Raw genomic sequence first — 57,671 nt, 5'->3', positions numbered from 1 at the left:
TTTATTAGTCAATAAGGTTGCTGCTGTTAAGGAAGTACAGCAGGCTGCCGAATATCAAAAGAAAAAACAGGCCTATATTTTAACCGGGTTGGCTGGAAGCAGCAAGCCGGTCTTTTTTGCTGCCATCGACAAGCTTGTAGGCAGCAAGGGAAGCCTGGCCTTTATTACTGCATCACGCGAAGAAATCCGTGCCTACAGGCGCGAGCTGAACTATCTGTATCCTGATTTGCCGATGCAGGAGCTTTATCCTGTAAGCTTACCGCGTGTGCAGGCTGATACGCAGAGCCTGGAGCTGCAGGCAGGTCGTGCGGCCGCACTACGCTTTTTGAGCGGCGAGGAGCGCGGTATTGTCTTTATTACAGCAGAGGCGCTGCAGCAAAAGCAGCTGCGTCCGAGCGGTATGTCCGGTAAGGCTCTGCAGCTTGCTGTAGGCGAGGTGTATGAGCAACGCGCGGTAGCAGCTGCGTTGCTGGATTTGGGTTATGAGCGTACGGAGCAGGTTGATGCCTTGGGACAGTTCTGCTTGCGTGGCGATATTCTGGACGTATATCCCATTAACGCCAGCGCACCTATACGCATCGAATGGTTTGACAATGAGCTTGACGCTATGCGCAGCTTTGATGTTGACACTCAGCGTAGCCTGCAGACTCTCAGCAGCGTTAAGGTTGCACCGCTGAAGGTGGATGAAAGCTTCAGCTATGATGCTGATATTTTTGAATACTGTGCTGCTGATACGCTGGTAGTTGTTGACGAGCCGGTGCATGTTTTCAGCATGCTGGAAAAGCTGGATAAGGAAAATAAGCTGCATTCTGCCGAGCTTTTTGGCAAGCAGGAGGTCATAGAACAACTGGCTGTTAATGGAGTGATGCTGGTATCGGCGTTGGGACACAGCTATTTGCAGCAGCTGCCGGCGTTGAATATACCTGTGCGTGCAGTAGCTCCATATAATAAAAATACTAATTTGTTGGTAGAGGATTTGCAGAGCTGGCTGGCTGAGGGACTTACGCCACTTATTATGCTTTCCAGCAGCGTTAAGGCCCGCGGCTTTGCTGATAATCTGCACAACTATGGACTGAAGGGGCATTTTGCCCAAAAGAGCTTTGAGCCGGGAGTAGTAAATGTTACTTATGGTGATTTGGACCATGGCTTCCGTTTTTGGGATGAAGAATGGCTACTGCTGACGGAGAATGATATTTTCGGTATGCAGAAGCGCAAACGTCTGCATACCAAAAACCAGGGGCAGCAGCTGCAATATTTTTCAGATATTAAGGCTGGCGATTATGTTGTTCATAAGGTACATGGCATCGGTCGTTATATAGGCGTAGAAAACGTTGTCCTCAATGGCATCCACCGTGATTATCTGCTTTTGGCCTATGCTGGTGATGATAAGCTGTATGTTCCCGTAGAGCAGGTTGGCATGCTGCATAAATATGTCGGCAGTGAAGGCAGTGTACCGCGTCTTTCCAAAATGGGCGGTACAGATTGGAAGCGTACTACAGCTAAGGCGGCGAAGGCGATTACAGAGCTGGCTGAGGAGCTGTTGCGTTTGTACGCTCAGCGTCAAATTATGCCTGGCCACGCTTTTTCGCCAGACTGTCAGTTGCAAAAGGATTTTGAAGCAGCGTTTCCCTATGAGGAAACGCCTGACCAGCTGAAGGCTATTGCAGAAATTAAGGCTGATATGGAAAAGCCACAGCCTATGGAACGTCTGCTGTGCGGTGATGTAGGCTACGGTAAAACTGAGGTGGCATTGCGTGCTGCCTTTAAGGCTGTGCTTGATGGCAAGCAGGTGGCGGTGCTGGCGCCGACAACTGTGCTGGCACAGCAGCATTATATTACGTTCAAGGAGCGCGTGCGCAATTTCGGTGTGGAGGTTCGTTTGCTGAACCGTTTTTGTACGCCGAAGGAGCAGCGCACTGTTTTGCAGGATCTTGCTGACGGTAAGGTTGATATTCTTATCGGTACGCACCGTCTGCTGCAGCCTGATGTGAATTTCCCCAGCTTAGGGCTGTTGATTATTGATGAGGAGCAGCGCTTCGGTGTTGCTCAAAAAGAAAAAATAAAAAAATGGCATCTTGGCATCGATGTTCTGTCGCTGTCAGCAACGCCTATCCCGCGTACCCTGCACATGGCGCTGGTCAACGGCCGTGATATGAGCGTTATTGAATCACCGCCGGAAGACCGTCTGCCGGTGGAAACGTATGTCAGCGAATATAATGACGGCATGATTAGGGAGGCACTGGAGCGTGAGCTGCGCCGCGGCGGCAGGATTTACTATATCAGTAACCGCGTAAGTGCTCTTGAATCGCTGTCTGTCAAGCTGCGTCGTCTTGTGCCGGGCATCAGCATTAAAATAGCACATGGACAGATGAATGAGGACGCCTTGGAGGATGCTATGCTTTCCTTCTACGAAGGCAGCTGTGATGTGCTTTTGTGCACTACTATTGTGGAAAATGGCCTGGATGTATCCTTGGCCAATACGATAATTATTGACGGTGCTGATAACTTTGGCCTTTCGCAGCTGTATCAGATGCGTGGCCGCGTAGGACGCAGCTCGCGTCTGGCTTATGCTTATTTTGTTTATCAGCCGAATAAGGCGCTGAGTGAAATTGCTGAAAAGCGTTTGCAGGCAATCCGTGATTTTACGGAGCTTGGCGCTGGCTTCAAGATTGCTATGCGTGACCTGGAAATCCGTGGCGCCGGTAATCTGCTTGGTCCGCAGCAGCATGGTCACATTACCGGTATTGGCTTCGCAGCTTATTGCGAGATGCTGGAAAAAACAATCGAGCGCTTGAAAAATGGCAGGACAGCTGAGCCGGAGCCGGAGCCGGTACTGGAAATTCAGGCAGAGGCCTATATTCCGGACAGCTATATTTCTGATCCGCGCTATAAAATGGAGCTGTATCGTCGCTTCAGCGAGCTGGAATATTCGCAGCGCGATGATTTGCTTGATGAAGTTATTGACCGCTTCGGCAATCCGCCGCCGGAGGTGGAAATGCTTTGGCGTTTGGCAGCGCTTAAGGGCTTGTGCCGCGTGCTGAAAATTCGTGGCGTAAATGTGCGTCAGGGTGTTATTCGTCTGACGTTTAGTGAGAAGGCGCAGGTAAATCCGGAGGCTGTTCTGAAGCTGCTGATGGAGCATCCGAAGACGATGGCTTTGAAAAACGGGCAGGAGCAGCAGCTGACGTACAGAATAGGGGCGACAAAGAAGGAACCACTGGCCTGGTTGGAGCAGACCTTGCCTAAACTTGTATTGGAAAATTGATAGTTGATAATTGATGTGAGGAGGTGAAAGCAGGAAATGAGCAGTGACAAATTTTTGCGTGGAGCGATGATTTTGACGCTGGCAGGTTTGATGGTGAAGGTTATCGGCTCGGTGAACCGTATCCTGCTTTCACGTCTGCTGGGCGGCGAAGGTATAGGTCTTTACCAGATGGCCTATCCCGTATACCTTTTGCTGCTGGCGATTTCTGCTGCCGGCATTCCGGTGGCAATTTCTATTATTGTTGCTGGCTTTCTGGCGCAGAAGGATTATGCTAATGTGCGTCAGGTGTTTCGCGTTTCGCTGCGCCTGATGGCCTGCGTGGGTGCGGTGCTGGCGCTGTGCCTGGTGCTGGCGGCAGGCTGGCTGGTGGAGGCGGGCGTGATTACTGATGCGCGTGCCTACTATTCGCTTATCGCGCTGACACCGGCAATATTCTTTGCGACTATTTTAGCCAGCTTCCGTGGTTATTTTCAGGGGCATCAGCTGATGACGCCACCTGCTGTATCACAGATTGTGGAGCAGCTTATCCGCGTAGTGACGATGGTGGTTTTGGCTTATGTGCTGCTGCCGTATGGCCTGGAATACGCGGCTGCCGGCGCCGCCTTCGGCGCTGTGCCGGGCAGCCTTACAGGACTGGTAGTAATGGGCTGCTTTTACCGCTACTACCGCAAGCAATGGCAGGCAGATGCAGGCAAGCTGCAGACACCTGCTAGCGAGCTTGTGCGCAGCAGCGCGCTGATAAAGCGCCTGCTGCTGTTGGCGCTGCCTGTATCCTGCGCTAATATCCTCGTGCCTGTTACCAGCAGCATTGACGTGCTATTGGTACCCGGTCGCTTGATTGACAGCGGCTTTGGCGTAGCGCAGGCGACGGCGCAGTTTGGTTACCTGGCAGGCATGGCACAGCCATTGCTGCTGATGGCGACGATACCGACGATGTCGCTGGCAACAAGCCTTGTGCCTGCTGTTTCTGAAGCCTTTGCTTTAAACAAATGGCAGCTTATTGAGCAGAAGGCAGCAACAGCGATGAAGCTGTGCTGCCTGATAACAGTGCCTGCTTCCGTAGGTATGTGGGTACTGGCGGAGCCTATCAGCCAACTGCTGTATGGTACGGCAAAGGCCGGCGTTGCTATTATGCATTCGGCGCCTGCTATCTGTCTTTTAGGCCTGCAGCAGGTTACAACTGGTGTGCTGCAGGGAGTGGGACATACCAATCTGCCGATGGTGAATATGCTCATTGGCATAGCAGCGAAGCTGATTGCTGTCTGCCAGCTGACGAATGCGGAATATGGCATTGCAGGTGCAGCGTGGGCAACGAACATAAACTTTGGCGTGACAGCGCTTTTGAATATTATTGCGCTGTATCACTTCCGCATAAGCTTTTCCTGGCTGAGCATTGGTAAAATCATCATCGCATCTGCTGTGATGGGCGTTGCTGCTGTAGAGGTACATGCGCTGCTTAGCGGTGCATCGCCTGCGTTGGCAACAATCGGTGCCATGCTGGCTGCCGGGATATGCTATATCATATTGCTGCCGCTTTTAGGCGTGCTGAACAGACAGGAGCTGCGTCAGCTGCCGGTAGTAAAACGATTTTTTAAATAATTAAAGAAAGAAGGCGTACTATCATGGGAACAATTACAATTGTCGGCTTAGGCCCCGGTGCTGTGGGACATCTTTCGTTGGAGACAATGGGACTTCTGCAAAACTGCGCTCAGGTTATCCTGCGTACAGCAGTGCATCCTACCGTTGCCGAGCTGGAAAAGCAAAATGTAAAATTTACCTCATGTGACGATTTATACGAAAAGGCTGCTTCCTTTGAGGAGGTTTATAACAGCGTCGTAGAACGCGTGCTGGCAGCAGCACAGAACGGCGATGTTGTTTACGCTGTACCGGGCAGCCCGCTGGTTGCAGAAAAAACTGTTGTTTTAATGCGCACTGCTGCCAAGGCACAGGGCGTAAAGCTGGTAATCAAGCCGTCTATGAGCTTCTTGGATTTGGCTTATGTTGAGCTGGGCATTGACCCGATTGCCGGCCTGCAGATCATTGATGCGCAGGATTTTGCAGAAATTGCCGGTGCCGGTCAGCATCCGTTGATGATTACCCAGGTTTACAGCCAGATGGTAGCCAGCGATTTGAAAATTGCGCTGATGGATGTACTGCCTGATGAGTATGAAATTTATTTCCTGCGCAATCTGGGCCTGCCTGATGAGGAATGCCGTCCGATTAAGCTGTACGAGCTGGACAGACAGCCTAATATCGACCATCTCACGAGCGCTTATGTTCCGCCGCTGGCTGAGGGAGCAGAGGATACTGTATTTGAAAAGGTTGACGCTGCGGAAGACGTTCCCGGCATTATCACTTTTGGCGAAGATGAAGACGATTTTGCTGACGAAGGCGAAGAAGAAGGCTATGCAGAAGACTTTTTGCCGGAAGCAGGCTTTGATGATTTTGACATCCAGCCGTTGGCCGAGGTTATGCGCACCCTGCGCGAGCCTGGTGGCTGCCCCTGGGACAGAGAGCAGACGCATAAATCTATCCGCAGCAACATGATTGAAGAGGTTTACGAATATCTGGAGGCTGTAGATGCTGACGATGTTGCAGGCATGCGTGAGGAGCTGGGCGACGTGCTCATGCAGGTTGTCTTCCATGCACGTATGGCACAGGAAGCAGGCCGCTTTGACTTGCAGGATGTTATTGACGAGGTTGTAGATAAGCTGATCCGCCGGCATCCGCATGTTTTCGGTGATACCCATGTCGACAACAGCGATGACGTGTTGGTGAATTGGGAGGCTATCAAAAAGCAGGAAAAACAGGAGCGCAAGCATGTTTTGGACGGCGTAACGCAAGGACTGCCGGCGCTGCTGCGTGCCTACAAGCTGCAAAGCAAGGCTGCGAAGGTTGGCTTTGACTGGCCTGATAGTGCATCTGTATGGGCCAAAGTACAGGAGGAGCTGGGTGAGCTGCAGGAAGCATTACTGGCAGGCGACAAGGCCGCTGCTGAGAGCGAGCTGGGCGATGTGCTTTTTGCTGTGGTAAATTACGCGCGTCATTACGGTATTGAGCCTGAAGTAGCTTTAGACGGCACCAATAACCGCTTTGCTGCCCGTTTCAATTACGTAGAAAAACAGGTGGAGGACAGCGGTAAAGGCTGGCAGGACTTCACTTTAGCTGAGCTGGATAAATTTTGGGATGAGGCTAAGGAATTAGAACACAAGCAGATTTTATAAGGTGATTTGGCAATAAAGTTACTAAAATAACGCTATTTTTCGCTTGTTTTATAAATATTTTCGGAAAAGGCTTGCAGGAAAACGCTTTAGAGTGTAGAATACTATTGCTAGTTAAATATGAGTTACGTTACGAAGTTACGTGCTCCGCAAGCATTTGCAATAATAACTAAAGTCATAATTAAGGAGGAATTTTTGATGAACAAGACTGAGTTAATCGCTGCTGTTGCTGAAAAAGCCGGCTTAACCAAAAAAGACGTTGAAAAAGTTATCACCGCTACCCTGGAAACCGTTAAAGAGGTAGTTGCTAAGGGTGACAAAGTACAGGTAGTTGGCTTTGGTACTTTTGAAGCACGTGCTCGTAAAGAACGTGAAGGTAAGAATCCGGCAACCAAAGAAAAGATTGTTATTCCTGCTGCAACCGTACCTGCTTTCAAAGCTGGTAAGGCTTTCAAGGATGCTGTTAACGCAAAATAAGCTGTATTAGTGCTGTGGGCCCGGCAGCCTTGCCGGGCTTTTCTCTAGAATATGCAGCAGAATACTGATGCAGCTTCAATGTTAAGGGGGCGAAGAAATGGTTAGACGTCGAGTGAGACATAAATCTATTGCATTCCCATTATTTATGACGCTGCTGATTCTTGCCTGCGCGTACGGTATTGTCAAGCAGGAGTATTCTATTTGCCAGATTAAAAATGAGCAGGCTGCCACACAGCAACGTATTGCTACTTTGAAAAAACAAAAGGCAGAGCTGGAGGCAGAGCGTAAACGGCTGGATGACCCGCGTTACATTGAAAAGCTCGCCCGTGAGGATTACAACATGGTGGGTAAAAACGAGGTGCCGCTGTTTATAGTTGATGAGAAAAAATAAGGCAGAACAAGAAATGATTGCTTTTGTTCTGCTTTTTTTATTGACACCATGAAAAATTAAAGAGTATAATACAAGAGTATTAAGAATTTTTAAGGGGGATTTTTTTCTCGATGTCACTTGAAGTAGGTGCAATTGTAGAGGGTGAAGTTACAGGTATCACCAATTTTGGCGCATTTGTCCAACTGCCTGAGGGCAAGGTTGGCCTGATTCACATTTCTGAGGTTTCTAATGTTTATGTAAAAGACGTGCATGACTTTTTAAAGGAGCACGACAAGGTTAAGGTTAAGGTATTATCTGTAGATGACCGCGGCAAAATCGGCTTGTCTATCAAACAGCTCACACCGCCGCCGGCTCCGCAGGCAAGACCGCAGCGTCCGCAGAATGATAATCGCGAGCGCCGCAGCAACAATAACGGTATGCGTCCTCAAGGCGACAATCGTGAACGCCGTGGCGGTATGCGCCCGCAAAGCGCAAGACCGATGGCTCCCGTTTCGTTTGAGGATAAATTATCCAAATTCCTGAAAGACAGCGATGACCGTATGCTGGACTTAAAACGTAATACTGAGTCTAAACGCGGTGGTCGTGGTGCCAGACGTGATAAATAAGCAAGCTGGTAATTAATGAAATGGCACTCCTGAGAGTGCCTTTTCTTTTATGGCATAGAAAAATTTAGTGTGACATGTTTGCTCTGCTGCTGAAGGAGATATGCTATGAGGCAGATTGCGCCTGCAGTCTACAAGCTGCGCAAAACAATTAAAAATTTGCTGCGGCCGGAGGCTCACTACCTGCTGGCGGTGAGCGGCGGCTCTGATTCCCTGGCTTTGGCGCATGCCTGCGCTGCTTTGGCAGCGCAGGGCTGGGGACGCTACAGCGTCTGCCATGTCGAGCACGGACTGCGCGGGGAAGAGGCACTGCGCGATATGCAGGCAGTGCAGCGTGCCTGCAAGGCTTGGGGACTGCCCTGCTTTACAGAGCATGTGCAGGCTGCAGCGTATGCAGCGCAGCAGCATCTTTCTACTGAGGATGCTGCGCGCCGCCTGCGCTATGCTGCGCTGAGGCGCGTAGCGGCGCAGCAGGGCGCTGCAGCAATTGTTACGGCGCATCATGAGGGTGACCAGGCCGAAACGCTGCTTTTGAGGCTGCTGCGCGGCGCAGGCCTGCAGGGACTTGCCGGGATGCGGGCGCAGCAGGGCGATATCATCAGACCGCTGCTCGCGTTGCCCAAGAGCCTGCTGGAGAAATACTGCAGTGCGGAAGGCATTGCAGTCTGCTACGACAGCACTAACGCGGATACAGCGTATACGCGTAACCGCGTGCGGCTGGAGCTTTTGCCATACCTGGAGCGTAGTTTTAACCCCGCTGTAGTGCCGTCATTGGCGCGTACTGCTGCTTTACTGGCGCAGGATGCGGAATGTCTGGAGCAAATGGCTGATGCTGCTTACAGACAGCTGGCGCGCAGGCAGGAGAATGCTATCAGCCTGCCGGTGAGGCAGCTTACAGCACTGCACAGTGCTGTAAGGCTGAGGTTGTTAAGGCGCGCGTATTTCGAGCTGGGCGGTGAAGAGCTGTCCTACGAGCGCACTCAGGCCATTGAATCCTTGCTGCTCCGACGCAGTGGCGGCAAAATCATCCAATTGCCGCAGGGAATAAACGTAGTCTACAAAAGTAAACAGCTTATTTTTGTTAAAATAATAATATAAAGTATAAGGAGAAAGAAAAAATGCATGACGATATTAAGACAGTTTTGCTGACCAAAGAAGAAATTGATGCCCGCGTACAGGAAATGGGTAAGCAGATTGCTGCCGATTATGCAGACAAGGATTTGGTTGTCATTGTTCTGCTGAAGGGTGCTGCCTGGTTCGCTACCGACCTGACCCGCGCTATTGATATGCCGCTGCGCGTAGACTTTATGGTTGCTTCTTCCTATGGCAACGGAACCAGCACCAGCGGCAGCGTTAAGGTTAAGCTGGATGTCAGCGAAGACATTAAGGGTAAAGATGTGCTGGTAATCGATGATATCATTGACAGCGGCGTTACTTTTGCTTCTATCACCGATATGCTGCGTCACTACAAGCCCGCAACTCTGAAAACCGCTGCTCTGTGCGACAAGGCCGAGCGTCGTGTAAACGGTCTGGAAGCTGATTATGTAGGCTTTAAAATTCCTGACGAATTCGTTGTAGGCTACGGTTTGGATTATGCAGGTGATTACCGTAATCTGCCGTTTATCGGCATCCTGAAGCCTGCCGTATATGCACGCAAATAAAAGCCTATAAATTGCATAAAACAGTTGCTAGTTTTTCCTATCTATAATATAATAAAAACATTATGAGCTAAGTGGAAGGAGGCTACGTGCTTGAATAAATTTTTTAAGAACGTACTTTTTTATCTGCTGATTATCATGGTGATTATCTGGATGTTTGACCTTTACGGTGAAAAGAATTCTAAACCTGCCGATATAAGCTATACCAGCTTTATGCAGCATGTACAGCAGGACGAAATCAAACAGGTAACTATTGTTGATAACGTTATCAGCGGTAAATTAAAGGATGGCAAGGAATTTTCTACCGTTGCGCCTAATGACAGCAAGCTGGTAGAAAAGCTGGAAGCAAAGAAAGTAGACATTAAGGCAGAGCTGCCGCCGCAGCCACCTTGGTGGATGAGCATTCTCAGCTCTATTTTGCCGATGCTGATTATCGTAGGTCTGTGGTTCATGCTGATGAATCAGGGCGGTGCCGGTGGCGGCAAGGTGATGAACTTTGGCAAGAGCCGTGCGCGTCGCTACGATGAGGAAAAACTGAAGATAACCTTTAAGGATGTTGCCGGTGCTGATGAAGCCAAGCAGGAGCTGGAAGAGGTTGTTGAATTCCTGAAGCATCCGCAGAAGTATAATGACTTGGGAGCTAAGATTCCTAAAGGTGTTTTGCTCTATGGCCCTCCGGGTACAGGCAAAACCTTGTTGGCGAAGGCAGTTGCCGGTGAAGCGGGAGTTCCGTTCTTCAGCATTTCCGGTTCTGACTTTGTAGAGATGTTTGTCGGTGTCGGCGCTTCACGTGTACGTGATTTGTTCGACCAGGCAAAGAAAAGTGCACCCTGCATCGTATTTATCGATGAGATTGATGCCGTAGGCCGTCAGCGCGGCGCCGGTCTTGGCGGTGGCCATGACGAGCGCGAGCAGACTCTGAACCAATTACTGGTTGAGATGGACGGTTTCAGTGCTAACGAAGGCATCATTATGATTGCTGCAACTAACCGTCCGGATATTCTGGACCCGGCGCTGCTGCGTCCCGGCCGTTTCGACCGCCAGATTGTAGTAGACCGTCCTGATATCAAGGGACGTACCGAAATCCTGAAGGTACATGTTAAGGGTAAGCCGATAGGACAGGATGTAAATCTGGACGTAATCGCTCAGCGTACCCCCGGCTTTACCGGTGCTGATTTATCCAATCTGGTTAATGAAGCAGCGCTGCTGACTGCCCGTAAGGACAAGAAGGCCATCAATATGCCGGAAATGGAAGAGGCTGCCGAGCGTGTTATCATGGGACCGGAGCGCAAGAGCCGTGTCATCAGTGATAAGGAAAAACGCCTGACTGCTTACCATGAAGGCGGTCATACTATCGTTGGTATGCTGCTTGAGCATACTGACCCTGTACATAAGGTTACCATCATTCCGCGTGGCCGTGCCGGTGGTTATACCCTGAGCCTGCCTAAGGAAGATAAGTATTATGCAACCCGCAGCGAAATGCTCGATGAGCTGAAGGTTCTGCTGGGCGGCCGTGTGGCCGAGGCTCTGGTGCTGAAGGAAATCTCCAGCGGTGCCAGCAATGACCTGCAGCGTGCAACCCAACTGGCACGCCAGATGATTTGCGAATACGGCATGAGCGAAAACATTGGTCCTGTAACCTTTGGTCATCGTCAGGACCAGGTATTCTTGGGACGTGATATTGCTCGCGACAAGGATTACAGTGAAGAAGTGGCAGCTAAAATTGATAAAGAGGTACGCTCCTTTATGGAAGATGCCTATGCTGCTACCGAAAAGCTGCTGTCCGATAATATTGACAAGCTGCATGTGATTGCTAAAGCTCTGATGGAGAAGGAAACTCTGGAAGAGGAAGAAATCAACCAGCTGGTAAAATACGGTCATATCCTTACTGCAGAGGAAAAGCTGCAATTAGTACAGCAATCTGTTGTGGATGAGGAAATAGCTGTTGCTCCCGTTGCCGAAGCTGATGCAAAGGCTGAAGCGCCTACTGCCGAAGCAGATGCATCCGAAGAAGCACCCAAAGAATAATAGCAAAAAATTAACGCTCGCGTTCTGAAGAACGCGGGCGTTTTTTGCGTTTAGTTAAAATTTCGGAAAAACTCCAAAAACCCCTCCGCCGCAGGCGTCAACCTATGCTCCTTACTCCAATACAACGTCTGATCAAAATGCAGCTTGTCATCAACAAGCTGGCGTCGCACCATCCCCTGCGGCACAGCATCACTCTCTAACGCAGCGACAACCGCAACCCCAAGACCGCTTGTCGCAAAGGTAAGCGCACTCTCTGCCGTAGTAGCAATAAAAGCGACATTAGGCTTAACAGCATACGCTTTAAACGCACTGCGCAAAAGCGCATAGCTGCCATAATTACAGCATAAGGGCACACCTGCCAAATCCTCCGGCGAAAGCATGCTTTTACCTGCCCAAGGAACCGCAAATCCGGCATTATAGAAAGCATAAAAACTCTCCCGCTGCACCTTGATAGTAGCGAAATTGTGCGCTGCAGGCAACGGTGCGTTGGCAAAGGCAAAATCAATACTGCCTGCCTCCAGCTGCTGCTGCTGCTGTTCTACTGTAGCATCGTGAAACTGATAGCTGATGCCGGGATTTTCTTTGGCAAAGGGAATAAGATAGCTGCGCAGGAAATAGTCGGTACGTACGTGTGACACGCTGAAGCGCAGCGTGCCGGCGGCACGCCTGCCGAAGGCCTGCATACGCAGGCTGATATCATCCTCCGTATTGCACAGCTGACGTGCCTGCTGCAAAAAGGTTTCACCTGCCTCCGTAAGCTCAATGTGGCGCTTACCGCGCTGCATTTTGAAAAGCTGCACGCCATAATTTCTTTCGATAGCCTTCATCTGTGCGCTGAGCGCCGGCTGTACGATGCCCAATCGCTTAGCTGCGGCGCTGAGATTACCTGTTTCGGCAACAGTGATAAAGTTTCTGTAAAAAGCGAAATCCATAGCAGTATCTCCTTAAAATATCAAAAAATATGATTATAATAATCAAAATAAAGTCTTTTACTTAATTATAGAACGGGAGTAGAATTAAGTAAATGCAAAAATAGAAGGAAACCTTCTATTGAAACCGGAGAGGAAGCTGTTATTATGAAAAAACACCGTTCGTTGAATGTTTTGTCAGGACCGTTACTTTTTCTTGTCGTCCTGCTTATACTGGCGCCTATAATTGAATTTAAGCAGGCGGCCGCCATTGCTACGATTTTCTGGATGGGCCTTTGGTGGGTGCTGCGCCCGGTAAATATTGCCGTAACCTCGCTGTTGCCGATTCCCTTGAACGCCATCTTCGGCATGGTGCCGATGGAGGGTATTATCAGCAAATACTTTTCGGAAATCGTCGTGCTGCTGGTCGGCAGTGATCTTATCAGCCTGGTGTGGGAAAAAACACATCTTGATAAGCGTCTGGCGATAAAAAGCCTTTGCGGCCTGGGAACATCGATGCGCGAGCAGATATGCGTCTGGCTGGTGGCTTCAACGCTGCTGTCTATCTTTTTGCCAAACGTCGTCGTTGTTATGATTCTGCTGCCGGTGGCTGTAAGCATGCTGCGTTTTTTGGGACAGCAGCAGATTACCGATAATCCCGTAGCAACACCGATTCTGTTGGCCATCGTCTGGGGCGCAGGCTTCGGCGGTTTCGGTTCACCCTTGGGCAGCAGCTCCAATCTGGTAGCAATCAGCTATCTGGAAAAGCTTACGGGACACGAATTCATGTATGTTGATTGGGTTATCCGTTTTCTGCCGCTGCTTTTCATCATCATGCTGCTCATTCTGGCTTATCTGCTGCATTTGCCGCTGCCTGTTAAACGTCTTGACGGCGGCAAGGAATATTTTCGTGCTGCTTATGATAAGCTCGGGCCGATGAGCCGCGGCGAAAAATTAGGCCTGTGGCTTTTTGTTCTCGCAACAGGTCTGGCCTTCATCCGTCCGCTTTATGTGCAGTATCTGCCGCTGATGAAGCCTGCGTATGTTTTCTTCACCTTTGGCATGCTCACCTTTATGCTGCGCAACGAAACAGGTCAGCTGCTTCTGACCTGGCGTGAGGCTGAAAAGGGCATTATGTGGGGGATGATATTCCTTTTTTCCGGTGGACTGGCATTAGGCCAGCTGATTACAAAAACCGGTGCGGCAACACAGATTGCTAAGGTAATCACGCTGCTGCCATTGAGCGGCGGTTGGGAAACAATGTTCAGTCTGACGCTGTTTGCTACCTTCCTGACGGAAATCAGCAGTAATACCGCGGCGGCTTCTATCTCAATTCCGGTAGTACAAAGCATTTCGCAGCAGCTGGGGCTGAATCCTATTCCTTATATCCTGACCTCGATTGTTGCCGTCAACTGTGCCTTCATTCTGCCGGTGAGCACACGTGCCGTGGGTGTAACCTACGGCCTGAATCCTGATGATTTGCTGAAAAACGGCCTCAAGCTCTCAATAATTTGCATGCTGCTCGTCAGTGCGCTTGGTTGTATCTGCATGCATTGCTGGAGCCTTTTCAGTCATCTTTAATTAAGCATTAATGAAGCCTTCTTTGTTTACTCCCTTGTCATTGCTGGGATGGCGGGGGAGTACTTTTTGTATGGAATTGTGAAGAAGTATGCTTGAAAATGATGCAAAACAGCGGAAAAAAGAGGAAAATTGATTTTTTTTGTAAAATTGCTGATTTTAGTGCATTTTTTGCTATACAAACACGGTTTTTTGTAGTAAAATCATATCACAAGAATTTTGGCGGAACGGAAGGTTCCACACATATGCTCAAGAAAGGTTGTGTTATTAAGGTAATGAACGAGCAATCCATGAATAGAAGTTTAAAGAACAGACACTTACAGATGATTTCTTTAGGTGGCATCATCGGCAGCTGTTATTTTTTAGGTGCCGGATATGCGATTGAGCAGGCCGGACCTGCTATTATCCTTTCTTATCTTTTTGGCGGTGCAATCGTCTTATGCGTTATGCTGTGCCTGGCGGAGCTGGCTGTAGCTAAGCCTATTTCCGGTTCCTTTGTTACCTACGCACGTGAGAATATATCCTCAACCTGGGCTTGTGGCGTTGGCTGGGCCTATTGGCTGAACTGGATGGCTTACGTGCCGTCTGAAATGATTGCTGCGGGTATCATTATGAATAATTTTGTACCTGCCGTCAGTCAACTGTGGTGGGCAATTCTTTTTGGCCTGCTGGTGACTGTAATTAACCTTTTTCATGTCGATAATTTCGGTGAAAGCGAATTTTGGCTTTCCATTATCAAAATTGCTGCCCTTGTGGGCTTCTGCGGCGTTGCCGGTTTAATAGTTTGCGGTCTTGTCGGTGACCAGGGCTATTTAGGCGCTAAGGTGCTGCTGAGCCAGGGCGGTTTTGCTCCCCAGGGATATTGGCCGATTGTGCTGACCATGGTTATTATTCTGGTTAACTTCCAAGGTACCGAAATCATCGGTCTGGCTGCGGGCGAATGCAAGGATCCTGCTAAAAGCATTCCTATTGCGGTTCGTAATGTTTCCTGGCGTGTCATTGCTTTATATATCATTCCTATTACATTATTGCTGTCCATTATGCCGTGGGATAAGGCCAGCCTGAAGGAGAGCGTGTTCGCTGCTGCTTTGGCAGAATACGGCTTTGACGGCTTAGCCTCTGCGATTGCCTTTGTAGTGCTGGTTGCAGGTGTATCCTGCGCTAACTCCGGCTTGTACGGCGGTGCGCGTGCGCTGCATGCACTGGCTCGTATGGATATGGCACCGGCGTTTTTGGGCAAGCTCAATAAAAACGGTATGCCGCAGAATTCCATTATCGTTTCTGTATGCGCTTGCTGGGCAGTTATCGTTTTCTACACCTTTAATCCCGATTCTACACTGTATACTTATTTGCTGGCAGTATCCGGCTTTACCGGTGCGATGGCTTGGATTTCCATTTGCTGGAGCCAATATAATTTCCGTCGTCGTCTGATTGCCGAAGGCAAAGAGGATACTCTGAAGTATAAAACACCGTTCTTCCCGTATGTTACGCATTTCGGTATCTGGTCGCAGGTTTTCTGCCTGGCAGTAATTGCTTTTACACCGAATTTACGCCAGACGCTGTATGCGGGCGTACCGATGCTGGTGGTGCCGATGCTTTGCTATCGTTGGCGCAAGCATCAAAAGAGTTTGGTTCAGACTAAAACTCAGGTAGCAATGGCCCATAAATCTTAAAAGTATATGGAGGTTGCCGCAATGCGGCAGCCTCTTTTTATGTAATGCATAAAAATATAAGAATATAGCAGAGCCTTTTGAGTATAATGCCGGAAGGTGTTATAATAGTTGTTAAAAGGAGAATGGTTATGCAATTAGTTGTAGATAAAATCGCCAAAGCATTTGGCATTCATGAAATATTTAAAGACGTCAGCTTCATGGTGGAGCAGGGAGAGCATGTTGGCCTCGTCGGCGTCAACGGCAGCGGCAAGACGACGCTGCTGCGCTGTCTGCTGCAGCCTGAATGGGTTGACAGCGGTGCGGTGAAGTTTGAACCTGGTATCAGCGTGGGCTATGTACAGCAGGGCTTTACCGATATCCGCGGTACTATCTGGCAGTTTATGCAGACAGCCTGCCCGGAAATCGGCAGCCTGCGACAAAAGCTGGCACAGCTTGAGACTGATTCCGGCAAACTGCAGGGCGAAAAGCTCGACAGCTGCCTGGAGGAATATGGACGCGTACTTAAGCGCTATGAATTTATTGACGGCTATAATTACGAAAACCGTATTAAGCGTGTGCTTATCGGCCTTGGCTACACCGAGGATTGGTGGCAGCATGATGCGGCAACTCTGAGCGGCGGTCAGAAAACACGTCTGATGCTGGCGGCGGCACTGGTGCGCAATCCCGACTTTATGATTCTGGACGAACCGACAAACCATCTGGATATTGTAATGACGCAGTGGCTGGAAAAGTATCTGCAGGAATTTAAGGGCGGTCTGCTCGTTGTCAGCCATGACCGTGCCTTCCTCGATAATGTCGCTATGCGCATTCTGGAGATGGAAGGCGGCAAGCTGCAATCCTTTAAGGGCAATTACAGCCGCTATCTGGAGCAGAAGGCAATTCAGAGCAGTACGCTGACTGCTGCCTACAATGCGCAGCAGGATTATATCGCACGCACGGAGGCTTATATCCGTCGATTCAAAGCAGGCATCAAGAGCAAAATGGCGCGCGGCCGTCAGTCACAGCTCGACCGTTTGGAGCGCATTGACGCACCGGTGCAGCATGAAGAGTTTGAGCTGCGTTTGCCGCCTGCTGCCGAATGTGCGGACAGAGTGCTGATTATGGAGGATCTGACCATCGGCTACGGCGAGAAGGTACTGGCCAAGGGCATTAACCTTACGCTGCGCCGCGGGGAAAAGGCTGCACTTTTGGGTGCCAACGGTACCGGCAAGACTACGCTGCTGCGTACTATCTTGGGTGAAATCGCACCGCTGAAGGGCAAGGCCAAGATTGGCAGCAGAGTGCAGATCGGTTATTTTTCACAGAGCTATGAGCGCTTAAACCCGGAGCAGACGCTGCTGGAAAACTTTGTTGTCGAATACGGCTTTACGGAAGAGCATACACGCTCGATGCTTGGCGGTATGCTGTTCCACGGTGACGATGTGTTCAAGAAAATCGGTGAGCTGAGCGGCGGTCAGAAGGCACGCCTCGTGCTGCTGAAGCTGGTGCTGGACGGCGCCAACTGTCTGGTGCTGGACGAACCGACAAACCATCTGGATATTATGGCGCGTGAAGCGGTAGAGGCAGCGTTGGAGTCCTTTGACGGCACAGTGCTGGTAGTAAGCCATGACCGTTATTTTGTCAACGAGGTTGCCGATCGCATCTGGGAAATCGAAGATTTAGAGGTTAAGGACTATAAGGGCAATTACGATTTTTATCTTGAAGAGAAGCAGAAAAAGGCTGCTGCTCTGGCGCAGGCACAGGAGGAAGCAGAAAAGGCTGCGGCCTATGCGGAGGCACAGGCTAAAAATCAGCAGCAGACTGCCGCAACCACTGTGAAAGCGAAAAAGCAGGATGATAAAAAGCGCCGTTACAGTCCTGACGAGGCTGCACGGCTGCTGCCCAAGGTAGAGCTGCAGATTCGTGAGCAGGAGGCTATGATGGGCCTTTTGGAAAAGCAGATGGCGGACCCGGCAAATCACACCAGTCCCGAGCATAGTGCGGCTATGGCAGCTGAGCATGAAGAATATGAGCAAACCATTGCCGAGCTGATGGAAAAATGGGAGCTGCTGATGGAAGCGGCGGAGGATGCCTGATGGACGATAAAAAGTATATGCAGCTGGCGCTGGCTGAAGCACGCAAAGCAGCAGAGCTGGGAGAAATTCCTATAGGTGCGGTGCTGGCGGACATGACAACGGGCGAGGTTATCGCCGCTGCGCACAATATGCGTGAAACGTGGCATGACGCAACGGCGCACGCTGAGGTCATTGTCATCCGTGAGGCCTGCGAGCGCCTGGGGCGCTGGCGGCTGAGCGGTTGTGCACTGTACGTTACCGTTGAGCCCTGCCCGATGTGTAGCGGTGCCATTGTCAACGGCCGTGTCGACCGCGTTGTTTACGGCTGTCCCGATGTGAAGGCCGGCGGTGCGGAATCCATTTTTAATATTATTACGAATCCTAATCTTAATCACTGCGCGGAGGTTGTCAGCGGCATCTGCGAGGAGGAATGCGCGCAGGTGATGCGCGACTTTTTCCGTCGTCGCCGTCAGGAAAACAAGGCGAAGCGCAAGGATGTTGCCGGTGCGCCGCAGGAATAATTTCGGCAGGCGGTTGCCAAGACGGGATTTTTCTTATATAATATTAATGTTAACTTGATGCGAATATATTCGTGACAACAGAATAATGGAGACGTAGCGAAGTGGTCATAACGCGGCTGACTCGAAATCAGTTTGCCGTTTGCGCGGCACGTGGGTTCGAATCCCACCGTCTCCGCCAACGAATTTCCTTCCCGCAGCTTATTTGGTTGCGGGATTTTTAGTGTGTAACATATTTATCATTTTGGTAGGTTTTATCGCCTGACAGTTAATTTTTTCTGCTTTTTGTTTGCCAAAGATGTCGCTAACTGTTAAAATGTCATACGAATGCTTTTGATTTTGGGGGATAATTATGACATCGGAAAAAATAATTGATATCTTAAAAAACGGTAAAATTCATCTGTCATGCGAGCTGTTTCCGCCTAAGCAGGGCGCAGAGCTGCAAAACAGTCTGGAGATTGTCAACAAAATTGCAGCCAGCAAGCCGTCCTATATGAGCGTCACCTATGGCGCAGGCGGCAGCACGGTAGGCTATTCGGCAGCACTGGCCAAAAAAGTAGAGGATAACGGCATGCCGGCTCTGGCTCATCTGACTTGTGTAAAGGCTGATGAAGCAAAGCTGGCAGAGGTACTTGGACAGCTGCAGGGCTTTGGCGTAAAAAATATTCTGGCACTGCGCGGCGATATACCGGCAGATATGCAGGGTGAGGAAATCGGCAGCTTTGCCCATGCCAGTGAGCTGATGCGTTTTGTGAAGCAGCAGGGCGATTTCTGCGTCGGCGGCGCTGCTTATCCCGAAGGCCATCCCGAATCCGGCTCGCTGGAAAATGATATAGAAAACACCAAGTATAAGGTGGATGCCGGCGTTGACTTTTTAGTGACGCAGATGTTTTTTGATAATACGATTTTGTACAACTATATGTTCCGCTTGCTGCGTGCGGGCATCAATGTGCCGGTGGTGCCGGGCATTATGCCGGTGACGAATGCCAAGCAGATTATCCGTATCTGTCAGCTGAGCGGTACTAAGCTGCCGCCGCAGTTCCGTGCGATGGTAGAAAAATTTGCCGATAAGCCGGAAGCACTGAAGCAGGCAGGTATCGCTTATGCTACCGGTCAGATTATTGATTTGATTGCCAACGGTTTTGACAATGTACATATCTATACGATGAATAAGCCGGAAATTTTTGCCGGTATTATGAATAATCTCGGAGAGATTGTAGATAAATAGTCCTGCGCTAGGGCGCAGAATTTAAGGTTGTTGTTATGGAATTTAAGCAAAAGGAAGCGCTGCGCTATCTGCGGGCCAAGCCAGGAGATAAGGCAGCAGAAATTTTAGTGGATACGGTTTATCTGAAGCTGCGCAATGAGGTGCAGGCGCGTTATATCCTGCAAAAGCATGCGATAACGGCAGATGAGGCAGGCGTAACGCTGGACTGCGGCGTGCGCTTTCATTCGCGTGCGCTGGCGCGTCATTTAAAGGGATGCAACACGGTGCTGCTGATGGGCGCAACGCTCGGAAGCAGGGTGGACGCAGCCATCCGCCGCCTCGCACTTATCAGCGTTGCTGAAGGCGCGGCGGCTCAGGCCGTGGCAGCGGCGCTGATTGAAAGCTATTGCGATGAGGTGCAGGCGCAGGCTGAAACCGGCGGTCTGCTGCAGCGTCCGCGTTTTTCGCCGGGTTATGGTGATTGGCCGCTAGAGGAGCAGCGTCAGCTGTTCGCAGTGCTGAACTGTGCTAAACGCATCGGCCTGACGCTGACGGACGGACTGATGATGGCTCCGTCGAAGTCGGTGACGGCAATCATCGGCTTATCGGAAGATGCTGCCTGCGTGCAGAATAAATGTATGACCTGCAGTAATATAAACTGTCCTTACAGAGATACTGATATTAAGAAAGTTTGAGGAGAAGATTTAATTTATGAATTTTAAGGAATTGTTAGGAAAGCAAATGCTGTTCTTTGATGGTGCCACCGGCACACAGCTGCAGGCACGCGGCCTGCAGCCGGGTGAACTGCCCGAAAGCTGGAATTTTACACACCCCGATATTGTAGAGGCTGTACATCGCAGTTATCTTGATGTAGGCTCCAATATCGTAAAATCCAATACCTTCGGTGCTAATCCGTTGAAGCTGGCAGGCTCCGGCCTGGATTGCAAGGAAACCATCGAAGCGGCTGTGGCGATTGCCAAGAAGGCCTGCAGTGGCAGGGAAAATAAATTTGTTGCGCTGAATTTGGGACCGACAGGCAAGCTGTTGGCTCCTTATGGCGATTTGCCTTTTGAAAAGGCAGTAGAAGCCTACGGCGAAATGGTGCGTTATGGTGCTGCTGCCGGTGCGGATCTGATTCTTATCGAAACGATGAGCGACACCTATGAAATTAAGGCTGCGGTTTTGGCATCTAAGGAAAACTGTGATTTGCCGATTTGCGTAACCATGACCTTTGACGAGGATGGCAAGCTGTTGACCGGTGCCACGGTTGAGGCTGCCGCTTTGATGTGCGAAGGTCTGGGCGTAGATGCCATCGGCTTTAACTGCGGTCTGGGACCGGTGCAGGTGGGTAAGCTGTTCCCGCAGATGCTGGCAGCAACCAGCCTGCCGCTGATTATCAATCCGAATGCCGGACTGCCGGTACAGCGTGACGGCAAAACCTGCTTTGATGTCGGCCCCGAGGAATATGCAGAGCTGATGTACGAGCTCGCAGGCAAGGGCGCAAGCATCGTCGGCGGCTGCTGCGGTACAACGCCGGAGCATATTGCGCAGATGATTGCCAAATGCAAAACTTTGCAGCCGGGTGGTACGCGTGATTGCCGTCTGACTGCGGTATCCTCCTACGGTAAGGCCGTGCACTTGGGCGAAGGTCCTATAATTATCGGCGAACGCATCAATCCTACCGGCAAAAAGCGTTTGAAGGAAGCATTGGTCAACAGCGACCTTGATTATGTGTGCCGCCTCGGTCTGGAGCAGATTGGCGTAGGTGCGCAGATTCTGGACGTTAACGTTGGTACGCCGGGCATTGACGAAGCGGCAATGGCTGCGAAGGCTGTGCCGGCGCTGCAGGCAATTACCGATACGCCGCTGCAGATTGATACATCTAATTACGAAGCAATGGAAAGAGCGTTGCGCCTCTATAACGGCAAGCCGATGCTTAATTCCGTCAACGGCAAGGAGGACAGCCTGCAGCATGTACTGCCGCTGGCTAAAAAATACGGCGCTGTGCTGGTTGCACTGTGCCTTGATGACAGCGGTATTCCCGCTACAGCAGCAGGACGTATTGCCGTGGCCGAAAAAATTATCGCCCGTGCCGCCGAATACGGTATTGAAAGCCGCAATATAGTTGTAGACCCGCTGGCACTGACTATTTCCACCGGTGCCGATAACGCGGCGATTGCCTGTGAGGTTATCCGCACAATGAAGGCGCGTGGTATTAACACCGTTATGGGTGTTTCCAATATTTCCTTCGGTCTGCCCGGACGTGATGCTGTCAACAGCACCTTCTTCAGCATGGCGATGGCAGCAGGTCTTTCCTGCGGCATCATCAATCCGCAGAGCAAGCCGATGATGGATGCTTATTACGGTTATCGTGCACTGGCAGGCTATGACGAGGGCTGCAAGGAATACGTGCAGCATTATGCTGATGCGCCGAAGGCTGCGGCAACAACAGTAAGCGAAATGGGACTTTACGATGCCATTGTCAAAGGACTGCAGGGACCTGCGCGTCAGGCAGCAGCCAAGGCTCTGGAAAGCGAAAAGCCTTTGGATATCATCAACAAGTATATGATTCCGGCGCTTGATTTTGTCGGTCATGGCTTTGAAAAGAAAACTCTCTTCCTGCCGCAGCTGCTGATGAGCGCGGATGCGGCGAAGGCAGCCTTTGAGGTTATCCGTGAGGCTGTCGGCGTGGGCGAAACGCAGGGAGAAACAGTGATTATCGCTACTGTCCATGGCGATATCCACGATATCGGCAAAAACATTGTTAAGGTGCTGCTGGAAAACTACGGCTATCGCGTGCTTGACTTGGGCAAGGATGTGCCTGTGGAAGCAGTTGTAGAGGCAGCCAAGAAAACAGATGCCAAGGTTGTCGGCTTATCTGCATTGATGACCACAACCGTAGGCGCAATGGAAGAAACTATTGCTGCGTTGCATAATGAATGTGACTGTCAGGTTGTTGTCGGCGGTGCAGTGCTCACGCAGGAATACGCTGATACTATCGGTGCTGAGCATTATGCGCCGAACGCTGTCAGTGCGGTAAATTACGTCAACGAGATCTTAGGCAAATAAATTATATAGGTGATTTAAGGACTATCATGCTTAGCGTGGTAGTCCTTTTTTACGGAGTTTCGACTTTTTGGACCTTTAAGCAGGAAAAACCGCTCCCTCCCAAGAATTAAACAAATATCACCATGAACGGAGGGATACTGCATGAATATTTACGTTTGGCGACACAACAAAACATATCACAGCCACAGTATGATTGATGAGCCCTGCGTCAACAGCGAATTTTATCTCGATGCGATTGCTGTTGTGCTAGCGCATGATTTGGAAGAAGCGCTGGTCAAGCTGTCAGAAGAAAATAAAGGCTGGCGTACGGAGGATCTGCGGCAGCTGCCGTGCAGCGTGTATCCTGCGGATAAGGCAGCAGTAATCTTTTCCGAGCTGCGCGGGATTATTCCGCATCTCTAAAAACAAAAAAAGCCCGAATTCCCACATGAAATGTATGTGAGAATTTGGGCTTTTGCTTTATCTGCTTACAAGATGCTTTTTAAAATCGGCAATAAAAGCGGTGCCAATATAGAGGTGCTGATGCCGGTAAGGGCAATCGCTACACCGCCGATGGCCAGCTGCACGGGGCTGACATTGGCGCAGACGCTGGTGCCGAGGCCGTGGCTGGAGGCGCCGATAGCGAGACCGGCAGCCAAATGGTTTTTGATTCCCATTAGACGCAGCAGCTTGTGATTAAAGGTTGAACCCAGCATGCCGGTGAAGATAACAGCAGCTGTAGTCAATGCCGGAATGCCGCCGATGGTTTTGGAAACGTCAATGGCGATTGGCGTGGTAATGGATTTGGGGATGAGCGAAAGCAGAACCTGCTCGCTGGTACCCATTGCCTTGCCGCAGAAGTAAACCACTATGATAGCCGAAAGCGTTGCCAGTGTAACGCCGCCGACAATAGCACCGGCCTTAGCCATGATGATTTCACGGTTCTTGTACAAAGGCAGGGCCAGAGCGATAGTTGCCGGTCCTAAAAGAAAGTTAATGAATTCCGCACCTGCTTCGTACTGCTTGTACTCTACGCCTGGCGCCAGAACGATGACGGCGATGACCAGAGGGCAGGCAATAACGAAGGGCGGAATAATATTCAGACTGAAGCGGTCGATGATGATTTCGCTGATAGCGTACAGAATAACCGTCAGACCGATGCCGAAGAGCGGTGAATTGAGTAAAACGTCAGGAAAAAGCATCATTGACTCTCCTTTCCTTTAAGCATTGCTTCGATAAAGAAGGCTGTGACAGCCAAAACAACAATGCTGCAGACGATAATGGTAACGGTAATGGGCAGCAGCTCAGCTTTGATAACATCTACATATAATATAACGCTGACGCCTGCCGGTAAAAACAGCATGCCCATTTTGGAAATCAGGATATCGCAGATGCCCTCGATGGAGCTTGCCGGAATAACGTTGCCGCAGAGAAGTGCCGTTAAAATCAGCATTCCCAAAAGAGCGGGCGGAAAGGGTACGCCGAGGGCGTTGATGATGAGCGTGGATACCCATTGCAAAAGCAGCAAAAAGGCAATACCGCGCAATAAGCTGGTGGGTGACATTTTGTTTCCTCCTCATAAAACATGACAAATAATATAATTATAGACCTGTTGGTGGAAGTACGCATAAAGGTCAAAACGGCCGGGGTTAGCCGATGGTCTTTGGGGTTAAGGGTACTTGGCCGACAGAACGACATGCTATTAATATTGCCACAAAGCTAACAATATGTCAACAAAATGATGGTAATTTTTCACTGAATTAACACAGAAAATCATTTGACTTTTTGACTTTTACTGATATAATAGCAATTAGAAAGTGAATAGTGGTCCGGAAATGGAAAAGAGTCAACTCCATTCGGTTATTGACCGCTATTGAACCTGATAGAAGGAGGTGCAGCGTGATGAATGAACGCTACAGTGAAGAGGTAAAGGCTATATTGGAGGCTGCTCAGCAGCAGGCAGTTATGAACTATCACCAGGAGCTGACAACGGCACATGTTCTGGCAGCATTGTGCGGCAGCGACGGCTTCTTTAAATATTTGCTGCAGAGCCTGCACATTGATGAAAATGCTTTCAGCAAGGATGCTAAGGCTTTAGTACAAAAAATCCCCGGAGTCAAAGGTCAGGACCGTCAGCTGATGATGGGTACCGGCTTTGCCAGAGTAATGGCTATTCTGGGACAAGGTAAGGAAGAAATCGGTATCGGCCAGCTGGTTGCGGCTATGGCCAGTGACGGTGACAGCGATGTTGTATCGCTCTTCCGTAAATATGGTATAGATAAGAAAAAAGTTGAGGCGGCATTTATGCAGTATCAAAACAGCGAAGCAAATGATGAAACTAAAAAGACGCTGGAAAAATACGGCCAGGATTTGACAGCTAAAGCCAAAGAAGGCAAGCTGGACCCGGTAATCGGCCGTGATGAGGAAATCCGTCGTACGATTGAAATCCTTTCGCGTCGTAAGAAAAATAACCCGGTGCTTATCGGTGAGCCTGGCGTTGGTAAAACTGCCATCGTTGAAGGTCTGGCAAGACGTATTATTGCCGGCGATGTACCGGAAAGCCTGAAGAATAAAACCCTGTATGCTCTGGATCTGGCAGCTTTGGTTGCCGGTGCCAAATACCGTGGTGAATTCGAAGAGCGTCTGAAAAAGGTATTGAAGGCTGTCAGCGAAAGTGCCGGTCAGATTATCATGTTTATTGATGAGCTGCATACTGTTGTCGGTGCCGGTGCTGCCGAAGGCGCTATGGATGCAGGCAACATCCTGAAGCCGATGCTGGCACGTGGCGAGCTGCGCTGCATCGGTGCAACTACGCTGAACGAATACCGTAAGTATATTGAAAAGGACAGTGCGCTGGAGCGTCGTTTCCAGCCGGTAATGGTTAAGGAGCCGAGCGTTGAAGATACAATTTCCATCCTGCGTGGCCTGCGTGAACGCTATGAGGTACATCATGGCGTGCGCATTAAAGACGCTGCTCTGGTGGCTGCTGCTGTGCTTTCTAACCGTTATATCAATGACCGTTTCTTACCTGATAAGGCTATTGACCTGGTAGATGAGGCTGCTGCCCGTCTGCGTACCGAAATTGATTCGCTGCCGACTGAGCTGGATGAAAGCAAACGTCGTATCCTGCAGCTGGAAATTGAAGCTCAGGCTTTGGGCAAAGAGGAGGATGCTCAGTCCAAGGATCGTTTGGCTAAGCTGAACGAGGAGCTGGCAAAGCTGCGTAAGGACAATGACGAGCTTGTTAAACGCTGGGATGCAGAAAAGGCTTCTATTGCCCGCGTACGTGAGGTAAAGAAGGAAATTGATGCTGTGAAAAACCAGATGGAGCAGGCTGAGCGCGACTATGACCTGAATAAAATGGCTGAATTGAAATACGGCCGTTTGCCTGAGCTGCAGAAGGAATTGGCTGCTTTGTCCAAGAAGGATGAAAACGGCAATGACAATGTTATGCTCAAGGAAGAGGTTGACGAAGAGGATATTGCCAAAGTTGTCAGCACCTGGACCGGCATTCCTGTTGCCCGCTTAGGCACCGGTGAACGTGCTAAGCTGGTTCACCTGGAGGAAATCCTGCACGAGCATGTTATTGGTCAGGATGAGGCAGTCAAGGCTGTCAGCGAAGCTGTTATCCGTGCGCGTGCTGGTATCAAGGATCCTAATCGTCCGATTGGCTCCTTTATCTTCCTTGGTCCTACCGGTGTCGGCAAAACCGAGCTGGCTAAGACCTTGGCAGAGGTACTTTTTGATGATGAACGCAACATGGTACGTATCGATATGAGCGAATACATGGAGAAGCATACCGTATCTCGTCTGATCGGTGCGCCTCCGGGATACGTCGGCTATGATGAAGGCGGTCAGCTGACCGAGGCTGTACGCCGTCATCCGTACAGCGTAATCCTGTTGGACGAAATCGAAAAGGCACATGCAGATGTCTTTAACGTATTGCTGCAGGTTCTGGACGATGGCCGTCTGACCGATGGTAAAGGCCGTATCGTTGACTTCAAGAATACCTTGATTATCATGACCAGTAACCTTGGCAGCAACGAGATTATGAAGGCACAGGGCTCTATGGACAGAGAAAAGATTCAGCAGATGCTGATGAACTTCTTCCGTCCGGAATTCCTGAACCGTGTTGATGACATTGTTGTCTTCAAACCGCTGCAGGCAGAACAAATTAAGGAAATCGTTAAACTGGTACTGCATGAGCTGGGCGACCGTCTGAACAAGCAGCTGGAGCTGACGCTGACTTATACTGACGAGGCTGTTGCTTTCCTGGCAAAGGCCGGCTTTGATCCTGCCTTCGGTGCTCGTCCGTTGAAACGTCTGATTGTCCACACTGTAGAAAACATCCTGGGCAAGAAGATTGTTGCAGGCGAAATTAAAAATGGCGATAAGGTTGAGGTTGTATTGGTAAACGAGGCAATTGACGTTGTCGTAAAATAAAACAGCTTGGGGTTTAAGCGCCCTCTGCTGCCGTGAATGCGGTGGCGGAGGGTGCTTTTTCTAAAATATATAAATAGGCTTTTTATTGCGTGGCAGGTGGGGAAATGATACAATTAAAAGAGATGTTCAGTTATTGAGTTGCCAATGCATTATGTTTATAAAAAGAGGTGAGCAAAATGAAATATACATATGTAGAATTCGCTGATGGAACACTTGTTACTTTTAATGATGTACGCAAGGACAAGAATGGTGAGCATATTGATGTTTATTTTGAACGTCCTGTAGATACTGGCTTTGACTATTTGCAGATTTCCTTGCCTGACTTAGATACAGCTTCTTTTGAGGGATACAGCGAGGCTGAAATAGAAGATTTGAAAGATTTTGCTGCTGATAATGCAGCCTTGATTTGGGAGATGGCACGCGAATTTTCGTATCTCAGAACAAAAAGAGAATCATTGAACAATGGAATAAGCACTTTGGCGTATGAGTTTTTAGCATCTGTCTGATGTCTGACAGGTGCTTTTTTCTTTGCTCAAACTTTTTCCGAACGATTTTCTAAAAAACTGTTAAAAAGTTCACAGTTTATTTGACGTTTACGCGTTGGATTGGTATAATTAAAGTGAATTATTTAAGTGATTGAGAACCCGGGTTAGATTTTGCACAGGATTTCGAAACTGAACAGCTTTCTGCTTGGGTTTTGTTGTTTCTACAAGTAATTTTTGGGAGGTAGATTTCAATGAAAGTTGCAATTATCATGGGTAGTAATTCTGACTGGCCTATACTTGAGGCTGCAGAAAAAACTCTGAAGGAGTTTGGCGTTGAAACTGAAGTAGTTGTTGCTTCTGCTCACCGTACTCCGGATGTAGTACAGAACTTTGCTAAGGGTGCCCGTGACCGTGGCGTAGAGGTAATTATTGCCGCAGCCGGCGCAGCTGCTCATCTGGGTGGTTTCATCGCTGCCTTTACTACCGTTCCTGTCATCGGTATTCCTATTAATGCAACACCGTTGGCTGGTATGGACGCACTGCTGAGCTTTGTACAGATGCCTTCCGGTGTACCTGTTGCTACGATGGCCATTAATGGTTCCAAGAATGCTGCTTTGTTCGCCATTCAGATTCTTTCCGTAAAATATCCGGAGCTGGTAGAAAAACTGGCAGAGCATCGTGCAACAATGCGTGAAGAAGTAAGAGCTAAGGGTGAAAAACTGGCTTCTATGCGTGGCGTTCCTGCGCAGGAGTTCAAGGATTTACACCTGTAATAGTGGATAGTGGGTAGTGGATAGAAACTGACCACTGATCACTAATAACTAATAACTAATAACTAATAACTAATAACTAATAACTGACAATTGATAACTAAAAACTAAAATTAAGGAGAAAAATTGTGGAGCAGATTTTCGAGGAGCAAAATTTTAGCGAGGACAAGCTGCATGAGGAGTGCGGCGTCTTTGGTATCTTCAGCCATAATGAGGATGTAGCACTCAACACCTATTGGGGACTGTATGCGCTGCAGCATCGTGGCCAGGAAAGTACCGGTATTGTTGTTACTGATGGCGAGCGTATGAAAATTAAAAAAGGCATGGGCCTGGTTGCCGATGTCTTCAAGGATGGCGTTGCTGATTTGCAGGGTTATGCTGCTATCGGCCACGTACGTTATTCCACCACCGGTGCCAGCATGCCGTATAATATTCAGCCGCTGAAGGTTTATTTTGACGGCGGTAACCTGGCACTGAGCCACAACGGTAACCTGACTAATGCCGGTCAGCTGCGTGCTAACCTGGCTAAGGAAGGCGCAGTATTTAATACTACTGTTGACAGTGAGGTTGTATTGACCTTGATTGCCTACAGTGCACGTCCGACTATTGAAGAGCGTGTAGCAGAGGCTGTTAACCAAATTAAGGGCGCTTTTGCTATTCTGCTGTTGACTGATAATAAAATCATCGCTGTACGCGACCCCTACGGCTTCCGTCCTCTGGTACTCGGTAAGATGGAAAACGGCTGGTGCGTTGCTTCCGAATCCTGTGCTTTTGACTTGGTTGGTGCAGAGCTGGTACGCGATGTTAAGCCCGGCGAAATGATTATTATCGACAGCGATAACTCTGAACCGCGCAGCATGATGTGGGCTGAAAACAAACCGGCAAAGCCTGCGCACTGCATTTTTGAATATGTTTACTTTGCTCGTAATGACAGTATCATCGACAACCAATCTGTATATGATGCACGTATCCAGATGGGACGCGAGCTGGCTAAGGAAACTCCTGATATTCATCCGGATATCGTTATTTCCGTTCCTGACAGCGGCACTCCGGCGGCAATCGGCTATGCTATGGAGGCCGGTGTTCCCTTCCTGGAAGGTCTTACAAAAAACCGTTATGTAGGCCGTACTTTTATTCAGCCGACGCAAAAGCAACGTGCTAATGCCGTACGTCTGAAGCTGAACCCGGTACGCAGCGTTGTAGAAGGCAAATCTGTTGTTATGGTCGATGACTCCATCGTTCGTGGCACTACCAGCGGCAAGATCGTTAAGCTGCTGAAGGAGGCAGGCGCACGTGAAGTGCATGTCTGCATTTCTTCTCCTCCGGTAACAGACAGCTGCTACTATGGTATTGATACCTCCGAGCGCAAGGAGCTGATTGCGGCACGTTGCACGGAAAATGAAATCTGCCGTTATATTGGGGCAGACAGCCTGCATTATATTTCCATGGATGGCATGAAACGTGCTATTGATAAAATTGATCCCGATGGTTTGTGCTGTGCTTGCTTCAGCGCTAAATACCCCGATAACGCAGATAGCGTAATCAAAGCAGAACCTGAAAGCATTATTGAATAACAGGAGGAAGGCTCATGAGCGAGGAAAAGAAACAACTTACTTATGCTGATGCCGGTGTAGATATTGATGCTGGTAATAAAGCAGTAGAATTAATGAAGGATAGCGTACGTGCTACCTACAGACCTGAGGTTATCGGCGACCTGGGCGGCTTCGGCGGCCTGTTTGCTTTAAACAGCGGCAAATACAAGGAGCCTGTGCTCGTCAGCGGTACTGACGGCGTAGGCACTAAGCTGAAGCTGGCTTTCATGGCTGATAAGCATGATACCATCGGCCAGGACGCTGTAGCAATGTGCGTTAACGATATCTTGGTACAAGGCGCAGAGCCCTTGTTCTTCCTGGATTACATTGCAGTAGATAAGGTTGATTCCCAAAAGGTTGCCAACATCGTTAAGGGTGTTGCCAATGCCTGCAAGGAAAGCGGCTGCGCTCTTATCGGCGGCGAAACTGCAGAAATGGCCGGCTTCTATTCTAAAGGCGAATATGACATCGCAGGCTTCTGCGTTGGCGTAGTTGACAAGAGCAAAATGATTACCGGTGACAAGGTTAAGGCCGGCGACGTGCTTTTGGGCCTGCCTTCCAGCGGTGTGCATTCCAACGGCTTCTCCCTCGTACGTAAAATCTGCTTTGAGGCTATGGGTTACACTATGGACACTGAAATTCCGGAATTTGGCTGCACCTTGGGCGAAAAGCTGCTGACTCCGACTCGTCTGTATCCGAAAACCTGTCTGCCGCTGATTGAAAACTTTGATTTGCACGGTATGGTGCACATCACCGGCGGCGGCTTCTATGATAATATCCCCCGCATTCTGCCTGAAGACTGCGATGCTGAGGTAAATGCCGAGGCTTGGGAAGTTCCTGTTGTCTTCAAAAAGCTGCAGGAATGGGGCAATGTGCCCTGGGCTGAAATGTACCGCACCTTCAACATGGGCGTAGGCATGGTACTGGTTGTTGACCCGTCTGAGGCTGACGCTGTACGCGCACATCTGACTGAGGCTGGTGAAACCTTCTACGAGCTGGGCAAGGTTGTTCCCGGCCATAAAGAAACGATTATGAAAGGCGGCGTTTTCGGTGCATAAAATCGGCGTACTTGTAAGCGGTCGCGGCAGCAACCTGCAGGCGATTATGGACCGTATCGCTGATGGCTATCTGCCGCTGGAAATTGCGGTTGTAATCAGTGATAAGCCTGATGCTTTTGCTTTGGAGCGTGCGCAAAAGGCCGATATCAAAACCGTTGCCGTAGAGCGTAAGGCTTGCGCTTCCAAAGAAGAATTTGAAGCAAAAATCAACGCTGCGTTAGAAGCAGATGGCTGCGAGCTGGTAGTTCTCGCAGGCTTCATGCGTATTCTGAGCGCTGATTTCGTAAATAAATGGCAGCATAAGATTATTAATATTCATCCGGCGCTGCTCCCGAGCTTCCCCGGTCTGCACGGACAGAAGCAGGCTGTGGACTACGGCGTAAAATTCAGCGGCTGCACCGTTCATTTTGTCGATGCAGGCACTGACAGCGGCCCGATTATCCTGCAGAAGGTTGTTCCTGTTATGGATGACGATACCGAGGATACTTTGGCTGATCGCATTCTAGTGCAGGAGCATATCGCAATGCCGGAGGCTTTAAAGCTTTGGGCAGAAGGAAAGCTGACAATCGAAGGCAGAAAGGTAAAGGTTAAAGCATGAAAATTAAAAGAGCATTATTAAGCGTTAGTGATAAAACCGGCATTGTAGAGCTGGCAAAATTCCTGAGTGACAACGGTGTAGAAATTATTTCTACCGGCGGCACCATGAAGGCTATTAAGGAAGCAGGCATTCCTGTAACCTATGTAAGTGACGTAACCGGCTTCCCGGAAATCATGGACGGCCGTGTAAAAACTCTGAATCCGAAGATTCATGGTGCAATTTTGGCTGTACGCAGCAATCCGGAGCATATGAAGGCTTTGGCTGAGCATGACATCACCCCGATTGACCTGGTTGTAGTTAACCTTTATCCCTTCCGTGAAACTGTTGCCAAACCTGGCGTAACTGAGGCTGAGGCTATTGAAAACATTGATATCGGCGGTCCGGCAATGGTTCGTGCCAGCGCTAAAAACTTCAAGGACGTTGTTATCGTAACCTATCCGAGCCGTTACGAAGGCTTAATGGAAATGCTCGCCAAGGAAGGCGACGTTGATGCACGCACCCGTAAGGAGCTGGCATTGGAAGCCTTCACTCATACTGCTGAATACGATGCAATGATCAGCGAATATTTGAAGAAGCAACTGGAGAAATAACCATGAATATTTTATTAATCGGTGGCGGCGGCCGCGAACACGCTTTAGCGTGGAAGCTGGCGCAAAGCCCTAAGGTTGAAAAAATTTATGCTGCTCCCGGTAACCCGGGCATGGCACTGCTGCCTAAATGCGAATGCATTGCTCTGGATGTTGAAAATCTGGAGGGCGTAGCAGATTACGCTGAGGAAAAGAGCATTGACCTGACCGTTGTAGGTCCGGAAGCACCGCTTGTTGCAGGTCTTGCAGATGTTTGCAAGCGCCGCGGTCTGCCGGTATTCGGTCCTTCCAAAGCTGCAGCGCAGCTGGAAGGCTCCAAGGCATTTTCCAAAGAGCTGATGGCAAAATACAATATTCCTACCGCTTTCTTCAAAATTTGCGAGGATATCGAAACTGCCAAGGCTTATGTTGAAGAAAAGGGCGCACCTATCGTAGTTAAGGCTGACGGTCTTGCAGCAGGCAAGGGCGTTGTTGTTGCAATGACTAAGCAGGAAGCACTTGATGCTATCGACGAAATGATGGCTGATCATAAATTTGGCAACGCAGGCGCACGCCTCGTTCTGGAAGAATACATGGAAGGCGAGGAGGCTTCTCTCCTGGCATTTACCGACGGCAAAACCATTGTGCCGATGATTGCTTCTCAGGACCACAAGCGCGTATTTGACGGTGACGAAGGCCCTAACACCGGTGGTATGGGAACTTATGCTCCCGCTCCCGTTATGACCGACGTGCTGCGTTTAAAAGCAACTGAGCTGATTCTGAAACCAGTTATCGCTGCTATGGCAGCAGAAGGCATGCCGTATCAGGGCTGCCTCTATGCCGGCCTGATGATTAAGGGTGACAGCGTGAAGGTTGTAGAATTCAACTGCCGCTTCGGTGACCCTGAGACTCAGGTAGTACTGCCTTTGCTTGACGGTGACCTGGCTGAGATTATGCTGGCCTGCGCTACCGGTACTCTTGATCAGGTAGACTTCGGCTGGTACGACAAGGCTGCTGTATGCGTAGTAATGGCTTCCGGCGGTTATCCCGAAAGTTATGCTAAAGGACTGGAAATCACTGGTCTGGCTGACGCTGCTGCTGATAAAGATGTTGTTGTATTCCACGCAGGCACCAAAGCTGACGGCGCCAAGGTTCTTACCAACGGCGGACGTGTATTGGGTGTAACTGCTGTGGACGCCAATATTAAGGCTGCACGCGACCGTGCCTATGCTGCTGTAGAAAAAATTAATTTTGATGGCGCTTTTTGCAGAAAAGATATTGCATGGAGAGCCTTAAAGAGGTAAAATAGATAAAATACCTACTCGGACTGCAGAAAAGCAATTATTTACTCAGTAATTCTGTTACGAAGTGTAATTATGCTTTGGCTGTGGTAAACAAAAAATAATTAAGAAAAGGATGATGAAAGAATGGCTTTTTATTATGATGAACCTGCTCACACATTTAGTGAGTACCTGTTAGTTCCCGGTTATTCCTCTGAAAAATGTATCCCCGCCAATGTAGACCTGCGTACGCCGCTGGTTAAATACAAAAAAGGTGAAGAACCGGCAATTACTATGAACATCCCGATGGTTTCTGCTATCATGCAGGCTGTTTCCGGCGAAAAGCTGGCTGTAGCTCTTTCCAAAGAGGGCGGCATTTCTTTCATCTATGGTTCTCAATCCGTAGAGGACGAGGCTGCTATGGTTGCTCGCGTTAAAGGCTATCGTGCAGGCTTTGTAAGCAGCGACTCCAACATCCGTCCGGACAGCACTCTGGCTGATATCCTGGCACTGAAAGAACGCACCGGTCACTCCACCGTTGCAGTTACCAGCGATGGTACTGCAAACGGTAAGCTGGAAGGCATTGTTACCAGCCGTGACTATCGTCCGAGCCGCATGTCCCTAGACGTTAAGGTTCGTGACTTCATGACTCCGATTGACAAAATGGTTTATGCTCCGAAGGATACCACCCTGCAACAGGCTAATGATATCATCTGGGAGAAAAAACTCAACACTCTGCCTATCGTTGATGATGACGGCCGTATGCTGTACATGGTATTCCGTAAAGACTATGCAACTCATAAGGAATATCCGTTAGAGCTGCTGGACAGCAAAAAACGCCACATCGTTGGCGCAGGTATCAACACCCGTGACTACGCTGAGCGTGTTCCTGCATTGATTGATGCAGGCGTTGACGTACTCTGCATTGACTCCTCCGAAGGCTACAGCGCATGGCAAAAAATCACCCTGGACTGGATCCGTGAGCACTACGGTGACAGTGTTAAGGTTGGCGCAGGCAACGTAGTTGACGCTGAAGGCTTCCGCTTCCTGGCTGACGCTGGCGCTGACTTCATTAAAGTTGGCATCGGCGGCGGTTCTATCTGCATCACCCGTGAGCAAAAAGGTATCGGCCGTGGCCAGGCAACTGCTCTGATTGATGTTTGCAAGGCTCGTGACGAATACTTCGAAGAAACCGGCGTATATATTCCGGTATGCTCCGACGGCGGTATCGTTTATGACTACCATATGACTCTGGCTCTGGCTATGGGCGCTGACTTCATGATGCTGGGACGTTACTTCGCTCGTTTCGACGAAAGCCCGACCAACAAGGTTAATGTTAACGGCACCTACATGAAGGAATACTGGGGCGAAGGCTCCAGCCGTGCACGTAACTGGCAGCGCTATGACATGGGCGGCGCAGCTAAGCTGTCCTTTGAAGAAGGCGTTGATTCTTACGTTCCGTATGCAGGCAGCCTGAAGGATAACGTAAACCTGACTCTGGCTAAGGTTCGTTCCACCATGTGCAACTGCGGTGCTCTGAACATCCGCGAGCTGCAGGAGAAGGCTAAACTGACTCTTGTTTCCGCAACCAGCCTGGTTGAAGGTGGCGCACACGACGTTATGCTGAAAGAAAACTCCAACAGCAACTATCCTAAATAATTAAATAAACGTAAATGGCAAGCTCTCGAAGAAATTCGAGGGCTTGTTTTTTAGCTTGCAAAACGAAAAAAAGCTGTTTATAATAAAATTAGAATTTAGAATAAACAACATTTTAAGGAGGAAAGCTATATGTACATAAAGCGTGCTTTAGAAGAAACTGTACTGAAAACGTCGCGCACCTTTCCGGTAGTGCTAGTCACTGGCCCACGCCAGGTTGGTAAAACAACTATGCTTAAGAAGCTTATGGAGCCTGAAAGAAAATATGTGACGCTGGACGATCCTGATGTACGTTATCTGGCTAAGACTGATCCTGCCTTGTTTATGCAACGCTATACTCCGCCTGTTTTGATAGATGAAATTCAATATGCTACAGAGCTTCTGCCGTATATCAAAATGTCTGTTGACAGTTCCGGGCATATGGGTGACTATTGGCTTACTGGTTCTCAGGTGTTCCGCCTGATGCAGAATGCCAGTGAAAGTCTGGCAGGACGTGTGGGAATTTTAAGTCTGCTTGGTCTTTCAGATGCAGAGCTGAATAATTATCCGAATGAGCCGTTTACTGCTGATAAGGAAAGATTATGTCAAAGATATAATGCTGTGAAGCCGCGTGGGTTAAACGATATTTACCAGCGCATTTTCCGTGGTTCTATGCCTGCGTTATGCAATAATGCAGAAATTGACAGAGAAACATATTATAAATCCTATATAGATACGTATTTGCAGCGGGATATCAGAGATCTGACTCAGGTTGCAGACGAGATGCAGTTTTATAATTTTATGATAGTTGTGGCTGCGCATACATCAAAGCCTGTAATTTATGAAGAGCTGGCTGCAGCTGCTGGGATTAGTGCGCCTACTGCCAAAAAATGGCTTTCTATCTTAGTATCTTCGCATATAGTGGCTTTGGTTCAGCCTTATGCTAATAATGTTTTAAAACGTGTAGTGAAGATGCCGCTTATGCATTTTTTAGATACTGGGCTTGCAGCGCATCTGCTAAAATGGGGGAGCGCGGAAACATTGGAGCTTGGAGCAATGACCGGAGCTTTTTTTGAGACTTATGTGTTTTCTGAGATTTATAAAAGCTATCTGAATGCAGGTAAGGAGCCGCCGATTTATTATTATCGTGATAATACACAAAAGGAAATCGACTTGTTGCTTTATCAAAACAATACTGTTTACCCGATAGAAGTAAAAAAAGCGGCATCTCCGGGGAAGGCCGCAATCAAGAATTTTTCTGTGCTTGCTCCTTTGGAAAAGAACGATGCCTTTCCGGGCATTGCTGCTTTGAAGGTAAATGTGGGGATGGGCAGCGTGATTTGTATGAATGAAAATCTGTTGCCGTTAGATGATAAGAACTGGTATGTGCCTGTATGGCTGATATAAATGTATTTGTATGCTATATGGAATTCAAACGAAAAAATATGTAAAAATAGTAGTCATATGAAATTGTAGCTTAAACCAAAAAGCTCCCCTGAACGATTCGTTCAGGGGAGCCTGTCTGTTTTTCAGCGAAGTTTCGCTGTTATATTACCTTGTAAAGCTGAAAGCCTTGCGTATCGCAGGAAACAAGCTTGTAGTTGATTCCTTCACGCAATCCTTCGAAAACGGGAATGTGGTTTTCACCATGAATGTGTCCATAGACACAGTGCTGCACACCGTACTGCAGCATAAGATTAGTAAAGTAGGTATGCTCCGTGCGTGCGAAAAGCGGCGGATAGTGAAAGGCCGTAATTATCTGCTGCGCCTGCATTTTATGCGCCTGCTGCAGGGAAAGCTCCAGGCGGATTCCTTCGCGGTTGTAGATTTTTCTGTCGGCTTCACTGAAGCTTTCGGCCGAAGGCAGCAGCCATCCGCGAGTGCCGCAGACAGCAATATCCTCTACCATAATGCAGTCATTCTGCAGAAATTCAAAATGAGCGCCGTAACGCTGCTGCATTTTGCTCAGGCTGCTCCACCAGTAATCGTGGTTGCCGCGCAGCAGCAGCTTGCGTCCGGGGAGCTGCGCCAGCCAGTCTAAATCCTGTGCTGCTTCTTCCAAAGTCATGGCCCAGGAAATATCGCCGCAGACAATGACTGTATCCTGTGCAGTTACAGTGTTTTGCCAATTAACGGCAATCTTTTCTTTATGATTGCGCCAATGCTCGCCGAAAATCTCCATGGGCTTGCTTGCCGGTTCGCCTGATAAATGCAGGTCGCCTATTGCGTAAATATGCATAATATTATCACCTTTAAGTGTTAAATTCGATTTTAAGCTTTGCCAAGCAGGAAGCGTGCTAAGGCTGGAACGTCGGCAACATAGTAATCAGCGCCAACCTCAGCCAGCTCTTCGTAGCTGCCAAATCCGAAGCCTGCGCCGATGCAGGCGATACCATTGGCGTGAGCGGCGAGAACGTCCTCGCGGCGGTCGCCAATCAGGGCTACATTTTTCTTGGCTTCGGGCGTAGTGAGCTGCCATTTTTCCAAAGCAGCGGCAACTACCAAAGCTTTCTTGTCTGTTTTACCGTCAAGACTGCAGCCTGTTACATCCTGAAGATAGGGATTGAAGCCAAATCGTTCAGCAATTCTCAGCGCAAAAACCTCCGGCTTGGCGGTAGCCATGCCGAGGCGGCGGCCATCTTTCTGCAGGTCAGCCAATAGCTCCATTATACCGGGATAAACCTTGTTTTCCCAGATGCCGATATCGGTATAGCGTTCACGATATTTTTCTACACCGGCCTCAGCCTCTTCTCTGGTCATGCCGTAGTATTTGATAAAGCTGTCGCGCAGGGGCGGGCCGATGAAAACCTCCAGCTTTTTCAAATCAGGCTCCTCAATATTTTGAGCGCGCAATGCGTATTGTACGCATTTTGTGATACCCTCGGCGGAATTTGTCAGGGTACCGTCTAAATCAAAAAGTAAATTTTGAAACATTTATTGCTCCTTATTCGCTTTAATAGAATTTTTTTGGACTTGTATAACTGATTATAACACACTTTAGCAAATTAGTGATACAATAATGGTTATTAGAGACAGATAGATTTCATGAGGGGGAATAAAAAATGACAATTAAGCTTTTTGAAAACAATTCTTTGCTCAAACAGTGCGTGGCGAAGGTTACGACCTGCACGCCGAAGGATGGCAAATATCTGGTTGAGCTTGACCAGACTGTTTTCTTTCCGGAGGGCGGCGGTCAGCTGAGCGACAGAGGCAAGCTGGCTGATGCTGTCGTAAGCCATGTAAGCGAAAATGACGGTCACATTTACCATGAGTGCGACAAGCCGTTGGAGGTAGGCGCTGAGGTGGAGGCTGTGCTGGACTGGCCTGTGCGTCTGGACAGAATGCAGCAGCATTTGGGCGAGCATCTTTTGTCCTACGCCTGTTGGAAGCTGTTTAAGGCCAATAACATCGGCTTTCATATGAATGAGGATGATGTTTTCATTGACCTTGATAAGGAGCTGACGGACGAGGAGCTGCTGCAGGCAGAATTATATACGAATGAGATTATCTGGGAGAATCGCCCGGTACATATCAGCTATATGGACAGCACAGAGGCTGTTAAGCTGAAGGATAAAATGCGTAAGTTCAACAGCAAGCTGACAGGCACTTTGCGTATTGTTTCGGTTGAGGACGCTGATATCTGTACCTGCTGCGGTACGCATCCGCCGTTTACGGGGATGCTGGGCAGCGTTAAGGTTATCCGTCATGAAAAGCACAAGGGCGGTTGCCGCGTAGAGTTTGTCTGCGGCCGCAGAGCACTTTTGGATGCGGACGCCAAGAACAGCACATTGCTTAGCGTAGCTGCAAGTCTTTCCGTAAAGCCTGAGCAGGTGCCTGCTGCCGTAAGTAAGCAGAAAAATGATTTGCTTGCACAGCTTGATGTTGCCAAGAGCAAGCTGCTGAAGATTGAAGAAGAAAAGCTGCAGGAGCTGTATGCTGCTGCGCCGGTGAATGCTGATGGTGTCAAGGTTTTGACTCTGCCTATGGAAGGTCACGATGCCAAGGATATCAAAGTCTTTCTGCCGAAGGTTACCGCACTGGACAACACGCTGAGCCTTTTGGTAGCAGTGCAGCCTGAGCGCATCAGCTACGCAGTTGCTTTGGGCATGGATACTGCAGGCGATTGCCGCAGTGTTATCAAGCTGCTCAACGAAGCCTTTGGCGGCCGTGGCGGCGGCAAGAGCGACTGCGCGCAGGGCGGTGCGGATTATTGCGCCGACTGGCAGGAAAAGCTGCAGAGCGTTGTAGAAAAACTGAAGTAAAAAGTGCAAAATAAAAAGACGGTCAAGCGACCGTCTTTTTATTTACGTCTACACGTAAGTAATTTTGCTTACAAAATAACAATAAACGGAGAGGGCTGACACGCGACTGTCAGAGTCTCTCTTTGTCTTTATTATAGCAAATTTACGTTTTCTGTCAAGCTTACAGCTCGTTGATCATAGCGATGAGTCTGTCAACCTCTTCGTCCTTGGTTGCCCAGCTAGTGCAGATGCGCACGCTGTAATTGCCGTCCTCCAGGTAAGCGATGTGGCTGAGAGCAAATTCCTCGCTCAGCTTTTCAAATTGCGCCGGAGTCATGATAACGAATTGCTGGTTGGTGGGGGATTCGGTAACGAACTTAAAGCCTTTGGCTAACAGTGCATCACGGATTTTCAGCGCTTGCAGTGTGCCTTTACCGCAGATTTTGCTGTAAAGATTATCCTTCATAAGTGCGCCGAACTGTACGCCGAGCAGGCGTCCTTTGGCCATGATGGAACCGCATTGCTTAGCGATGGTACGGAAGTCGGGCTTGAGTGCATCGTTCAAAATAACAACTGCTTCTCCGAAGAGCAGGCCGCATTTGGTGCCGCCGATATAGAAAACGTCGCAGTTGGCTGCCAAATCTGCTGCAGTCATATCGTTGTCGGGAGCGCCGAGAACATAGCCTAAGCGTGCGCCGTCAACAAAGAGGTAAAGACCGCAGTCCTTGCAGGCCTGATATAAATCCTGCAGCTCTTTTTTGCTGTACATGCTGCCGATTTCAGTCGGTTGGGAGATATAAACCATTTTTGGCTGAGCCCAATGCTCACGGCTGGGATCGGTATCGTACATTTTCCATTCGTGGCGGATTTGCTCGGCAGTAAGCTTGCCGTCCTCGCTCGGAAGCGGCAGTACGCGGTGGCCTACATGCTCAATAGCACCGGCCTCATGCGTATTGATATGGCTGGGAACAGCGCCGTAAACAGCCTGATGCGGACGCAAGGCAGCGCAGATAACCGTCAGGTTGGTCTGGGTGCCGCCAACAAGAAAGTGCACGTCAGCGTTCGGGCAGGCGAAGGCTTCTCTAATCAATTTGCGTGCTTCGTCGCAGTAGGGATCAAGGCCGTAGCCGTCGGTCTGTTCCATATTGGTTTGCACAAGCTTTTCGAGGACTGCAGGATGGCAGCCTTCGGTGTAGTCACTGTTGAAACGATAAGTCATTTTAAATCACCTTCAATTTTTTGTTTTATATGTGTATTTTAATAGCTTGATAGTGTAAAGGCTCTCCTCGGGGAGAGCTGTCAGCGAAGCTGACTGAGAGGGGAATATATAAATAGCGCGCTGCGCAATGCCAACCACCCCAGGGTGCTCTCTCTTGTCCTGCGGGCAATTCACCTTGTCTATCGTAGGAGAGCCTGTTACCAAAATTCCAAGACCTTCTTACTTCTTGCCTAAAATTTTCTTGCCTACGAATTCATATAACACAGGCAGCAGGGAAAAGACAACGATGCCCAGAGTTACCAGCGTAAAATTATGCTTGATGGCAGGGATGTTGCCGAAGAAGTAACCGCCGCCCACAAAGAGAAATACCCACACTACGGCACCGATGACATTGTAATGAGCAAAGGTCAGGTAGTGCATTTTGCCGATGCCGGCAACGAAGGGTGCAAAGGTACGAACAATCGGCACGAAGCGGGCCAGGAAAATAGCCTTGTGACCATGCTTGTCATAAAAAGCGCTGGCCTTGTCGACATGCTCCTTTTTGATGATGTTCTTCTTAATCATGTGCATACCGAGATGCTCGCCTATCATATAATTGCAGGCATCACCTAGCACAGCCGAAACTAAAAAGATGGGCACGATAATTTTGATATCCATGCCTTCGGGTGCAGCAGCAGCAAGAGCGCCACAGGCGAAAAGCAGCGAATCGCCCGGTAAAAACGGGGTGACTACCAGACCGGTTTCGCAGAACACTACCATGAACAGGATGGCGTAAATCAGATGACCGTAGGCCATCATAATTTCCGGCAGGTGCTTGTCCAGGTGCAGAATTAAATCGATAAAATACATTGCATATGCTTCCATAAAAATTTCCTTTCTTAACCTTGAGTTATATAAAATTATTTTAACACAAAAAACCGAACGTTGTAAGAGAATTTTAAGCCGAAAATGTGATTTTTCCCTTAAATATGTGGTAAAATAGAAGTCATAAGGTTGTAATGTACAAGTTGTAACAATTATTGAGATAAGGAGTGTTTTCGTTGGACCAAGAATTATGTTGGTGTGGCAGCGGTAAAGCATATGCAGATTGCCACAAAATGAATGATGCAAAAATTGCGTTGCTGCAGGCTCAGGGCTGCGAGGTTCCTGACCGCGATATGATTAAAACCCCGGAGCAGATTGCAGGTATTCGTGCAGCTTGCAAAATCAATACGGGTGTACTGGATGAGGTTGCCAAATATATTAAGGCCGGTATGACTACTGCTGATATCGACAGAATCGTTTACGAATATACAGTAGCACATAACGCTATTCCTGCACCGTTAGGCTATGAGGGTTTCCCGAAGAGCGTGTGTACCTCTATCAATGACCAGGTTTGCCATGGCATTCCCAGCGAGCATGACGTGCTGCGCAGCGGTGACATTGTTAATGTAGACGTTTCTACTATCTACAATGGCTATTATGCTGACGCATCCCGTATGTTTATGATTGGCAAGGTTACTAAACCGGCTGCAGATTTGGTTGCAATCACCAAGCAATGTCTGCTGCGTGGTATTGAAGCAGCTCAGCCTTGGGGTTTCCTGGGAGATATCGGCGCTGCCGTTTCCAAGCTGGCACATAAGCACGGCTATTCCGTTGTCGAAGAATTCGGCGGCCACGGCGTTGGTGTAGAGTTCCACGAGGATCCGTTCGTCTGCCATGTAGGCAAGCGCAAAACCGGTATGGTGCTTGTACCGGGAATGATATTCACTATTGAGCCGATGATTAACATGGGACACAAGGATATCTGCATTGACGAGACCAATAACTGGACTGTTTATACCTGTGACGGCAGTCTTTCTGCTCAATGGGAGCACCAGATCCTGATTACCGAAAACGGTCCGGAGATTTTAACCTATTAATGGCTTGACGGCTGTGCAGGCAGCCTTAATCTTTATTATTGTGCCCGGGCCCTGTAGCCTGGGCAAATAGATAGCATAGGAGGCTATAATAATGACAGACTTTTTGGAAAAAACATTCCGCCTGAAGGAACATCAGACGGATGTCCGCACAGAAATTCTTGCCGGTATCACCACCTTTATGACGATGGCTTATATTTTGGCCGTTAACCCCGGCATTTTAAGTGCTGCCGGTATGGATGCAGGTGCGGTGTTTACTGCTACTGCTTTGGGTGCCTGCCTTGGTACTCTGCTAATGGCGCTGTTTTCTAACTATCCCTTTGCGCTTGCTCCCGGTATGGGCCTGAACGCCTTTTTTGCTTATACTGTTGTAGGACAGATGGGTTACAGCTGGCAGGTTGCGCTGGCAGCAGTTTTTGTTGAAGGTATTCTGTTCATTGTTCTGTCCCTGACTAAGGTGCGCGAAGCGTTGTTCAACTCCATTCCACCTGCATTGAAGTTTGGCGTTACCAGCGGTATAGGTCTGTTCATCACCTTTATCGGCCTGCAGAATTCCAAGCTCGTTGTTGCGGGACCGACTCTCGTTGGCCTTTATCCGTTTAAAGCTGCTCTGGCAGATGGCACCTTCTGGTCCACCGGTATCGGTGCTTTGCTGGCACTTATCGGCATTCTGCTGACTGCGGTAATGATGACGAAAAAGGTTCCCGGCGGTATCCTCGTTGGTATTCTGGTTACCTGGGGCTTAGGCATGATTTGCGAGCTGACCGGCATTTATGTACCGAATCCGAAGCTCGGTATGTTCTCCGTTATGCCCAGCTTTGCTAACGGCATTTCTGTTCCCAGCCTGGCACCGACATTTATGCAGTTGGACTTCAGTGCTATCTTCACCTTTAACTTCATTACAATCATGCTTTCCTTCATGTTTGTAGATTTGTTTGATACTCTCGGTACTCTGATCGGTGTTGCTTCCAAGGCTAAAATGCTGGACAAGGACGGCAAGCTGCCGAAGATTGAAGGCGCTCTGCTGGCTGACTCCATCGCTACTACCGGTGGTGCGCTGCTGGGTACCTCTACCGTTACTACCTTCGTAGAAAGCAGCGCCGGCGTTGCTGTCGGCGGCCGTACCGGTCTTACTGCTGTTACTGCAGCAATTCTGTTCTTCCTCAGCCTGTTCTTTGCACCGATTTTCCTGGCAATTCCTGCCTTCGCTACCGCCCCGGCACTGGTAATTGTAGGCTTTTTGATGGTAAGCAGCCTGCTTAATGTAGACTTTGATGATATGACTGAGGCTATTCCTGCTTTTGTTGCAGCAGTAGCAATGCCCTTTATGTATTCTATCTCCGAAGGTATTTCCATGGGCGTTATCTCCTATGTGGCAATTAACCTGCTCAGCGGTGAATACAAAAACAAAAAAACCAGCTGGATTGTATATGTGCTGGCAGTAATCTTTATCCTGAAATATATTTACGTGTAAAAGGATTGAGGTAATCAATATGATGGACCGTGTAAGAGCGGTCGCACTCGGTAACAGCCCTGCTGATATTCTTTTAAAGAACGGCAGGGTTGTTGACGTGCTGACCGAAACAATTTATGAAGCTGATGTTGCCATTGCCGATGGCGTTATCGCCGGTGTCGGCAGCTATGACCAGGCAGAAAAAATCATCGACCTGAAGGGAGCATATGTTGCGCCCGGTCTGATTAACGCACATTGCCATGTAGAAAGCTCGATGGCTGTGCCTGAGCATTACTGCGCTGAGGAGCTGCGCTGGGGCGTAACCACGCTGATTACCGACCCGCATGAGATTGCCAACGTAGCGGGAGCAGCAGGCATTCATTATATGCTGGAGGCCGGCGGACAGATGCCGCTGAACTATTATGTGAACCTGCCGAGCTGCGTGCCTGCCACACGCTTTGAGCACAGCGGCTGTGTGATGGATGCGCGCGATATGATTAAGCTTGTCAATGAGCCTGGTGTACTGGGCATGGGCGAGATGATGAACGTGCCCGGAGTTATTTATAATTCCGCTGAGGTACAGAAAAAGCTGGACTTGTTTCAGAGTTTGGGCCGCGTAATCGACGGTCACGCACCTTGTGTGCGTGGCAAGGAGCTGGCTGCCTATGTCGCCAGCGGTATTGATACCGACCATGAAAGCATCAGCTGGGACGAGGCGAAGGAAAAGCTGCGTAACGGTCTGGCTGTGCTGGTGCGCGAGGGCAGTGCTTCGCGTAATCTTACGGCAATTTTGCGCGGCGTTATTGAAGAAGGGATTGACGTCAGCAGTCTGGCCTTCTGTACAGATGATAAGCATCTTGCCGATATCCGCCACGAAGGAACTATTCGTCACTGCGTACAAATGGCGATAGAATTAGGCATGGAGCCTGTGCGTGCTCTGCGTCTGGCAACCATCAACGCTGCGCGTATTTACGGCCTGCACCGCGTGGGTGCCGTTGCTCCCGGCTGGCAGGCGGATCTGGTAGTTTTTGATGACCTGCAAAGCCTGAAACCGCAGGCCGTCTTCCATAAGGGCGTGGATGCGCTCAAGGCTTGCGAAAAGATTACGCCTGTTACGCCAAACGCCAGCCTGCAGGGCAGCGTGAAGCCTGCAGAGTTTGATGTCACAACCTTCTCTTTATCGCATTTTGCAGACGACAGGGAGTATCCTGTTATCACTATGCTTCCCGGTGAAATTTTTACAGAAAAGAGCACGATTATGGGCAAGGATATTGCCGCTGCTCTGGAACAAGGTGATGTGTATCTGATTGCCGTGCTGGAAAGACATCACGGCACCGGCAATGTTGGCCTCGGCCTTTTGCGTGGTTATGGGCTGAAGGATGGCGCGGTAGCGACAACTGTGGCGCACGATTCACACAATCTGATTGTTATCGGCACCTGTCCTGAAGCTATGAATGCTGCCGCTAAGGAGCTGGTACGTGTACAGGGTGGTTATACATTGGTCAAGGGCACCGAGGTTATTGATACACTGCCGCTGAATATCTGCGGCCTGATGAGCAGCGCACCTGCCGAGGAGTTAATCGGCAGTCTTGACAAGATTGCTGCCGAGGCGCATGCACAAGGCGTAACAGATGGTATCGACCCGTTTATCAGCCTGAGCTTTATGGCGCTGCCGGTTATTCCCAAGCTGCGCATTACAGATATGGGTATGTTCGACACGGAAAAATTTGAATTTATAAAATAAAGATATTTGAGGGGAAAGATATGCATAAGCTTGTATCACAATTAGTTGTTTACCGTAATCTGCCGGCAGATAATTTGCTGGAGCCGCTGGCAGATATCTGCGCGAGGTTTGCCGGCGGCAATTATAACCGCGAGAAGCTTACAGCGCAAATCTACGAGCAGATAAATAAGCTGCTTGATATCGGCACTGTTTATGGCTTTGACAAAAATCTTTGGCATAATTATCTGGCCTATTTGCTTGTCAGCTGTGAAAATCCCTTTGCCATTACCTGCGAAAAGGTTGGTGCCTGCGATGGCAGCGTTAATCAGTTTGCCAAGCATGACTTTAAAATCTTTCAGCAGCTGTTTACCTATGATTTCAGCGAGCTGGAGCGTGCGCTGGAGATTAACTGCTTTTCGTTAATCAGCAATTATCAGGCTGTAGTGAAGCAGGAGCGTCGTTACAACAAAAATATCAGCGACAAGGTGCAGGCGCTCAGCACTGCTTTGGAAGGCGCTGCCGATGCTGACGAATTTTTCGCCTGCGTTACTAAGTTCTACCATGATTATGGCGTGGGCAAGCTTGGTCTAAACAAGGCCTTTCGTATAGCGGAGGCGCAGCAGGGCGAGCCGGAGCTGGTGCCGATATCCAATACGGAGCAGATTACCTTTGCTGACCTTATCGGTTATGAGGACCAGAAGCAGCGCTTGCTGGAAAATACGGAGGCTTTTGTAGCAGGCCGCCCGGCAAATAACGTGCTGCTTTTCGGCGACAGTGGTACAGGAAAATCCAGCAGTATTAAGGCGCTGATAAACAAATATTACGATCAGGGCCTGCGGATGATTGAAATCTACAAGCATCAGTTCCGCGACCTGGCGCAGGTGATTGCCAAAATTAAAAACCGCAATTACCGCTTCATTATTTATATGGATGATTTGTCATTCGAGGAATTTGAAATCGAATACAAATATCTGAAGGCTATCATCGAAGGCGGTCTGGAGGTGCGCCCTGATAATATTTTGATTTACGCTACATCTAACCGCAGACATCTGATTAATGAAACGTGGAAGGACCGCAACGATGTAACGCAGGAGGATGGTATCTATAAGTCGGATACGATGCAGGAAAAGCTTTCTCTGGTTAATCGCTTCGGCTGCACGATTTATTATGGACAGCCTACGCAGAAGGAGTACTATAAAATTGTCTGCGAGCTGGCTAAAAAGCAGGGACTGGAGCTTGCTGACGACTTTCTCTGTGCCGAAGCGCGGAAGTGGGAGCTGCATCACGGCGGCATTTCCGGACGTACAGCGCAGCAGTTTATTAATTATCTGCAGGGTGTTGCCGATTTTAGTAAAAAATAGCTTGCGTTTACTTGTAGGATATGTTACACTAATCTAGTGTTAATGCAAGCCGCTTTGTCAAGCAAGGCAGCTTCTAAATTATGAATATAATGTTCTTAGCAAAGAGAGGTGTAAAGAATGAAAGAAAAGATTCATCCGAATTACGGTGAAGTTACTGCTACCTGCGCATGTGGTGCAAGCTTCGTAACTGGTAGCACTAAGAAAGAATTACGCGTGGATGTTTGCTCTAAATGCCATCCATTCTTCACTGGTCAACAACGTAACGTAGCTGCTCGTGGTCGTATCGAGAAGTTCAACAAACGTTACAACAAAGAACAATAATCTATACAATAAGGCAGGGCTTGCACATGCGGGTTCTGCTTTATTTAGTTTTATGGAGTATATCTATGAGCACGAAAAAATTATCTGTAGGCGGACAAGCTGTAATTGAGGGCGTTATGATGCGCGGACCACATAAGGTGGCTGTTGCTGTGCGCCAACCGGACGGAGAAATTGCCGTGGATGTAAATCCTGTCAACAGTATCCGTGATAAATATCCTATTTTGAAAAAACCGCTGCTTCGCGGCGTTATTGCTTTATTTGAATCATTATATGACGGTATTAAGGCCTTGGCCTATTCGGCACAGGTTTCCGGCGAAGAGGATGAACAGCTGACAGGCAAGGAGATGGCGATGACTATTGCTACTTCCGTATTGCTGGCTGTCGGTCTGTTTATCGTTATTCCGACCTGGTCGATGCGTTTTCTGCATGAGCTGACTGAGGATCCGATGATGCTCAACCTGGCTGAGGGCGTGCTGCGTATGGTTATTTTCCTGGCCTATATTGCGGCTATTTCCTCGATGGAGGATATTCAGCGCGTCTTCCAGTATCATGGTGCGGAGCACAAAACTATTTATACCTATGAGGCAGGCTTGCCCCTGCGTGTAGAAAATGTGCGTCCGTTCAGCACGCTGCACCCGCGCTGCGGTACCAACTTTCTGATGATTGTCATGCTGATAAGCATGTTTATTTTTACCTTCCTTGGCTGGCCCAGCCTGCTGGAGCGCATTGCTTCCCGCGTAGTGCTGATGCCGGTAATTGCAGGCGTCAGCTATGAGATAATCCGTTTTGCCGGAGCGCATAACGATAATAAGCTGGTGCATATGGCGATTATGCCGGGACTTTTGCTGCAGAAGCTGACTACACGTCAGCCTGATGACAGCCAGATTGAGGTGGCGATTGCTTCGCTGAAGGCAGTTTTGCCGCCTGAAGAAATTATAGAGTAAAACATTTGAGAGGAGAATTTCTAATGCTCGACAAATTGCAGGCACTAGAAGACAGATATTTAGACTTAGAGGCAAAAATCAGTGACCCCGATGTTATTGCCGACCAGACCAACTGGCTGAAGGCTACCAAAGCGCATGCTAAGCTGGAGCCGATTGTTACCGCTTACCGTGAATACCGCGATATGATTAAGGCTCGCGACGAGGCAGAGGAGCTGCTCGCAGCAGGCGATGATGAAGAGCTGGTTGAAATGGCTAAGGAGGAGCTGAAGGAGCTTAAGCCGCAGATTGAAGAATATGAGGAGAAGCTCACGATTCTTTTGCTGCCTTCCGACCCGAACGATGACAAAAACGTTATCGTGGAAATCCGCGGTGGTGCCGGTGGTGATGAGGCTGCGCTTTTTGCCGGTGTTCTCTTCCGTATGTATCTGCGTTATGCAGAAACCCGTGGTTGGCGTGTTGAGGTTATGGATTCCAACCCGACTGAGCTGGGCGGATTCAAGGAAGTTGTATTCCAGATCAGCGGCGACAGCGTTTACAGCCGTATGAAATTTGAAAGCGGCGTACATCGCGTACAGCGTGTGCCGGAAACCGAATCTCAGGGACGTGTACACACCTCTACCGTTACCGTGGCTGTACTGCCGGAGGCTGAAGAGGTTGACGTAGAGATTAATCCTGCAGACCTGCGTGTAGATACCTACCGTGCAGGCGGTGCCGGCGGCCAGTACGTAAACAAAACCGAATCTGCAGTACGTATTACCCATATTCCGACAGGCATTGTAGCACAGTGTCAGGATGAAAAATCTCAGCTGAAGAACCGTGAAAAATGTATGCGCGTATTGCGTGCGCGTATTCTGGAGCAGGCGCAGGAGGAGCAGCGTGCCGCTACTGCCGAGGACCGCAAGAGCCAGGTAGGCACAGGCGACCGCAGCGAGCGCATCCGTACCTACAACTATCCGCAGGGACGCGTTACCGACCATCGCATCGGTCTGACGCTGCATAAGCTGGACAGCATTGTTAATGGCGACTTGGACGAGCTGCTGGGTGCGCTGATTACTGCTAAGCAAAGCGAACAATTACGGCAGGTGAAATAAAATGGTGAAGCCAGTTTGGACGATTATGGAAATTTTAAACTGGACTAAGCAGCACTTTGAGGCGAAGGGCGTGGAAAATCCACGCCTTGATGCTGAAGTGCTGCTTTGTGCTGTCTTGAAATGTGAACGCATCAAGCTGTATACCGAATTTGACAAGCCTCTCAGTGAGGAGGAGCGCGACAAGATGCGCTCCTATGTAGAGCGCCGCGCTAAGCATGAGCCGCTGGCCTACATTATCGGTGAGCGTGCTTTTATGCGCAACAGCTTTAAGGTTACGCCTGCTACCCTGGTGCCACGCCCGGAAACGGAGCTGCTGGTGGAAAGCTTGGTAAAGGCAGCGCCAATGCTGCGCGCCGATGGCGCTGTCAAGGCGCTGGATATCGGTACAGGCAGCGGTGCAATTATCGTTTCGCTGCTTGATTATCTGCCTGCTGCCGTGGGCGTGGGTGTGGATATCAGCAACGCTGCCCTGGCGGTGGCAAAGGAAAATGCTGCAGCGATTGGCGTAGACAAGCGCGTGGCCTTCCGCCAAAGCGATTTATTCAGCAACGTGCCTGTGGAGAAAAAGTTTGATATCATCGTTTCCAACCCGCCGTATATTCCTGCTGCCGATATTGCGACGCTGGCGCAGGATGTACAGCAGGAGCCGCGCAGTGCGCTTGATGGCGGTGCGGACGGACTTGATTTTTACCGTCGCATCTGTGCCGAGGCGGCAGAGCATCTGGCTGAGGATGGATTGCTGGCGTTTGAAATCGGCATTGACCAAAGCGAGGCGGTACAGAAGCTGTGCTTGGAGCATGGCTTTGCCAAGGTTGCCGTGCGCCAGGACTATGCAGGTATACCGCGCATGGTTTTTGCTTTAAAAGAAAAAGAGGGTGAGGATAAATATGAAAACATCCTACTGGAAATTACAAAAGAACTCTGATAATCAGGAGGTTATGCAGCAGGCAGCGGCATTAATCCGTGCGGGTGAGGTTGTATCGTTCCCGACGGAAACAGTTTACGGCCTGGGTGCGGATGGTCTGAATCCTGAGGCTGTAGGCAAGATTTTTGCTGCTAAGGGCAGACCGAATGATAATCCGCTGATTTTGCATATTGCGCAAAAGGAGGATATTGGGCAGCTGACAACAGGACTGAACGCCAATGCCAAAAAGCTCATGGAGCATTTTTGGCCGGGACCGCTGACGCTGATTGTAAATAAGTCTTCGATTGTGCCTGATGCTGTAAGCGCAGGACTGGAAACTGTCGCTGTACGCTTCCCATCCAATAAATTTGCCCAGGACTTTATCCGTGCCTGCGGTTGTCCGATTGCGGCGCCGTCGGCCAATATTTCCGGACGTCCTAGTCCGACGAATGCTCAGGACGTGCTGGAGGATATGCAGGGCAAAATTGCCGGTATGCTTGATGGCGGCAACTGCGGCATCGGTCTGGAATCCACCGTGGTGGATACAACGAGTGCTGTTCCCACTATCCTGCGACCGGGTGGCATTACCTATGAAATGCTGACGGAGGTTATGGGTGCGGTAGAAATCGACCCGGCGCTGCAGGGTGATAAAAACTTTAAGCCCAAGGCACCGGGAATGAAGTACCGTCATTATGCGCCGAAGGCACCTGTGTACCTGTTTGAAGGCAAAGCTTGCAAATGTTTGCCGCAGGTTATTGCTAAAGCTTTGGCTGAGGGCAAAACCGTGGGCGTGCTTTGCGGACGTGAGCTGGAGAGCGAGCTGGCAGCGCTTGTGGAAAAGCAGCGTTTGCAGCTTTCCTGCTGGGGCGACAGCCGCGAGCAGTTGGCGGCGGATTTATTCTACCTGCTGCGTGATTTTGACCGGACCTGTCCGGACGTCATCCTCGCCGAAGGCGTGGAGGAGGATGGCCTGGGACTGGCAATCATGAACCGTCTGCGTAAGGCTGCGGGCTACCAGATTGTAACGCTGGAAAACGGTAGCCTGCACTTAAAAAATAATGTAAATTTACCGACATTTATGTTACAATAAGGGTTAAAGATAAATTTGGCATTTAAAAGCAGGAGAGGAGAAGATTATTTATGAAAATTGCAATTGCATGCGATCATGGCGGCTTCCATCTGAAGGAGCATATCAAAAAATATTTAGAGGATAAAGGCATCGAGGTTGTTGACCATGGTACCTACAGCGAAGATTCCGTAGATTATCCTGACTATGCTGCTAAGCTGTGCGAGGATATTACCAGCGGTGCCAGCGGTGCGCAAAAGGGCATTCTGATTTGCGGTACCGGCATCGGTATTTCTATCGCTGCTAATAAATGCAAGGGCATTCGTGCTGCTCTGTGCGGTGATGTTTTCTCCGCTAAAATGAGCCGTGAGCATAACAATGCCAACGTTCTCTGCATGGGCGAGCGTGTTCTGGGCGTAGGTCTGGCAGAAATGATTACCGACGCCTGGCTGGAAACCGAATTTGCCGGTGGTCGTCATGAACGCCGTGTAAATAAAATCATGGATTTGGAAGCAAAATAATCGTCTTTGCGTTGCAGCTTAAACGATTCTTGCGTTTCTGAAAATAAACAGAAAAGAAGTAAAGCAACAATGGAAACAAATATGCAAATAGCTAAGGAGCTGGCAGCAGCTGCTGAAGAGCTCATTAGTATAGCAAAGCCTAAAAAGGGACAGATTTTCGTGCTTGGCTGCAGCACCAGCGAAGTACTCGGCAACAAAATCGGCACCGGTGGCAGCAGTGAAACAGCTGTTGCTATGTTCAAGGCGCTGAAGGCTGTGTGCGATGCACACGAGCTTTATCTTGCCGTACAATGCTGCGAGCATCTCAACCGTTCCTTAGTAGTGGAGGCAGCAACAGCTGAACGCTACAATCTTGAGGAGGTTACTGTGCGTCCGGTGGCTCATGCCGGCGGCGCTATGGCAACTGCTGCCTACGAAAATTTTGCTGAACCCGTAGTGGTAGAAAAGATTTCTGCCCATCTTGGTATTGATATTGGCCAGACGCTCATCGGCATGCATCTCAAACGAGTTGCTGTACCTGTACGCCTGCAATATAAAAAAATTGGCGAAGCAGTGCTGACTGCCGCTAAAACTCGTCCGCCGTTGGTTGGGGGACCGCGTGCCCAATATCTGGAAAATCGCCCATAAATTATCATCTGCGTTGTTGTCCCTGCCTCGACGTATAGAAATACGCCGTCGGCAGTGACGCCTAGCATCTGGCACCTTCTGAGCGATTTACAATCGTCCATAGCACCATCTGCGTCGTTATCATTTCCTCGACGTATGAAAAATACGCCGTTGGAATAATACGCAGCATTTGGCATCTTTTGAGCGATTTAAAATCTTCCGTATGGTATAAGGCACCATCTGCGTCTTTTAGTAGAGCAGAATTTTTGAGCGCTTATCCACAACTTGTGGATAAAACTGGTTGATATTTAATGTTTTATTTTTAGGAGGGACTTAAAATGAATCTGGAAAAACTTAGCGTAGTTGATCCTGAGCTGAAAGGTTACATTGATGCGGAGCTGAACCGCCAACGTGACAAAATCGAACTGATTGCATCCGAAAACATTGTTACTCCCGCAGTAATGGAGGCTATGGGCAGTGTACTGACCAACAAGTATGCAGAAGGATATCCCGGTCATCGTTATTATGGCGGCTGTGAATATGTTGATAAGGTTGAAACTTTGGCAATCGAACGTGCCAAAAAATTATTCCATGCTGAATATGCTAACGTACAGGCTCACTGCGGTGCCAGCACCAATATGACCGTGTACTTTGCTTTCCTGAAACCCGGCGACACCATCATGGGTATGGACCTGTCCCAAGGCGGTCATCTGAGCCATGGATCCCCGGTAAATATTTCCGGTACCTATTTTAACGTTGTTCATTATGGCGTTAATCCGGAAACCGAGCTGATTGATTATGAAGCTATGGATAAGCTGGCTAAAGAGCATCATCCGAAGCTGATTGTTGCCGGTGCCAGCGCTTATCCGCGTATTATCGATTTCAAACGCATCGCTGAAATTGCGCATGCTAACGGCGCTTTGCTGCTGGTTGATATGGCACACATCGCCGGTCTGGTTGCAGCAGGCCTGCATCCGTCTCCGGTTCCGTATGCTGATATCGTAACCACTACTACCCACAAAACTCTGCGTGGTCCTCGCGGCGGTCTGATTCTGACCAACAATGAGGAATATGCCAAGAAAATCAACAAGGCTATTTTCCCCGGCATCCAGGGTGGCCCGCTGATGCACGTTATTGCTGCTAAGGCTGTTGCTTTCGGCGAAGCTCTGAAGCCTGAATTCAGAGAGTACGCAGAAAACATTGTTAAGAATGCCAAGGCTTTTGCCGAAGGCCTGAAGGCTGAAGGCTTCCGCCTTGTTTCCGGCGGTACCGACAACCATCTGATTCTGGTTGATGTACGCAATAAAAACCTGACCGGTAAGGAAGCAGAAAAGCTGCTGGATAATATTGGCATTACCTGCAATAAAAACACTATTCCGTTTGATCCTGCCAGCCCGTTTGTAACCAGCGGTATCCGTCTGGGTACTCCGGCTGCTACTACCCGTGGCTTCAAAGAAGAGGACTTCAAAGAGGTTGCGGCTATTATGGGCCTGGTGCTCAATAACCCTGAAGATACTGATAAGCATGCAGAGGCTGCAAAACGCGTTGCTGCACTGTGCGCTAAGTATCCGTTATACACTAATTTATAATTAAGACGACCGATAAAGCTTTATCCGCTTCGTCTTAATAAGAAAAGGAGCGATATATCCAATGCAAATCAATGTAGTAAACCATCCTTTGCTGCAAGCAAAAATGACTATCCTGCGTGACAAGGATACCAAGAGCGTAACCTTCCGCCATATCATCAGTGAGGTTGCAGCGCTGTTGACCTTTGAAACCACCAGAGATTTACCTGTGGAAGAAGTAAAGGTTGCCACTCCGCTGTGTGAAACCACCGGCTGCCGTATTAAAGGCAGTGTCACTGTTGTGCCTATCCTGCGTGCAGGCCTGGGCTTTATGGAGGGCGTACTCAGTGTTATTCCCGAAGCCAATGTTGGTCATATCGGCATGAGCCGTAACGAAGAAACTCTGCTGCCGATGGAGTATTACTGCAAGCTGCCTGCGGATATGGACGCTTATACTATCGTTGTTGACCCGATGCTGGCAACCGGCGGCAGTGCTATTGCTGCTATTGACCAGCTCAAAAAGCGCGGTATGAAGAACCTGCGCTTTATGTGCCTCGTTGCTGCTCCCGAAGGTGTAGAGAAGCTGAATGCTGCACATCCTGATGTGCCTATCTACACTGTTGTGCTTGATGACCATCTCAATGAGCATGGCTACATTGTGCCGGGCTTGGGCGATGCAGGCGACAGAATTTTTGGTACGGTATAAAAAATTATGGAACGCAAAACAAGACCTGGCTGGGATGACTACTTTATGGAGATTGCCAAGGTAGTCAGCAGTCGTTCAACCTGTATGCGCCGCAGTGTGGGCGCAGTGATCGTCAAAAATAAACAGATTGTAGCTACAGGCTATAACGGTACGCCTAAGGATTTGCCTCACTGCGAGGTTACGGGCTGCCTGCGCGAGCAGCTGCATGTGCCTTCCGGGCAGATGCACGAGCTGTGCCGCGGTATTCACGCAGAGCAGAATGCTGTTGTACAGGCTGCCTATCATGGTGTGTCTGTCAACGGCGGTACGCTGTACTGTACGCATCAGCCCTGTGTGGTCTGCACCAAGATTTTGATTAACGCAGGCATTAAGCGCATTGTTTATGCTAATCCTTATCCGGATAAGCTGGCGGAGGATATGATGGCTGCGTCGGGAATTGAAATCTGCGTGCTGAATAAGAAGTAAATATGCTGTAAAAAAGCACTGCTTACATTTCCTTACGGGAGATGCAGAGCAGTGCTTTGATTTTTTATGCTTATTTTACTTTGACATAGGTAACGCCTGCGGCATAGCAGTCAAGCTCGTAGGGCTGGTACATCAGATAAAGATGACCGTCCTCGGTGATGATATAATCCTTGCTTACTTTAAATTTGTCGATGTTATCAATGAACGGCGCTTCGCTGACAGTCTTCAAATCTGCACCGTAAACAGGCAGCTTCTTAGCTTTGATATCCTGCTTCAGCTGCTCGGCGTCCAGCTTTTCCATGAAGCGGGTGTAGGGAATGCGCTTGCCGGTAGCCTTGTCATAAACAATGCCGTGGGTATAATACATACCATGAGCAGCCCTGTCATAATAGTACCAGGTATTGAAGGTGAGGCAGACAAACTGGTCGTTTTCGTAAATAACCTCATAATTGCTGCCGACAGCACGCATATCCGGGTGGCGCAAATCCTTGCGCGATTTATTGACCATTTTTTGGATATCGCGATTCATGCGCTCTGCTGCCTGCGGATTTTCCTGCGTGAAAACAGGATATTTATAGTCAAAGCGGTCGCCCTTGTCAACTTCGGTTTGCTGTGCAGCCGACGCACCTGCTGCTACTGTCATCGCCAAAAATAACGTGAGAAGTGTTTTTTTCATTCGTGTTTACCCCCCTTGTAGGAATTGTATTTGGTACTAATATAGTATAAAATAAAAGGGTATCTGTAAAGATACCTGAGCGGGGGAAGTGTAAAATCTTTGTAGCCTGCGCAGGAAGTATTTGTAAACTTGAGGGGACTTAAAAAATGTTAGGAACAATCGTTAATGTAAGTGCAATTTTAAGCGGCTCTGTAATCGGCAGCTTTCTCAGCAGAGGTGTTAATGAACGCTACAAAACAGCGCTTTTCGACGGCCTTGGTTTGGCAACCGTGGGCCTGGGAGCGAACGCCTTTGTCAGCAATATGCCGAAAACAACCTATCCGGTATTATTCATCGCCAGCATCGCCATCGGTACTGTTATAGGAACGTGGCTGGATATCGACGGACGTTTTCACAAGCTTTTGGCAAGCGCTAAGGGTGGCAGCAAGCTGGCGGAAGGACTTTCAACCGCTATTTTGCTGTTCTGCATTGGCACCCTTTCTATTTTGGGGCCGATTGAAAGCAGGCTTAACGGCAATAATACTTATCTGTATACCAACGCGACGCTTGATTTTGTTTCGTCAATTATTCTTGGCTCGGCCTATGGCATTGGCATTGCAGCGGCGGCCTTGGTGCTGCTGTTGTGGCAGGGGAGCATTTATCTTTTCGCCGGCGTGATTGCTCCTTACATGACACCGGCGCTGATGGGCGAGATTTCTGTTTTGGGCGGCATTTTTCTGATGAGCAGCGGCCTGGGGATTTTGCAGCTGCGCGATTGCAAAACGCTTAACATGTTGCCTGCACTTATCGTGCCGCCGATTTTTTACGCACTGATAGCAGCGATAAAATGATTTTTTAGAGTTCATCAAAAGGATGCAAAGTTCACAGATTATCCATTGACTAATCAGTCAGTTGGCTTTATAATAAATTCATCAGTTAGCCAATCCCTCTAGCTGATACACAATACCCCTTTTCTTTTTTATACATCCTTTCACAACATCAACCCTCTGAAAGCAGCAGTGCCGAACGCATGGCACTGCTGCTTTTTTTACGCTTGCGCAGGAAAAAGCACAGCACAAGCAAAATTGAAAGTATACTTACGATTTTCGGCGAATTTCCGAAAGTATACTTTCAATTTTTCGGGAATTTTCGTAAGTATACTTTAAAACGCGTTAAAAATGACTTTGGCAAGTGTTTTGCTCCAACGCTGGCAGGCTGGTGCAAGGCGCTGCTTTGTCGTTGTAAAGATTCTTACTAGGAATAATTCTTATTCTGTTAAAAATTTTCTGAAAAAGACTCTTGACTAGGTAGTCACCCATGATTATAATATAAGTATGACTTAGGTTAGAGTAAATCGCAAAGAGAGTTACTCAAATCTAAAATTTCACCCCTTGATTATGAAATCCTTGACATAGGCGAAGCTTTGCGTGGTAGAGGAAACAAGGCAACTCTTACCGGACTTGCAGGCGGGGACTTGCGAAGGATTTTGTAATAAATAAAAATCTCTTAAGATAAGAGGAGGAAATTACAATGAAAAAATCCTTAGTACTCGCAATGGCAATGGCTCTTGGTGTAACCGCATCCGCTTACGCTGCTAACCCGTTCTCTGACGTTCCTGCTGGCCACTGGGCTTATGACAGCATCAACAAACTGGCTGCTGCTGGCGTAGTTGAAGGCTATGGCGACACCACTTTCGGTGGCGACAAACTGATGACTCGTTATGAAATGGCTCAAATCGTTGCTAAAGCAATGGCTAAAGGCGCTAACGTTGACAAACTGGCTGCTGAATTCGCTGACGAACTGGATAACCTGGGCGTTCGCGTTGCTAACCTGGAGAAAAAAGCTGACAACGTAAAGATCACCGGTGAACTGCGTTA

At 49.0% G+C, this 57,671-nt stretch carries 52 protein-coding genes and 1 tRNA gene (1 of these 53 running past the window's edge); 45 read left to right on the top strand and 8 right to left on the bottom strand.

Annotated features, from left to right (window positions below):
* The 9 genes from mfd to ftsH all read left to right on the top strand — a co-directional run.
* Window positions 1-3,265, top strand: partial view of a transcription-repair coupling factor gene (gene mfd, locus Q0G26_RS09305; RefSeq protein WP_293830073.1) — the 3' portion only. 8 nt of this gene lie to the left of the window's left edge; 3,265 of the gene's 3,273 nt are visible here — the last part of the coding sequence; its start codon lies beyond the left edge, outside the window; its stop codon occupies window positions 3,263-3,265.
* A gap of 36 nt (window positions 3,266-3,301) precedes the next feature.
* Window positions 3,302-4,864, top strand: coding sequence for a polysaccharide biosynthesis protein (locus Q0G26_RS09300; protein WP_293830072.1), 1,563 nt, complete (start codon window positions 3,302-3,304; stop codon window positions 4,862-4,864).
* Window positions 4,865-4,887: 23 nt separating this feature from the next.
* Window positions 4,888-6,489: a nucleoside triphosphate pyrophosphohydrolase gene (mazG, locus tag Q0G26_RS09295; protein ID WP_293830071.1), complete on the top strand. Its 1,602-nt coding sequence runs from the start codon at window positions 4,888-4,890 to the stop codon at window positions 6,487-6,489.
* A gap of 195 nt (window positions 6,490-6,684) precedes the next feature.
* Window positions 6,685-6,963, top strand: a complete 279-nt coding sequence (locus tag Q0G26_RS09290) for an HU family DNA-binding protein (protein WP_293724013.1) — start codon at window positions 6,685-6,687, stop codon at window positions 6,961-6,963.
* Window positions 6,964-7,060: 97 nt separating this feature from the next.
* Complete coding sequence (ftsL, locus tag Q0G26_RS09285; protein WP_293830070.1) at window positions 7,061-7,354, top strand: cell division protein FtsL; 294 nt, start codon at window positions 7,061-7,063, stop codon at window positions 7,352-7,354.
* A gap of 110 nt (window positions 7,355-7,464) precedes the next feature.
* A complete protein-coding gene (locus Q0G26_RS09280; RefSeq protein WP_293830068.1) occupies window positions 7,465-7,959 on the top strand; it encodes a S1 domain-containing RNA-binding protein in 495 nt (164 codons plus the stop codon).
* 105 nt (window positions 7,960-8,064) lie between these two features.
* Window positions 8,065-9,054 carry a tRNA lysidine(34) synthetase TilS gene (tilS, locus tag Q0G26_RS09275; protein WP_293830067.1) on the top strand — a complete coding sequence of 330 codons (990 nt, stop codon included), beginning with the start codon at window positions 8,065-8,067 and terminating at the stop codon, window positions 9,052-9,054.
* A 20-nt stretch (window positions 9,055-9,074) separates the two neighbouring features.
* Entirely contained in the window at window positions 9,075-9,617 is a 543-nt protein-coding gene (gene hpt / locus Q0G26_RS09270) for a hypoxanthine phosphoribosyltransferase (RefSeq protein ID WP_293724002.1), read from the top strand.
* Window positions 9,618-9,707: 90 nt separating this feature from the next.
* A complete protein-coding gene (ftsH, locus tag Q0G26_RS09265; protein WP_293830065.1) occupies window positions 9,708-11,642 on the top strand; it encodes an ATP-dependent zinc metalloprotease FtsH in 1,935 nt (644 codons plus the stop codon).
* A 50-nt stretch (window positions 11,643-11,692) separates the two neighbouring features.
* Here the strand turns inward: ftsH and Q0G26_RS09260 are convergent, their stop codons facing one another.
* Complete coding sequence (locus Q0G26_RS09260) at window positions 11,693-12,574, bottom strand: LysR family transcriptional regulator (protein ID WP_293830063.1); 882 nt, start codon at window positions 12,572-12,574, stop codon at window positions 11,693-11,695.
* A gap of 144 nt (window positions 12,575-12,718) precedes the next feature.
* On the opposite strand from Q0G26_RS09260, the gene Q0G26_RS09255 reads away from it, so the two are divergent.
* The 9 genes from Q0G26_RS09255 to Q0G26_RS09215 all read left to right on the top strand — a co-directional run bounded on the left by Q0G26_RS09255 (window position 12,719) and on the right by Q0G26_RS09215 (window position 23,051).
* Window positions 12,719-14,131 carry an SLC13 family permease gene (locus tag Q0G26_RS09255; protein ID WP_293830062.1) on the top strand — a complete coding sequence of 471 codons (1,413 nt, stop codon included), beginning with the start codon at window positions 12,719-12,721 and terminating at the stop codon, window positions 14,129-14,131.
* Between the two features lie 272 nt (window positions 14,132-14,403).
* The gene (locus tag Q0G26_RS09250; protein ID WP_366517764.1) at window positions 14,404-15,801 is read left to right on the top strand and encodes an amino acid permease; all 1,398 of its coding nucleotides are present in this window, start codon (window positions 14,404-14,406) and stop codon (window positions 15,799-15,801) included.
* Between the two features lie 128 nt (window positions 15,802-15,929).
* Window positions 15,930-17,876, top strand: a complete 1,947-nt coding sequence (locus Q0G26_RS09245) for an ABC-F family ATP-binding cassette domain-containing protein (RefSeq protein ID WP_293830058.1) — start codon at window positions 15,930-15,932, stop codon at window positions 17,874-17,876.
* Window positions 17,876-18,376: a tRNA adenosine(34) deaminase TadA gene (gene tadA, locus Q0G26_RS09240; RefSeq protein ID WP_293830056.1), complete on the top strand. Its 501-nt coding sequence runs from the start codon at window positions 17,876-17,878 to the stop codon at window positions 18,374-18,376. Before Q0G26_RS09245 ends, tadA begins: the two co-directional genes overlap by 1 nt.
* Before the next feature lie 87 nt (window positions 18,377-18,463).
* Window positions 18,464-18,554 (top strand) — tRNA-Ser (locus Q0G26_RS09235).
* Between the two features lie 171 nt (window positions 18,555-18,725).
* Complete coding sequence (locus Q0G26_RS09230) at window positions 18,726-19,601, top strand: methylenetetrahydrofolate reductase (RefSeq protein ID WP_293830054.1); 876 nt, start codon at window positions 18,726-18,728, stop codon at window positions 19,599-19,601.
* A 35-nt stretch (window positions 19,602-19,636) separates the two neighbouring features.
* A complete protein-coding gene (locus tag Q0G26_RS09225; RefSeq protein ID WP_009146053.1) occupies window positions 19,637-20,275 on the top strand; it encodes a vitamin B12 dependent-methionine synthase activation domain-containing protein in 639 nt (212 codons plus the stop codon).
* Window positions 20,276-20,291: 16 nt separating this feature from the next.
* Window positions 20,292-22,649 (top strand): homocysteine S-methyltransferase family protein, encoded by a 2,358-nt coding sequence (locus Q0G26_RS09220; protein WP_293830052.1) that lies wholly within the window; start codon window positions 20,292-20,294, stop codon window positions 22,647-22,649.
* A gap of 141 nt (window positions 22,650-22,790) precedes the next feature.
* A complete protein-coding gene (locus Q0G26_RS09215) occupies window positions 22,791-23,051 on the top strand; it encodes a hypothetical protein (RefSeq protein WP_293830051.1) in 261 nt (86 codons plus the stop codon).
* Between the two features lie 65 nt (window positions 23,052-23,116).
* Here the strand turns inward: Q0G26_RS09215 and Q0G26_RS09210 are convergent, their stop codons facing one another.
* Entirely contained in the window at window positions 23,117-23,833 is a 717-nt protein-coding gene (locus Q0G26_RS09210) for an LrgB family protein (RefSeq protein ID WP_293830050.1), read from the bottom strand.
* Window positions 23,830-24,192 (bottom strand): CidA/LrgA family protein, encoded by a 363-nt coding sequence (locus tag Q0G26_RS09205; RefSeq protein ID WP_021720291.1) that lies wholly within the window; start codon window positions 24,190-24,192, stop codon window positions 23,830-23,832. The genes Q0G26_RS09210 and Q0G26_RS09205 overlap by 4 nt, the downstream gene beginning before the upstream one ends.
* A gap of 338 nt (window positions 24,193-24,530) precedes the next feature.
* Here Q0G26_RS09205 and clpB point away from each other — a divergent pair, with 338 nt between their 5' ends.
* The 10 genes from clpB to Q0G26_RS09155 all read left to right on the top strand — a co-directional run bounded on the left by clpB (window position 24,531) and on the right by Q0G26_RS09155 (window position 36,462).
* Window positions 24,531-27,071 carry an ATP-dependent chaperone ClpB gene (gene clpB, locus Q0G26_RS09200; RefSeq protein WP_293830048.1) on the top strand — a complete coding sequence of 847 codons (2,541 nt, stop codon included), beginning with the start codon at window positions 24,531-24,533 and terminating at the stop codon, window positions 27,069-27,071.
* A gap of 176 nt (window positions 27,072-27,247) precedes the next feature.
* Entirely contained in the window at window positions 27,248-27,577 is a 330-nt protein-coding gene (locus Q0G26_RS09195; RefSeq protein ID WP_293830046.1) for a hypothetical protein, read from the top strand.
* Between the two features lie 230 nt (window positions 27,578-27,807).
* Window positions 27,808-28,329 (top strand): 5-(carboxyamino)imidazole ribonucleotide mutase, encoded by a 522-nt coding sequence (gene purE / locus Q0G26_RS09190; RefSeq protein ID WP_293830044.1) that lies wholly within the window; start codon window positions 27,808-27,810, stop codon window positions 28,327-28,329.
* A 125-nt stretch (window positions 28,330-28,454) separates the two neighbouring features.
* A complete protein-coding gene (gene purF, locus Q0G26_RS09185) occupies window positions 28,455-29,900 on the top strand; it encodes an amidophosphoribosyltransferase (protein ID WP_210683808.1) in 1,446 nt (481 codons plus the stop codon).
* A 14-nt stretch (window positions 29,901-29,914) separates the two neighbouring features.
* A complete protein-coding gene (purM, locus tag Q0G26_RS09180) occupies window positions 29,915-30,976 on the top strand; it encodes a phosphoribosylformylglycinamidine cyclo-ligase (RefSeq protein ID WP_293830042.1) in 1,062 nt (353 codons plus the stop codon).
* Complete coding sequence (gene purN / locus Q0G26_RS09175) at window positions 30,969-31,574, top strand: phosphoribosylglycinamide formyltransferase (RefSeq protein ID WP_293830041.1); 606 nt, start codon at window positions 30,969-30,971, stop codon at window positions 31,572-31,574. Before purM ends, purN begins: the two co-directional genes overlap by 8 nt.
* Window positions 31,571-32,164 (top strand): mGS-like domain protein, encoded by a 594-nt coding sequence (locus Q0G26_RS09170; RefSeq protein ID WP_021720286.1) that lies wholly within the window; start codon window positions 31,571-31,573, stop codon window positions 32,162-32,164. Before purN ends, Q0G26_RS09170 begins: the two co-directional genes overlap by 4 nt.
* Window positions 32,165-32,166: 2 nt before the next feature.
* On the top strand, window positions 32,167-33,444 hold the full coding sequence (gene purD / locus Q0G26_RS09165; protein ID WP_293830040.1) for a phosphoribosylamine--glycine ligase: 1,278 nt from the start codon (window positions 32,167-32,169) through the stop codon (window positions 33,442-33,444).
* 123 nt (window positions 33,445-33,567) lie between these two features.
* Window positions 33,568-35,079 carry an IMP dehydrogenase gene (locus tag Q0G26_RS09160; protein WP_293830039.1) on the top strand — a complete coding sequence of 504 codons (1,512 nt, stop codon included), beginning with the start codon at window positions 33,568-33,570 and terminating at the stop codon, window positions 35,077-35,079.
* Between the two features lie 129 nt (window positions 35,080-35,208).
* Window positions 35,209-36,462 (top strand): ATP-binding protein, encoded by a 1,254-nt coding sequence (locus tag Q0G26_RS09155; protein ID WP_293830037.1) that lies wholly within the window; start codon window positions 35,209-35,211, stop codon window positions 36,460-36,462.
* Window positions 36,463-36,601: 139 nt separating this feature from the next.
* Here Q0G26_RS09155 and Q0G26_RS09150 read toward each other — a convergent pair whose 3' ends face one another.
* On the bottom strand, window positions 36,602-37,294 hold the full coding sequence (locus Q0G26_RS09150) for a metallophosphoesterase (protein ID WP_293830036.1): 693 nt from the start codon (window positions 37,292-37,294) through the stop codon (window positions 36,602-36,604).
* Window positions 37,295-37,326: 32 nt separating this feature from the next.
* Window positions 37,327-37,989, bottom strand: coding sequence for an HAD hydrolase-like protein (locus Q0G26_RS09145; protein ID WP_293830034.1), 663 nt, complete (start codon window positions 37,987-37,989; stop codon window positions 37,327-37,329).
* A 128-nt stretch (window positions 37,990-38,117) separates the two neighbouring features.
* Between Q0G26_RS09145 and Q0G26_RS09140 the strand changes: the two genes are divergently transcribed.
* The gene (locus Q0G26_RS09140; RefSeq protein WP_293830032.1) at window positions 38,118-39,317 is read left to right on the top strand and encodes a DHHA1 domain-containing protein; all 1,200 of its coding nucleotides are present in this window, start codon (window positions 38,118-38,120) and stop codon (window positions 39,315-39,317) included.
* A gap of 160 nt (window positions 39,318-39,477) precedes the next feature.
* Here the strand turns inward: Q0G26_RS09140 and Q0G26_RS09135 are convergent, their stop codons facing one another.
* Entirely contained in the window at window positions 39,478-40,515 is a 1,038-nt protein-coding gene (locus Q0G26_RS09135) for an aminotransferase class I/II-fold pyridoxal phosphate-dependent enzyme (protein ID WP_293830031.1), read from the bottom strand.
* Between the two features lie 219 nt (window positions 40,516-40,734).
* Window positions 40,735-41,379, bottom strand: a complete 645-nt coding sequence (locus Q0G26_RS09130) for a DedA family protein (RefSeq protein WP_210683817.1) — start codon at window positions 41,377-41,379, stop codon at window positions 40,735-40,737.
* Window positions 41,380-41,555: 176 nt separating this feature from the next.
* On the opposite strand from Q0G26_RS09130, the gene Q0G26_RS09125 reads away from it, so the two are divergent.
* From Q0G26_RS09125 to Q0G26_RS09060, 14 genes are all read left to right on the top strand, one after another.
* Complete coding sequence (locus tag Q0G26_RS09125) at window positions 41,556-42,416, top strand: methionyl aminopeptidase (protein ID WP_293830030.1); 861 nt, start codon at window positions 41,556-41,558, stop codon at window positions 42,414-42,416.
* A gap of 91 nt (window positions 42,417-42,507) precedes the next feature.
* Window positions 42,508-43,887, top strand: a complete 1,380-nt coding sequence (locus tag Q0G26_RS09120) for an NCS2 family permease (protein ID WP_293830028.1) — start codon at window positions 42,508-42,510, stop codon at window positions 43,885-43,887.
* A 19-nt stretch (window positions 43,888-43,906) separates the two neighbouring features.
* A complete protein-coding gene (gene ade, locus Q0G26_RS09115; RefSeq protein ID WP_293830027.1) occupies window positions 43,907-45,610 on the top strand; it encodes an adenine deaminase in 1,704 nt (567 codons plus the stop codon).
* Window positions 45,611-45,630: 20 nt separating this feature from the next.
* Window positions 45,631-46,950 carry an ATP-binding protein gene (locus Q0G26_RS09110; RefSeq protein WP_293830025.1) on the top strand — a complete coding sequence of 440 codons (1,320 nt, stop codon included), beginning with the start codon at window positions 45,631-45,633 and terminating at the stop codon, window positions 46,948-46,950.
* Window positions 46,951-47,067: 117 nt separating this feature from the next.
* Window positions 47,068-47,271, top strand: coding sequence for a 50S ribosomal protein L31 (gene rpmE / locus Q0G26_RS09105; protein WP_021720275.1), 204 nt, complete (start codon window positions 47,068-47,070; stop codon window positions 47,269-47,271).
* 65 nt (window positions 47,272-47,336) lie between these two features.
* Window positions 47,337-48,215: a DUF1385 domain-containing protein gene (locus Q0G26_RS09100; protein ID WP_210683825.1), complete on the top strand. Its 879-nt coding sequence runs from the start codon at window positions 47,337-47,339 to the stop codon at window positions 48,213-48,215.
* Window positions 48,216-48,238: 23 nt separating this feature from the next.
* On the top strand, window positions 48,239-49,306 hold the full coding sequence (gene prfA / locus Q0G26_RS09095) for a peptide chain release factor 1 (protein ID WP_293830023.1): 1,068 nt from the start codon (window positions 48,239-48,241) through the stop codon (window positions 49,304-49,306).
* A gap of 1 nt (window position 49,307) precedes the next feature.
* Window positions 49,308-50,231: a peptide chain release factor N(5)-glutamine methyltransferase gene (gene prmC / locus Q0G26_RS09090; protein ID WP_293830021.1), complete on the top strand. Its 924-nt coding sequence runs from the start codon at window positions 49,308-49,310 to the stop codon at window positions 50,229-50,231.
* Window positions 50,194-51,300, top strand: coding sequence for an L-threonylcarbamoyladenylate synthase (locus Q0G26_RS09085; protein ID WP_293830019.1), 1,107 nt, complete (start codon window positions 50,194-50,196; stop codon window positions 51,298-51,300). The genes prmC and Q0G26_RS09085 overlap by 38 nt, the downstream gene beginning before the upstream one ends.
* 50 nt (window positions 51,301-51,350) lie before the next feature.
* Window positions 51,351-51,797 carry a ribose 5-phosphate isomerase B gene (gene rpiB / locus Q0G26_RS09080; protein ID WP_293830017.1) on the top strand — a complete coding sequence of 149 codons (447 nt, stop codon included), beginning with the start codon at window positions 51,351-51,353 and terminating at the stop codon, window positions 51,795-51,797.
* Between the two features lie 69 nt (window positions 51,798-51,866).
* On the top strand, window positions 51,867-52,424 hold the full coding sequence (locus tag Q0G26_RS09075) for a TIGR01440 family protein (protein ID WP_009146083.1): 558 nt from the start codon (window positions 51,867-51,869) through the stop codon (window positions 52,422-52,424).
* Window positions 52,425-52,741: 317 nt separating this feature from the next.
* On the top strand, window positions 52,742-53,992 hold the full coding sequence (glyA, locus tag Q0G26_RS09070) for a serine hydroxymethyltransferase (protein WP_293830015.1): 1,251 nt from the start codon (window positions 52,742-52,744) through the stop codon (window positions 53,990-53,992).
* A gap of 61 nt (window positions 53,993-54,053) precedes the next feature.
* Window positions 54,054-54,674: a uracil phosphoribosyltransferase gene (upp, locus tag Q0G26_RS09065; protein WP_293830013.1), complete on the top strand. Its 621-nt coding sequence runs from the start codon at window positions 54,054-54,056 to the stop codon at window positions 54,672-54,674.
* Window positions 54,675-54,680: 6 nt separating this feature from the next.
* The gene (locus tag Q0G26_RS09060) at window positions 54,681-55,139 is read left to right on the top strand and encodes a cytidine/deoxycytidylate deaminase family protein (protein ID WP_293830012.1); all 459 of its coding nucleotides are present in this window, start codon (window positions 54,681-54,683) and stop codon (window positions 55,137-55,139) included.
* A 70-nt stretch (window positions 55,140-55,209) separates the two neighbouring features.
* Here Q0G26_RS09060 and Q0G26_RS09055 read toward each other — a convergent pair whose 3' ends face one another.
* Window positions 55,210-55,815, bottom strand: a complete 606-nt coding sequence (locus tag Q0G26_RS09055; protein ID WP_293830011.1) for a DUF3298 and DUF4163 domain-containing protein — start codon at window positions 55,813-55,815, stop codon at window positions 55,210-55,212.
* Between the two features lie 146 nt (window positions 55,816-55,961).
* Between Q0G26_RS09055 and Q0G26_RS09050 the strand changes: the two genes are divergently transcribed.
* Both Q0G26_RS09050 and Q0G26_RS09045 read left to right on the top strand, forming a co-directional pair.
* Window positions 55,962-56,645, top strand: coding sequence for a DUF554 domain-containing protein (locus Q0G26_RS09050; protein WP_293830009.1), 684 nt, complete (start codon window positions 55,962-55,964; stop codon window positions 56,643-56,645).
* 679 nt (window positions 56,646-57,324) lie between these two features.
* Window positions 57,325-57,671: S-layer homology domain-containing protein (locus Q0G26_RS09045; RefSeq protein WP_293830008.1), on the top strand; the 347-nt coding region annotated here is incomplete at its 3' end.

The organism is uncultured Phascolarctobacterium sp. (assembly GCF_934190775.1).
GTDB lineage: Bacteria > Bacillota > Negativicutes > Acidaminococcales > Acidaminococcaceae > Phascolarctobacterium_A.
The sequence above is the reverse complement of the archived record's forward strand: the minus strand, read 5'-3'. Positions and strand labels throughout refer to the sequence as shown.

Bases quoted from the DNA above. Each gene is read 5' to 3' on its own strand.
- mazG (WP_293830071.1), top strand. From the start codon at position 4,888: ATGGGAACAATTACAATTGTCGGCTTAGGCCCCGGTGCTGTGGGACAT.
- rpmE (WP_021720275.1), top strand. From the start codon at position 47,068: ATGAAAGAAAAGATTCATCCGAATTACGGTGAAGTTACTGCTACCTGC.
- Q0G26_RS09260 (WP_293830063.1), bottom strand. From the start codon at position 12,574: ATGGATTTCGCTTTTTACAGAAACTTTATCACTGTTGCCGAAACAGGT.
- Q0G26_RS09225 (WP_009146053.1), top strand. From the start codon at position 19,637: ATGGAATTTAAGCAAAAGGAAGCGCTGCGCTATCTGCGGGCCAAGCCA.
- Q0G26_RS09170 (WP_021720286.1), top strand. From the start codon at position 31,571: ATGAAAATTAAAAGAGCATTATTAAGCGTTAGTGATAAAACCGGCATT.
- Q0G26_RS09110 (WP_293830025.1), top strand. From the start codon at position 45,631: ATGCATAAGCTTGTATCACAATTAGTTGTTTACCGTAATCTGCCGGCA.
- glyA (WP_293830015.1), top strand. From the start codon at position 52,742: ATGAATCTGGAAAAACTTAGCGTAGTTGATCCTGAGCTGAAAGGTTAC.
- clpB (WP_293830048.1), top strand. From the start codon at position 24,531: ATGAATGAACGCTACAGTGAAGAGGTAAAGGCTATATTGGAGGCTGCT.
- Q0G26_RS09160 (WP_293830039.1), top strand. From the start codon at position 33,568: ATGGCTTTTTATTATGATGAACCTGCTCACACATTTAGTGAGTACCTG.
- Q0G26_RS09230 (WP_293830054.1), top strand. From the start codon at position 18,726: ATGACATCGGAAAAAATAATTGATATCTTAAAAAACGGTAAAATTCAT.
- purE (WP_293830044.1), top strand. From the start codon at position 27,808: ATGAAAGTTGCAATTATCATGGGTAGTAATTCTGACTGGCCTATACTT.
- Q0G26_RS09155 (WP_293830037.1), top strand. From the start codon at position 35,209: ATGTACATAAAGCGTGCTTTAGAAGAAACTGTACTGAAAACGTCGCGC.
- Q0G26_RS09220 (WP_293830052.1), top strand. From the start codon at position 20,292: ATGAATTTTAAGGAATTGTTAGGAAAGCAAATGCTGTTCTTTGATGGT.
- ftsL (WP_293830070.1), top strand. From the start codon at position 7,061: ATGGTTAGACGTCGAGTGAGACATAAATCTATTGCATTCCCATTATTT.
- Q0G26_RS09060 (WP_293830012.1), top strand. From the start codon at position 54,681: ATGGAACGCAAAACAAGACCTGGCTGGGATGACTACTTTATGGAGATT.
- Q0G26_RS09050 (WP_293830009.1), top strand. From the start codon at position 55,962: ATGTTAGGAACAATCGTTAATGTAAGTGCAATTTTAAGCGGCTCTGTA.
- purM (WP_293830042.1), top strand. From the start codon at position 29,915: ATGAGCGAGGAAAAGAAACAACTTACTTATGCTGATGCCGGTGTAGAT.
- prfA (WP_293830023.1), top strand. From the start codon at position 48,239: ATGCTCGACAAATTGCAGGCACTAGAAGACAGATATTTAGACTTAGAG.
- Q0G26_RS09100 (WP_210683825.1), top strand. From the start codon at position 47,337: ATGAGCACGAAAAAATTATCTGTAGGCGGACAAGCTGTAATTGAGGGC.
- Q0G26_RS09135 (WP_293830031.1), bottom strand. From the start codon at position 40,515: ATGACTTATCGTTTCAACAGTGACTACACCGAAGGCTGCCATCCTGCA.
- Q0G26_RS09055 (WP_293830011.1), bottom strand. From the start codon at position 55,815: ATGAAAAAAACACTTCTCACGTTATTTTTGGCGATGACAGTAGCAGCA.
- Q0G26_RS09205 (WP_021720291.1), bottom strand. From the start codon at position 24,192: ATGTCACCCACCAGCTTATTGCGCGGTATTGCCTTTTTGCTGCTTTTG.
- purD (WP_293830040.1), top strand. From the start codon at position 32,167: ATGAATATTTTATTAATCGGTGGCGGCGGCCGCGAACACGCTTTAGCG.
- Q0G26_RS09250 (WP_366517764.1), top strand. From the start codon at position 14,404: ATGAACGAGCAATCCATGAATAGAAGTTTAAAGAACAGACACTTACAG.
- upp (WP_293830013.1), top strand. From the start codon at position 54,054: ATGCAAATCAATGTAGTAAACCATCCTTTGCTGCAAGCAAAAATGACT.
- Q0G26_RS09145 (WP_293830034.1), bottom strand. From the start codon at position 37,989: ATGTTTCAAAATTTACTTTTTGATTTAGACGGTACCCTGACAAATTCC.
- prmC (WP_293830021.1), top strand. From the start codon at position 49,308: ATGGTGAAGCCAGTTTGGACGATTATGGAAATTTTAAACTGGACTAAG.
- rpiB (WP_293830017.1), top strand. From the start codon at position 51,351: ATGAAAATTGCAATTGCATGCGATCATGGCGGCTTCCATCTGAAGGAG.
- Q0G26_RS09195 (WP_293830046.1), top strand. From the start codon at position 27,248: ATGAAATATACATATGTAGAATTCGCTGATGGAACACTTGTTACTTTT.
- Q0G26_RS09130 (WP_210683817.1), bottom strand. From the start codon at position 41,379: ATGGAAGCATATGCAATGTATTTTATCGATTTAATTCTGCACCTGGAC.
- Q0G26_RS09280 (WP_293830068.1), top strand. From the start codon at position 7,465: ATGTCACTTGAAGTAGGTGCAATTGTAGAGGGTGAAGTTACAGGTATC.
- Q0G26_RS09210 (WP_293830050.1), bottom strand. From the start codon at position 23,833: ATGATGCTTTTTCCTGACGTTTTACTCAATTCACCGCTCTTCGGCATC.
- Q0G26_RS09150 (WP_293830036.1), bottom strand. From the start codon at position 37,294: ATGCATATTTACGCAATAGGCGACCTGCATTTATCAGGCGAACCGGCA.
- Q0G26_RS09245 (WP_293830058.1), top strand. From the start codon at position 15,930: ATGCAATTAGTTGTAGATAAAATCGCCAAAGCATTTGGCATTCATGAA.
- Q0G26_RS09085 (WP_293830019.1), top strand. From the start codon at position 50,194: ATGAAAACATCCTACTGGAAATTACAAAAGAACTCTGATAATCAGGAG.
- Q0G26_RS09075 (WP_009146083.1), top strand. From the start codon at position 51,867: ATGGAAACAAATATGCAAATAGCTAAGGAGCTGGCAGCAGCTGCTGAA.
- Q0G26_RS09255 (WP_293830062.1), top strand. From the start codon at position 12,719: ATGAAAAAACACCGTTCGTTGAATGTTTTGTCAGGACCGTTACTTTTT.
- Q0G26_RS09290 (WP_293724013.1), top strand. From the start codon at position 6,685: ATGAACAAGACTGAGTTAATCGCTGCTGTTGCTGAAAAAGCCGGCTTA.
- Q0G26_RS09140 (WP_293830032.1), top strand. From the start codon at position 38,118: ATGACAATTAAGCTTTTTGAAAACAATTCTTTGCTCAAACAGTGCGTG.
- Q0G26_RS09215 (WP_293830051.1), top strand. From the start codon at position 22,791: ATGAATATTTACGTTTGGCGACACAACAAAACATATCACAGCCACAGT.
- tadA (WP_293830056.1), top strand. From the start codon at position 17,876: ATGGACGATAAAAAGTATATGCAGCTGGCGCTGGCTGAAGCACGCAAA.
- hpt (WP_293724002.1), top strand. From the start codon at position 9,075: ATGCATGACGATATTAAGACAGTTTTGCTGACCAAAGAAGAAATTGAT.
- ade (WP_293830027.1), top strand. From the start codon at position 43,907: ATGATGGACCGTGTAAGAGCGGTCGCACTCGGTAACAGCCCTGCTGAT.
- tilS (WP_293830067.1), top strand. From the start codon at position 8,065: ATGAGGCAGATTGCGCCTGCAGTCTACAAGCTGCGCAAAACAATTAAA.
- Q0G26_RS09300 (WP_293830072.1), top strand. From the start codon at position 3,302: ATGAGCAGTGACAAATTTTTGCGTGGAGCGATGATTTTGACGCTGGCA.
- Q0G26_RS09120 (WP_293830028.1), top strand. From the start codon at position 42,508: ATGACAGACTTTTTGGAAAAAACATTCCGCCTGAAGGAACATCAGACG.